Source organism: Granulicella tundricola MP5ACTX9 (assembly GCF_000178975.2).
Classification (GTDB): domain Bacteria; phylum Acidobacteriota; class Terriglobia; order Terriglobales; family Acidobacteriaceae; genus Edaphobacter; species Edaphobacter tundricola.
This window is the reverse complement of record NC_015064.1, coordinates 1,375,799-1,433,469: the sequence shown is the minus strand read 5'-3', so window position 1 is coordinate 1,433,469 and position 57,671 is coordinate 1,375,799. Positions and strand designations below refer to the sequence as shown.

The 57,671-nt window shown below is 60.7% G+C and carries 39 protein-coding genes (2 of these 39 running past the window's edge); 16 read left to right on the top strand and 23 right to left on the bottom strand.

Annotation, left to right across the window (positions count from 1 at the left end):
- Positions 1-940, bottom strand: the 5' portion of a protein-coding gene (locus ACIX9_RS06065) for a glycoside hydrolase family 28 protein (RefSeq protein ID WP_013579597.1). The gene continues 497 nt to the left of window position 1, outside the view; the window shows 940 of its 1,437 coding nt (coding positions 1-940); the start codon lies at positions 938-940; its stop codon lies beyond the left edge, outside the window.
- Positions 937-3,678 carry a glycosyl hydrolase gene (locus ACIX9_RS06060; protein ID WP_013579596.1) on the bottom strand — a complete coding sequence of 914 codons (2,742 nt, stop codon included), beginning with the start codon at positions 3,676-3,678 and terminating at the stop codon, positions 937-939. Before ACIX9_RS06060 ends, ACIX9_RS06065 begins: the two co-directional genes overlap by 4 nt.
- A gap of 244 nt (positions 3,679-3,922) precedes the next feature.
- Between ACIX9_RS06060 and ACIX9_RS06055 the strand changes: the two genes are divergently transcribed.
- Positions 3,923-7,738: a carboxypeptidase-like regulatory domain-containing protein gene (locus ACIX9_RS06055; RefSeq protein WP_013579595.1), complete on the top strand. Its 3,816-nt coding sequence runs from the start codon at positions 3,923-3,925 to the stop codon at positions 7,736-7,738.
- A gap of 135 nt (positions 7,739-7,873) precedes the next feature.
- Here ACIX9_RS06055 and ACIX9_RS06050 read toward each other — a convergent pair whose 3' ends face one another.
- Positions 7,874-9,307, bottom strand: a complete 1,434-nt coding sequence (locus tag ACIX9_RS06050) for an arylsulfatase (RefSeq protein ID WP_013579594.1) — start codon at positions 9,305-9,307, stop codon at positions 7,874-7,876.
- 128 nt (positions 9,308-9,435) lie between these two features.
- On the opposite strand from ACIX9_RS06050, the gene ACIX9_RS06045 reads away from it, so the two are divergent.
- From ACIX9_RS06045 to ACIX9_RS06015, 7 genes are all read left to right on the top strand, one after another.
- Positions 9,436-10,476 (top strand): LacI family DNA-binding transcriptional regulator, encoded by a 1,041-nt coding sequence (locus tag ACIX9_RS06045; protein ID WP_013579593.1) that lies wholly within the window; start codon positions 9,436-9,438, stop codon positions 10,474-10,476.
- A gap of 145 nt (positions 10,477-10,621) precedes the next feature.
- Entirely contained in the window at positions 10,622-12,049 is a 1,428-nt protein-coding gene (locus tag ACIX9_RS23580; RefSeq protein WP_013579592.1) for a BON domain-containing protein, read from the top strand.
- A gap of 235 nt (positions 12,050-12,284) precedes the next feature.
- Positions 12,285-14,273 carry a peptidylprolyl isomerase gene (locus ACIX9_RS06035; RefSeq protein ID WP_013579591.1) on the top strand — a complete coding sequence of 663 codons (1,989 nt, stop codon included), beginning with the start codon at positions 12,285-12,287 and terminating at the stop codon, positions 14,271-14,273.
- 260 nt (positions 14,274-14,533) lie between these two features.
- Positions 14,534-16,117: a 4-alpha-glucanotransferase gene (malQ, locus tag ACIX9_RS06030; RefSeq protein WP_013579590.1), complete on the top strand. Its 1,584-nt coding sequence runs from the start codon at positions 14,534-14,536 to the stop codon at positions 16,115-16,117.
- 214 nt (positions 16,118-16,331) lie between these two features.
- On the top strand, positions 16,332-16,511 hold the full coding sequence (locus tag ACIX9_RS06025) for a hypothetical protein (protein ID WP_013579589.1): 180 nt from the start codon (positions 16,332-16,334) through the stop codon (positions 16,509-16,511).
- 4 nt (positions 16,512-16,515) lie between these two features.
- Positions 16,516-17,076, top strand: coding sequence for a 3-hydroxyacyl-CoA dehydrogenase NAD-binding domain-containing protein (locus ACIX9_RS06020; protein WP_013579588.1), 561 nt, complete (start codon positions 16,516-16,518; stop codon positions 17,074-17,076).
- Positions 17,077-17,222: 146 nt separating this feature from the next.
- The gene (locus tag ACIX9_RS06015; RefSeq protein WP_041596965.1) at positions 17,223-18,761 is read left to right on the top strand and encodes a tetratricopeptide repeat protein; all 1,539 of its coding nucleotides are present in this window, start codon (positions 17,223-17,225) and stop codon (positions 18,759-18,761) included.
- A gap of 20 nt (positions 18,762-18,781) precedes the next feature.
- On the opposite strand, the gene dgt is transcribed toward ACIX9_RS06015, so the two are convergent.
- From dgt to ACIX9_RS05985, 6 genes are all read right to left on the bottom strand, one after another.
- A complete protein-coding gene (gene dgt, locus ACIX9_RS06010; protein ID WP_013579586.1) occupies positions 18,782-19,933 on the bottom strand; it encodes a dGTP triphosphohydrolase in 1,152 nt (383 codons plus the stop codon).
- A gap of 23 nt (positions 19,934-19,956) precedes the next feature.
- Positions 19,957-22,029, bottom strand: a complete 2,073-nt coding sequence (locus ACIX9_RS06005; protein ID WP_013579585.1) for a tetratricopeptide repeat protein — start codon at positions 22,027-22,029, stop codon at positions 19,957-19,959.
- Between the two features lie 168 nt (positions 22,030-22,197).
- Entirely contained in the window at positions 22,198-23,829 is a 1,632-nt protein-coding gene (purH, locus tag ACIX9_RS06000) for a bifunctional phosphoribosylaminoimidazolecarboxamide formyltransferase/IMP cyclohydrolase (protein WP_013579584.1), read from the bottom strand.
- A 9-nt stretch (positions 23,830-23,838) separates the two neighbouring features.
- Positions 23,839-26,136 carry a Tex family protein gene (locus ACIX9_RS05995; RefSeq protein WP_013579583.1) on the bottom strand — a complete coding sequence of 766 codons (2,298 nt, stop codon included), beginning with the start codon at positions 26,134-26,136 and terminating at the stop codon, positions 23,839-23,841.
- 111 nt (positions 26,137-26,247) lie between these two features.
- On the bottom strand, positions 26,248-26,448 hold the full coding sequence (locus ACIX9_RS05990) for a hypothetical protein (protein ID WP_013579582.1): 201 nt from the start codon (positions 26,446-26,448) through the stop codon (positions 26,248-26,250).
- A gap of 81 nt (positions 26,449-26,529) precedes the next feature.
- Positions 26,530-27,483: a dihydroorotate dehydrogenase gene (locus tag ACIX9_RS05985; protein ID WP_013579581.1), complete on the bottom strand. Its 954-nt coding sequence runs from the start codon at positions 27,481-27,483 to the stop codon at positions 26,530-26,532.
- A gap of 168 nt (positions 27,484-27,651) precedes the next feature.
- Here ACIX9_RS05985 and serS point away from each other — a divergent pair, with 168 nt between their 5' ends.
- Genes serS through ACIX9_RS05970 form a run of 3 tightly spaced genes read left to right on the top strand, consistent with a single transcriptional unit; the run spans position 27,652 to position 30,066 of the window.
- Positions 27,652-28,998 (top strand): serine--tRNA ligase, encoded by a 1,347-nt coding sequence (serS, locus tag ACIX9_RS05980; RefSeq protein WP_041597475.1) that lies wholly within the window; start codon positions 27,652-27,654, stop codon positions 28,996-28,998.
- Entirely contained in the window at positions 28,998-29,381 is a 384-nt protein-coding gene (locus tag ACIX9_RS05975) for a hypothetical protein (protein WP_013579579.1), read from the top strand. The genes serS and ACIX9_RS05975 overlap by 1 nt, the downstream gene beginning before the upstream one ends.
- A gap of 31 nt (positions 29,382-29,412) precedes the next feature.
- Positions 29,413-30,066 carry a LolA family protein gene (locus tag ACIX9_RS05970; protein WP_013579578.1) on the top strand — a complete coding sequence of 218 codons (654 nt, stop codon included), beginning with the start codon at positions 29,413-29,415 and terminating at the stop codon, positions 30,064-30,066.
- Between the two features lie 70 nt (positions 30,067-30,136).
- Here ACIX9_RS05970 and ACIX9_RS05965 read toward each other — a convergent pair whose 3' ends face one another.
- The 5 genes from ACIX9_RS05965 to ACIX9_RS27315 all read right to left on the bottom strand — a co-directional run bounded on the left by ACIX9_RS05965 (position 30,137) and on the right by ACIX9_RS27315 (position 39,528).
- Positions 30,137-30,718, bottom strand: a complete 582-nt coding sequence (locus ACIX9_RS05965) for an outer membrane beta-barrel protein (RefSeq protein WP_013579577.1) — start codon at positions 30,716-30,718, stop codon at positions 30,137-30,139.
- Positions 30,718-35,604: an Ig-like domain repeat protein gene (locus ACIX9_RS05960; protein ID WP_198152164.1), complete on the bottom strand. Its 4,887-nt coding sequence runs from the start codon at positions 35,602-35,604 to the stop codon at positions 30,718-30,720. Before ACIX9_RS05960 ends, ACIX9_RS05965 begins: the two co-directional genes overlap by 1 nt.
- Positions 35,605-35,982: 378 nt before the next feature.
- Complete coding sequence (locus tag ACIX9_RS05955) at positions 35,983-36,411, bottom strand: VOC family protein (protein WP_013579575.1); 429 nt, start codon at positions 36,409-36,411, stop codon at positions 35,983-35,985.
- 16 nt (positions 36,412-36,427) lie between these two features.
- Positions 36,428-37,855 carry a sensor histidine kinase gene (locus tag ACIX9_RS05950; protein ID WP_232298803.1) on the bottom strand — a complete coding sequence of 476 codons (1,428 nt, stop codon included), beginning with the start codon at positions 37,853-37,855 and terminating at the stop codon, positions 36,428-36,430.
- A gap of 20 nt (positions 37,856-37,875) precedes the next feature.
- Positions 37,876-39,528 (bottom strand): FAD-dependent oxidoreductase, encoded by a 1,653-nt coding sequence (locus ACIX9_RS27315; protein WP_013579573.1) that lies wholly within the window; start codon positions 39,526-39,528, stop codon positions 37,876-37,878.
- 232 nt (positions 39,529-39,760) lie between these two features.
- Here ACIX9_RS27315 and ACIX9_RS05940 point away from each other — a divergent pair, with 232 nt between their 5' ends.
- Positions 39,761-40,417: a response regulator transcription factor gene (locus ACIX9_RS05940; RefSeq protein ID WP_013579572.1), complete on the top strand. Its 657-nt coding sequence runs from the start codon at positions 39,761-39,763 to the stop codon at positions 40,415-40,417.
- A gap of 104 nt (positions 40,418-40,521) precedes the next feature.
- On the opposite strand, the gene pruA is transcribed toward ACIX9_RS05940, so the two are convergent.
- Both pruA and ACIX9_RS05930 read right to left on the bottom strand, forming a co-directional pair.
- Entirely contained in the window at positions 40,522-42,150 is a 1,629-nt protein-coding gene (gene pruA, locus ACIX9_RS05935) for an L-glutamate gamma-semialdehyde dehydrogenase (RefSeq protein WP_013579571.1), read from the bottom strand.
- A gap of 27 nt (positions 42,151-42,177) precedes the next feature.
- Positions 42,178-45,714, bottom strand: coding sequence for a polysaccharide deacetylase family protein (locus tag ACIX9_RS05930; RefSeq protein ID WP_013579570.1), 3,537 nt, complete (start codon positions 45,712-45,714; stop codon positions 42,178-42,180).
- Positions 45,715-45,855: 141 nt separating this feature from the next.
- Here ACIX9_RS05930 and ACIX9_RS26325 point away from each other — a divergent pair, with 141 nt between their 5' ends.
- Positions 45,856-47,484 (top strand): glycosyltransferase family protein, encoded by a 1,629-nt coding sequence (locus ACIX9_RS26325; protein ID WP_013579569.1) that lies wholly within the window; start codon positions 45,856-45,858, stop codon positions 47,482-47,484.
- 73 nt (positions 47,485-47,557) lie between these two features.
- Here ACIX9_RS26325 and ACIX9_RS23575 read toward each other — a convergent pair whose 3' ends face one another.
- Together ACIX9_RS23575 and ACIX9_RS05915 are read right to left on the bottom strand one after the other, a co-directional pair.
- Positions 47,558-48,223 (bottom strand): TetR/AcrR family transcriptional regulator, encoded by a 666-nt coding sequence (locus ACIX9_RS23575; RefSeq protein ID WP_013579568.1) that lies wholly within the window; start codon positions 48,221-48,223, stop codon positions 47,558-47,560.
- 48 nt (positions 48,224-48,271) lie between these two features.
- Positions 48,272-49,873 carry a hypothetical protein gene (locus tag ACIX9_RS05915; RefSeq protein WP_198152163.1) on the bottom strand — a complete coding sequence of 534 codons (1,602 nt, stop codon included), beginning with the start codon at positions 49,871-49,873 and terminating at the stop codon, positions 48,272-48,274.
- A 672-nt stretch (positions 49,874-50,545) separates the two neighbouring features.
- On the opposite strand from ACIX9_RS05915, the gene ACIX9_RS05910 reads away from it, so the two are divergent.
- The 3 genes from ACIX9_RS05910 (at position 50,546) to ACIX9_RS05900 (ending at position 53,536) form a co-directional block, all read left to right on the top strand.
- Positions 50,546-51,454, top strand: coding sequence for a VOC family protein (locus ACIX9_RS05910; protein WP_013579566.1), 909 nt, complete (start codon positions 50,546-50,548; stop codon positions 51,452-51,454).
- A gap of 114 nt (positions 51,455-51,568) precedes the next feature.
- Positions 51,569-52,699: an alkene reductase gene (locus ACIX9_RS05905; RefSeq protein WP_013579565.1), complete on the top strand. Its 1,131-nt coding sequence runs from the start codon at positions 51,569-51,571 to the stop codon at positions 52,697-52,699.
- A gap of 66 nt (positions 52,700-52,765) precedes the next feature.
- A complete protein-coding gene (locus ACIX9_RS05900) occupies positions 52,766-53,536 on the top strand; it encodes an SDR family NAD(P)-dependent oxidoreductase (RefSeq protein ID WP_013579564.1) in 771 nt (256 codons plus the stop codon).
- Positions 53,537-53,588: 52 nt separating this feature from the next.
- Here ACIX9_RS05900 and ACIX9_RS05895 read toward each other — a convergent pair whose 3' ends face one another.
- The 5 genes from ACIX9_RS05895 to ACIX9_RS05875 form a co-directional block, all read right to left on the bottom strand.
- Complete coding sequence (locus tag ACIX9_RS05895; RefSeq protein WP_013579563.1) at positions 53,589-54,632, bottom strand: Asd/ArgC dimerization domain-containing protein; 1,044 nt, start codon at positions 54,630-54,632, stop codon at positions 53,589-53,591.
- Between the two features lie 14 nt (positions 54,633-54,646).
- Positions 54,647-55,507, bottom strand: coding sequence for a CDP-diacylglycerol--serine O-phosphatidyltransferase (gene pssA / locus ACIX9_RS05890; RefSeq protein ID WP_013579562.1), 861 nt, complete (start codon positions 55,505-55,507; stop codon positions 54,647-54,649).
- Complete coding sequence (locus ACIX9_RS05885) at positions 55,507-56,163, bottom strand: phosphatidylserine decarboxylase (RefSeq protein WP_041596963.1); 657 nt, start codon at positions 56,161-56,163, stop codon at positions 55,507-55,509. Before ACIX9_RS05885 ends, pssA begins: the two co-directional genes overlap by 1 nt.
- Before the next feature lie 134 nt (positions 56,164-56,297).
- Positions 56,298-57,068, bottom strand: a complete 771-nt coding sequence (locus ACIX9_RS05880; RefSeq protein ID WP_232298802.1) for a TIGR03435 family protein — start codon at positions 57,066-57,068, stop codon at positions 56,298-56,300.
- A 139-nt stretch (positions 57,069-57,207) separates the two neighbouring features.
- A protein-coding gene (locus ACIX9_RS05875; RefSeq protein ID WP_013579559.1) for a GNAT family N-acetyltransferase crosses the window boundary here: on the bottom strand, positions 57,208-57,671 show its 3' portion. The gene runs 31 nt beyond the window's last position; only the last 464 of its 495 coding nucleotides appear in the window; the start codon falls outside the window, past its right edge — the gene reads right to left on this strand; the stop codon is at positions 57,208-57,210.

Sequence of the window (57,671 nt, the reverse complement as noted above, 5' to 3'; positions counted from 1 at the left end):
GCGTATGCGCTGACTTGAACAGTATCCCCACCGGCACATGCCCAAACACCTTCAGGTTATAAGCCTCGATATTCCTGAAGCCACCCGAAGTCTCACTCCCAAACGTCACCCCCGCCGCGCCATCGCGAATCGTTGAATCCCGCAGCACCACATCCTCCGTCGGACGATTCACCCGCAACCCATCGGAGTCACGCCCAGCCTTCAAACAAAGCGCATCGTCATTCACAGCAATATCCGCATGAGCCACCACGATATGCTTCGACGAATCGATATCGATTCCATCGGTCGAAGGTCCACGCCCACCCTCGTTATTCCGAATCGTCAACCCATCCGCTGTCACATCGGTCGAGTAGCAGATATGCAGCGTCCAGAACCCCGACCGCCGCAGCAACAGCCCGCCGCCAATCTTGATATGCGAAGAGTTGAATACCTGCACCAGCCGCGGCCGCCGAGCGTCATAGTCGGAAGCCCACCGCAACCCGCGCGGCTCATAGCCCTTCCGCAACGTCCAGTAGCTATCCCAGTAGATCTTCCCATCCCCGTCGATCGTGCCTTCGCCGGTAATCACAGCATCCTTCTGCTCATAAACATTCACCAGCGCCGCCGGCCAGCTCATCTCGATGCCCGCAACCCGCGTCGGCATCACCGGATAGTCTTCAATGCGCTGCGACCCAAGGATCGTCACACCCTTATCCAGTTGCAGCGTCACCCCGGACTTCACAAAAATCGAACCCGAAAGATAAGTCCCCGGAGCGAACACCACGGTCCCATGACTCTTCGCCGCAGCGTCGATAGCCTTCTGGATCGCAGCCGTATCCATCGTGCTACCGTCGCCCTTCGCGCCGAAGTCGTTGACCTTCACAGTCCCCGCAAACGCCGCGCTTGAAGCCAGCATCAGCACACTCAAACCAAACCCCGGACGAACTAAACGAATCTTCATTGAGCCCCTTGCGTAACGAGATGAATAGAACCAAGCAGCCCCGAAGGGAGCGCCTGCACCCGGTTCAGATCCTGCATCTGGAACCGGTCGCCATACTTCTCAACCAGAGGCTTGTAATCATGCGGAGGCAGCGCGGACCAGGCATTCAGCGCGGTGTTATAGACCTTGATCTCAATATGGTTCACGCCCGGCTTCAGCAGCTTTGAAACATCCAGCCGATAAGGCGGATGCCACAGCGCCCCCGCAGCGTTGCCGTTGATCGTCACCAGCGCAGCTTCACGAATCGGCGGCTCAAAGTAGGCATGCATCCCCGGCCCAGTCCCCGTCACCTTCGGATCAGGCAGACCATCCGCACCCAGCGCACGATGCTCCGGCGGTGAAGACGGAGAACCCGGCAGCGCCTTCCCTCCTTCGATCTCCAGATAAACCGGCCCCTTAGGCGCAGCAGCCAACGTAAACTCACGCGAGTAAACAGCCTCACCCGAGTAATGCAACGTAGCCGGATCGGCCATCCAGTCCGTCAGCGCAGCCTCGTTCACAGTCTTCGCAGCCGAAGTAAAAGTAACCTTCCAGTCCCGGCTCAAATCATTCACAGCCGTGAACTCACCCGCCCCAACCGCATTGCCCGCAGGCCGACCGCTGAACACATAAACCGCAGACTCATAAGGCGCCAGCTCGATCGCAGTATCCGCAGCCGAAACCATCCCAACCTCAGCCCCCGTCTCCGGATTCCACTGAGCCCCAACCTTATAGCTGGTCCCAAACCGAGCAGTAGCCTTCACCGCCTCATTTGAAGTATTCACAACAAAATAAACATCCCCATCCGTCAGCTTCCTGCGGATGAACCCGACAGCCTCGCTACCACCCGGCGTCATCAAAAGATCCGGCGCAGCCAGCTTTCGCAGAGCCTCCCCAAGCCCCCCCACATCAGCCACAAAATGCTCCCCGCCAAACAACTCACCAGCCAGCCTCGTCACCTCAGCTGAAGCCGCACCTTCCTCATCCATCGAAGGCACCCTCCCCACCGCCACAACCTTCCCGCCACCCTTCACATAAGCAGCAATCTTCCGCAGCGTCTCCACCGGGATCCGGTCCGTAGGCGGCAGCACCAGCACCGGATGCCCCACACCCACCCGATTCACCGCATCCGCATCCGTGTAGTCCAGGTTGTACCCCGCCATCAGCACAGCCGACATCAGCCCCGGCGAAATCAGCTTCGCCATCGCCCCACTCACCGTCACCTTCCCCGGCGAGAAGCCCGCCCACGCATCATCCGTAGGCAACAGCACCGCCACCTGGTTCGCCGCCTTCCCTTGCCGCATCAGGTAGCTCATCCGCCCAATGTACGAACTCACCGCCGGCATCACCGGATGCCAAGGATTATGGTCATTGAACACCGCAGCAGCATACAGCGACCACCCCGGCTCCCCAACCTGCGGAGCCGAGTAAGGCCACCCGTGATAGATCAACTGATTCTCCCCCATGATGAAGTCGATATCAGCCTCCGCCTTCATATCCAGCGGAGTAGCCCGGAACACAGGCGAGTGCAGCCAAGTAAACGTCTCACCAGAAGTCACAGTCTTCCCAAAGTCATGATTCGCAGAAGTAGCCCACCGCAAGGTAGAGAAAGCCCGCCACTGCGGCCCCTCGCCCTCCGCCAGATCCACCAGCCGCTGGCTTGAAAGCGAAACCGCCGGCTCCCCATACGTCTGCGACCGGAACTTCGTCCCATGCGCCTTCGCCCAGTCATTGATCTGCACCAGGTAGTTATCGTCCACCAACTCCGTCAGCGTCCGTCCATAGTCATGCCGAACCTTATCCGCCGCCGCCGTCCCCCCCGCCCAAAGCTCCGGCAGATGCACCATAAGGTCATACCCACGCCGCTTCTTAAACTCCTCCGGCAGCTTAGGCGTCCAGTCCGCCCCATAAGCCTCCAGCGAGTCAGAAAAAATCGCATACGGCGGTGTCCCTCCAAACGCCTTCACCAGCGGCTCCCCCACCGCCTTCAAATGCGTCGCCACCGCCTCCTTACTAAATGGGTCGAGCACATACCCCTCAGCCCCCACCGCCGCCCGCTTCACCATCTGCTTCGTATGCCCCGCAACAAAAAACAGTGCCACCCTATCTGAGGAAGAAGAAGAACCCGCAGGCACCGCCCCATCCGTCACCGGCTTAGCAGTCGCAGCATCCCACTTCTTAGCATCTCCCTGCGCCACAAACCGACCCACCACCTGATCCCCGTCCCCCAGCTTAACCATCGGCAACGCCCCATTCGCAAGCGGCAGAGCCACCATCCGCAGCCGCCCCGCAGCTTCCTCCAGAGTCGTAGCCGGGCCCCCATAAGGCCACCCACTACATAACGTCAGGTCGATCCTCAACCCCAGCCGCCGTCCCTCCGCCTGCGCATACGTCACCGCACCAAGCATCCCAGGCGAAAGAAACGCCTCATTCTTCAGCCCCTTAGCCGCGTCGTCGAGCACCTCCGGATAAACAAACGCCAGCTCCGCTCCCCCAAGCCCATCCGCCTTCATCTGCTCCAGCTCCCGCCGAATCTCCGGCTTCTCCACCGCCGGCCCAAACCACCACCACCGCACCATCGGCTTCGCCTCATTTGGCGGCGACACAAAACCCCGCTCCACCGCAGCCACCTGCGCCACCGCACCCACTCCACTCAAAGACAACCCCACCACCCCAGCCAGCGCAGCAGACCGAAACAAACCGCTATAAACCTTCTTCATCGGAACTCCACAACGCATCATTTCATCCACCAGCCAACAGACTCGCGAAACTCGAAATCTACGCAACCATCTTAATCAATGTCAATTGAAAAACTGTTTCTCAAATCAATGTCAGAACACTCATCCAACCACACGCATTGAAAACTATTTCCGTATTGACAATGGTAGAACCACTTCGATACTGTCTCGGCTGCAGCTTCTCATTTAGTAGAGCTGCACAGCTTCACCTTTTTCGGAGGTTTCAGTGTTCTCACTCTTCAAGGCCCCGAGTCTCGTTCGACGCATCGGTCAGCCCGGCCCGCTCCACCTTTCCAGCAAAGCCGCACTCCTCACCCTCCTCCTCACGCCCGCCATCAGCCTAGTCGCCCAGACCGGCGGTGAAGCCGGCATCCAGGGGACCGTCCTCGATCAGACCGGAGCCGTCATCCCCGGAGCCGTCGTCACCGCCACCAACACGGCCTCCGGTGTCACCACCACCCGCACCGCCTCGTCAGACGGCCTCTACACCATCTCCCCCATCCTTCCCGGCGTCTACACCGTCACCGTTGCTGCAAAGGGCTTTCAGCAGGCCAAGCAGAACAACCTCAACGTAGACGCCCTCAAGCTCACCGGCCTCAACGTCACCCTCCAGATTGGCGACCAGAACACCGAAGTCACCGTAGAATCCGCGCCCCCCGCGCTCGAGACCACCAACGCCACCCTCGGCGCCGTCATGGAGAACCAGACCTACTCCAACCTGCCCCTCCAGCAGAGCGGCCAGCAGCGTGACCCCACCGCCTTCGCCGTCCTCACTCCTGGAGTCGTCGGTGGAGCCCGCGCCCCCATCATCGGCGGTACCGGCAACTACCTCGCCGCCGTTTACATCGACGGTATCCCCGTCACCACCATCAACCAGAACGGTGATAACCGCGTCGTCTCCAACGCCCTCCCCGTCGAATCCATCGATCAGTTCCAGGTCATCACCAGCTCCCCAGACGCCGAGTACCAGGGCGCAGGCCTCATCAACTTTTCTCTCAAATCTGGCACAGACAAGTATCACGGCTCCCTCGCAACGTACGTCCGTGCCCGAGCCTTCGACGCCTGGAGCTACGCCTCCAAGGACGCCACCTGTCCCACCACATCAGGCGCAATCGTCCAGTGCGGTAAACCTGACGAGCACCAGTCGGAGTACGTCGCCTCAGGCGGCGGCCACATCCCCCTCACCAAAAAGCGCGGCTTCTTCTATCTCACCTACGACAAGTACCACGGCCGCGCTGGCATCAACCCCAACTTCCTCACCATCCCCACCGCACGCATGCGCACCGGCGACTTCGGTGAGCTCACCACTCCCATCTACAATCCCCTCACGGATGCAACCTGCGTCGGCACCACCTGTCGCACGCAGTTTACTGGCAACGTCATTCCCACTCAGTATCTTTCGCCCACTGCATTGAAGATGCAGGCCGCGCTTCCCACCAACTACGCCAATACCAGCACGGTCAACAACTACTTCGGCGGAGTTCCCAGCGGCTTTGACAACTGGGAGATCGCAGGCCGTGCGGATTTTGACCTCACTTCCAAGCAGCGCCTCTCCTATGTCATCGCGTATGGCGTCCGCAAGAACGTTCCCTTCACCGTCGGCACCAATGCTACCGCCGCAGGCGTCGTTCTGCCTCTGCCATATACGGCCGGCGGCATCGCCACCATCACCCCTGTCATCACGGACATTGAACATGCGTGGCAGATCTCGGACCACATCACCAACCAGTTGAAGTTTGCCTTCAACCGTTTCGGTCAGCCCATCACCAGCCTTACCGATGGAGTTGTGGGCGACCGTGCAGCAGCAGACTTCGGCATCACTGGTCTGCCAGCAGGACAAGCCCAGACCGAGTTCCCCGGAGTAGCCTTCACCGCAAACACCGGCAACCCCACCGCGCTCGCCTCCTGGACCTCCAACGGCGCATCCGGAGCAACTCAGACTACCGTCCCCAACACCTACACCCTGCTGGATAACTTCCTCGTCACCAAGGGCAAGCATAGCTTCACCATCGGCTTCACGACCCAGTGGCTGCAGGACAATGTAGCTGCACAGCTCGGACCTTCGAGCATCTATCAACTTGCCTTCTCCGCCAACTCCACCGCGCCCATCGTCAACGGGACCATCTCCACCACCTCCGCCGGATTCTCTTACGCCAGCTTCCTCCTCGGAGCAGCCAGCCAGAACACCACCCTCACGGAACAGGCAGTCTCGGAGACCGGTGGTCGATACCATGACATCTCCCCGTACGCGGAAGATGTCTGGAAGGTCACACCAAAACTCACCGTCAACATAGGCCTGCGCTGGGACTACTTCCCACCCTTCCATGAGGTCCAGGACCGCTGGAGCTTCCTCAATCCCAATCTTCAGAACGCCATCACCGGCAACATGGGCGAACTTCAGTTCGCTGGAAACCACGGCGGGGCTGGCGTAAGTTGCGGCTGCCGCACACCGGTCAACACATGGTGGAAGAACTACGGTCCGCGTGTCGGCCTTGCGTACTCCGTTACACCAACCACCGTTGTTCGCGCCGGCTATGCCCTGGTCTACTCCATTGGCGGAGGCGTAGGCGGACGTGGCGGCGCAGGCACAGGAACCGGCCAGACCGGCTTCAATATCGCTGCCCCCAGCCCCACGGAGATCACACAAACCAGCGCCGGCGCTCCCGGACCCTCGTATTACCTCAACAACGGGGCCTTCTTCACTGGTGCGGGTATCGCGAACACCCAGTACGGTGGCCCCGGCTACGCACTGCCCACCCTCCCCGCGCAGAATGCAACCTCGCAGACCCTGCTCACCAGCTACTTCGGAAGCACTGGCTCTACTGGTGCAGGCCCCGGCTACGCGGACCCATACCTCTCGGGCCGCGCACCGGAGTTCAACATGTTCAACGGCGGCATCCAGCAGGCCCTCACCAAGGACCTCACCCTCACCGTTAACTACGCCGGAACCCAGAGTCACTTTCTTCTCGGCGGCGGCTCCAATCCGCGCGGCTACTTCGCAGACCAACTCAACCCCAAGTACTACGTAGCCCTCGCAGGCGTAGCGGACTCCACAGGCAAGAACTCCCTCCTGGGAGCACTCGCAACCCCGGCCAACGTCCAACTCGCCAAGAATGCGTTGCCTGGATACGGATTGCCGTACAACGCCATCTCCTCACCCACCACCAAGGCGACCATCGCCCAGACACTGGTTGCGTTCCCCCAGTACAACGGTGTCTCGGATACATGGGGTCAGAACGTAGCCAACATCAGCTACAACTCTCTCCAGGTATCGCTGGCCCAGCGCGCCTCGCACGGCCTGTCCTACACCTTCAACTACACCTGGTCGCGCAACATCGGTGACGACGGCACCTACCGCTCCGGCTTCGATCTACCCTCGGGCTCCGTCTCCGGAACCAACGCCGCCTATCACCAGAACCGCATCGACCGTGGCCTCACCACCACGGACATGACCCATAACATCTCCGCGTACGGCGTCTGGGAGATCCCGGGAGCAAAGTCGGGTAACCGCCTCGTTCGCGGCGTCACCAGCGGCTTCCAGATCTCCACCATCTACCAGTTCACCAGCGGAACTCCCTTCATCCCAACCTATAGCGGCTGCCAGTCACCCAACGCCGGCACCTGCGAACTGGACATCAACCCCAACTACACCGGTACTGGAAAGCTCGCCAAGGGTTACCGCTCCTTCGGAACCCAGTACATCGACCCCAACGCCTTTAGCGCACCCACGACCTACTCCACAGGCTTCGCCACCAACTACAACAAGGTCGGCAACGCACCCCGCACCGCACCCTTCGGTCTCCGCAACCCCTATTTCTGGAAGGACGACATCAGCCTCCGCCGCTCGTTCAACCTGGGGACGAGTCGCCTGAAGTTCGTTGCAGAGGTCGACGCCCTCAACGTAGCCAACCACGCAACCCTCTCCAACCCCACCACCACTTGGGGAGCACCGGGCACAGCCGCTGGGTCTGCCTTCGGCAAAATCACCGGAGCCCAGGCCAACCCGCGCGACTTCCAATTCGCCGGCCACCTCAACTTCTAACCCGCTCCCCTCAAGCAAAAGCCCCGGCCGCCCAAAAGGTAGCCGGGGCTTTTTCATTCCCAGATACTGGGTGCCCCATGTCTCGCTTCTGAGACATGGGTTCCACGGCTCTCACCCTTCCCCCAATAATGCCTACTAAGGAATATTCGGCGCAGCAACCGCACCCTTCCCCGGATCGGGATACTCAGCAGAAGCACGATGCTCCCGAGCCATCCCCGCCTCCATCTTCGCCACAATCTCCGGATGGTCTACAGCCACATCCTTACTCTCCCAAGCATCGACCGAAAGATCATAAAGCTCGAGCTTCCCGCCCCGCTTCAGCCGCACCGCCTTCCACCTCCCCAGCCGAGCGGCCTGCCGAAACACAGGCTCATAGAACTCCCAGTACAGAAACCGTTCCTCCCCGGTCAGCTTAGGATTCATCAGGTAAGGACGAAGACTGATCCCGTCCCCCTTCTCCACCGGCGCACCCGCCAGGTCGAGAGCTGTCGGCAGGAAGTCCGGAAAGTAAGCCGACATCTGGTTCACCGCGCCAGCCGGAATATGCCCCGGCCACCGTGCGATCAGCGGATCACGTATCCCCCCCTCATACATATCCCGCTTATACCCGGTCAGGTTCCCGTTTGAATCGAAAAAATCGATCACCCTCGTCTGCTGGACCGTAGGCTCAGACCGCGGGCCATTGTCCGAAGCAAAGAACACCACGGTATCCTCGTCCAGCTTCAGCCTCTTCAACGTATCCAGGATCTTCCCGATCCCCAGGTCCATGTACCAGATCATCGCCGCATACGTCTTCTCATCGTCCGCCCAGGTCGGATGGTCCTTGTAAGGACCAAAGTCCGGAGCCGTATAAGGGCTATGCGGACTGTCATAAGCCACGTACAGGAAGAACGGATCAGCCTTATGCCGCTCAATGTAGTCCACCGAGTCCTCCGTAATCATGGTCGTGTCATACCGCCCCTGCTTCCCCCCGGCATTCTCCGGGATATCGATCAGCGTCTCCCCATGCATCCGCTTCTCCGGCCAATACCCCTGCGTCTCGTCGATCTGCGTCAGCCACCCCTTGAACTCCTCGAACCCATGCTTGGTCGGCACCGCATCCGGGTCGTACCCATCCAGGTGCCACTTCCCCATCAAGCCCGTCCGGTACCCCGCCCCCCTCAAGTAATCCGCCACAGTCCGATCCTCGGTCGTCAAACTCGCCCGCCGGATCTCCTCCTTCTTCTTATGCCCCACATGCCCCGCCGCCAGCGCAAAGTTATCCCTCACCCTCGCATGTCCCCCATGCATCCCGGTCATCAACGTACACCGCGAAGGCGCACACACCGGTGCCCCCGCATACCCCTGCGTAAACCGCATCCCCCCGGCGGCCATCCGGTCGATGTTCGGCGTCCGAATCTTCGTCTGCCCATAGACAGCCGGATCCCCATACCCCATATCGTCCGCCAGGATGAAGACAATGTTTGGCCGGCGTCCGCTGGGTTTATCCGCACCCAGCGCGTAGGCAGACCCCGCCGCAAGCGCACTAACCAGAAAGCCCCTGCGGCTCAATTGTGTTGAAGACGGCATGGCACCCCTCATCTGTTTCGACGAGAAGTATACAACCCCACAAGGAACTATTTCCCAGGTGAAACCAGTGACAACCCGCGCCACCCCGCAAGAATCGCTCCTGTCATAATGGCCATCAGAGGCACGCATTGAAGTCATCGTCGAAGCGCAGCTCCGCACAAAAGACCGATATCCACGACGTCGCGGCTCACGCTGGGGTTTCCATCGCAACCGTCTCGCGCACCCTCAACCACGTCCCCACCGTAGACGCTGCCCTCGCCGCCCGTGTCTGGAAGGCCGTCGCCGAACTCGACTATCTCCCCAACACCCAAGCCCGCGCCCTCGTCTCCGGCAAAAGCAGACTCCTCGGCCTCATCGTCTCCGAGATCACAAACCCGTTCTTCCCTGAGCTCATCCAGGAGTTTGAACGCATCGCCGTCGACCAGGGCTACGAGATCCTCATCGGCTCGACCAGCCACGACCCAAAAAAAATGGACACCTGCGTTCGCCGCATGTTGGAGCGCAAGGTCGACGGCGTAGCCATCATGACCTTCGGCTTTGAGGAGATCGTCCTCGATCGCCTCATCGCGGACGAGATCCCGCTCGTCTTCATCGACGTAGCTTCGAAACACCCGCGCAGCGGCGTTCTCTCCGTCAACTATCGCGAGGGGATTCAGGAAGGCGTCCAGCACCTGGCCGCTCTGGGTCACCGCAAGATCGGTTTCATCTCCGGCCCGCTACATCTCCGCTCGGCCCAGGCACGCAAGTCTGCCTTCCTGGAGTCAATGCAGTCCGCAGCGGTCCCGATCAACCCCAAATGGATCGTCGAAGGGGATCACACCCTGGAGGGCGGCCGAGACGCCATGCAGACGATCTTGTCTCAAAAAGCCTTGCCAACGGCCGTCATGTGCTCCAACGATATGACCGCGATCGGGGTCCAGCACGCCGTCTTTGAAGCCCGCCTCCGCATCCCGGAAGACCTCTCCCTCATCGGCTTCGACAACATCCACATGGCGGAGTACACCATCCCTCCCCTCACCACGGTCCAGATGTCCTGCAAGGACCTGGCCCAGAAGGCCGTACGAATCCTCCTCTCCCATCTCTCCCCCGAAGGCGGAAAGGGAGAGATCGAGATCACCATCGGCACCAGGCTCATCGTCCGGCAGACGACGGGGCAGCCCCGGAACTGAGCCTAGCCCCCCGTCCAAAGCGCGCGCCGACCACGAAAAAAGCTTCCGCCGCCAGCCAGCAAAACTTTTTATTCAAAATAGCGTCTCCATACATAGGCCGAGGCACGCGCATCTCAATGTGCGAGGCAGTAGGCGGAGGTTACAGATGTCACAAGGGGATACTTTGTCCAGGAGCAATATTTCACCCGCACGCAGCTCCTCCAGGTGGACTGCGGAGCTGATCCGCACCACACGCAACACCGCGCTCATCGCAGGCATGATCGCATCGACCGGCGCTTTGCTCGCCCAGGCCCCGAACGTCTCCGACGCTCAGGTCGAGTCGAACGTCCTCAAAGCCCTCGCCGGAGCGCCCGAGCTGGCCTCCGAAGCGATCACTACCAGAACGGTTTACGGCACCGTCACCCTCAGCGGAACGGTCGCCACCGAGCCACTCCGCAAGCGTGCCGAAAACCTTGCCGCCAACGCCCCAGGGGTAAAAAAGGTCGTCGACCAACTCACCCTCGGCGGCGCATCCGTCTCCGCAAATCAGTCCGCCGGCCCCGGCCCCAACATGGTCCTGCAGTCCGACGGTTCCTACGCCCCCGCCGATTCCACCCAGCCTGACACGGCTCAGAACGCACCACCGCCAACCTCACCCAACGGCCAGTATCAGCGCAACAACCCAGACGCGGACCAGGCTCTGGACCAGCAGGCCGCCAACCAGCAGCCTCAGCAAACCCCAGCCCAGACGAACGATCCAGCCAATCGCCGCCCCCTTTCAGCCTCAAACTATCCGCCCTCTCCTCAGGGCGGCAACTATCCTCCGCAGGCAGGCCAGCCTTACCCCCAGCAACAGCCCCAGGGCTACCCGCCGCAATACCAGCAGTATCCCCCTGTTCAACCCGGTTACAGTGCCCACGGATACGCCGCGCCCATGGACGGCGGCCAGGTCGCAGGCCAGCCTGTCACAGTGCCCGCCGGCACTCTGATCCGCATCCGCGTCAACCAGACGCTCTCCAGCCAACACTCTCAGCCCGGCAGCAACTTTGACGGCATCATCATCAATGACGTCGTCGCAGGCGGCCTCATCGCCATCCCCCGCGGAGCCACCGTCCGCGGCACCGTAGTCGACGCCAAGCCCTCCGGCGCCCTCAACGGCCGCGGCGAGATGACCCTCCAGCTCAACCAGATCATCCTCGCCGGCAAAACCTACCCCATCGTCTCGGACGACTGGATCCACAACGGCGGTGATAAGACCATCGAATCCGTCAACAAAACCCTCGGCTTCGGCGCAGTAGGAGCCCTCATCGGCGCAGTCGCAGGCGGAGGAGTCGGAGCAGCTGTCGGCGGCGGCGTAGGCGCGGCAGCCGGTCTAGGCTCGTCGGCAGCCTCAGGACGCGGACAGGTCTTCGTCCCCTCGGAGGCGGTCGTCACCTTCCACCTCGCACAGCCCGCCCCCATCCTCACCGTCTCAGAGCAGGAGATGCAGCGTCTGGCCTACGGCGTAGCCCCCGGAGCAGACCCCCGCTACGCCCGCCGAGCCTACCCCCGCCCCTACGCGCCATACCCGGCTCCCTACCCCCCACCGTACTAAGCTTCACCCCGTACAAAGCATGGCAAAGGCCCGGGGAGCGATCCCCGGGCCTTCGCATTTCCTCCGCACCCGCTCAAACCGTCGCAACCCTGATTTATACTTGAGGCTTGTCCCGGAGCCAGGCACCCGTGCGTCGCACTCTTACACGCATCCGGAACGCGGAATAGCCCGGACACGCTCCTGCCTCTCGGCAGCGCAGCGAAAATACGCACGAAGTGAAGGTCGTCAGCCAGGCATGATTCGTATCTTTCAGCAGGACAATAAGTTCGTCAAACTCGCCATCGCCAGCTTTATCACTGTCGCCCTCGGAGCCATGGTGATCACCCTCGTCCCAGGCATCTTTGACAACGTGGACAGCGGCGGAAGCGGCGTGAACTATGCCACCGTACACGCCCCCGGCCTCTTCGGCCGTTTCGGTGGAGACAGCGAGCCCGTCCTCCAGACCGAAGTCACCCGCGCCGCCACCCAGCAGCTCGAGCAGCAGAAGCTCCCCCCCATGCTCATGCCCTACATTGAGAGCCGCGTCGCCCAGCAGCTCGTCCAGGAGGCCATCCTCAAGCTCGAAGCAGACCGCCTCGGCCTCCAGGTCGCAGACAGTGATCTCCTCCGCGAGCTCCACCAGGGCCAGATCGGCCAGATCCTCTTCCCCAACGGGCAGTACATCGGCGACGACGCCTACATGAACTTCGTCCAGAACCAGCTCAACATGACCCGCGGCGACTTTGAGATTCTCGTCAAGAAAGAGATGGAAGTAGCCCGTCTCCAGGCGCTCATCACCGGCGGCGTCACCGTCTCGGACAACGCAGTCCGCGACTCCTACCGCGTCTCCGGCACCAAGGTGAAGTTTGACTACGCCGTAATCACCTCGGACACCCTCCGCGCCACCGTCAACCCGTCCGACTCGGACCTTCAGACCTTCTTCAAAACCAATCAGGCCCGTTACGCCACCGCCGTACCGGAGTCCCGCAAGCTGAACTACTTCGCCTTCGGAGCAGACCAGATCCCCGGCGGCAAGCCCCAGGTCACCGACGCCGATCTCCAGACCTACTACAACGCCCACCTCGCCCAGTATCAGGTCAAGGATCAGGCCAAGGTCCGCCACATCCTCATCGCCGTCCCTGCCGGAGCTGATGCCAGGACCGACGCAGCCGCCAAGGCCAAGGCAGACGATCTCCTCAAGCAGATCAAGGCCGGCGGTAACTTCGCCGACCTCGCCAGCAAGAACTCAGACGATCCCGGCTCCAAGGCCAACGGCGGCGAACTCGGCTTCCTCAGCCCCGGTCAGACCGTTCCCGAGTTCGACAAGGCCTCCTTCTCGCTCAAGCCCGGCCAGACCTCGGACGTCATCAAGACCAAGTTTGGCTATCACATCCTGCAGGTTGAGGAGCGTCAGAACGCCCACACCAAGCCCCTCAATGAGGTCAAGGCAGAGATCACGCCCATCGTCGAGCAGCAGAAGTTCGGCAACGCGGAAGCAGCCTATGCCAAGTCCCTGTCGGACGAAGCCAGGAAGAATGGCATCGACAAGACCGCTGCCGCACACGGCCTCCACGCCACCACCACCGACTTCGTCGGCAAGGATGGCGTAGTCCCCGGCGTCTCTGACTCCACCGCCCTCCTCGCCCAGGCCTTCACCACCACCAAGAAAGGCGATCCCATCTCCGTCTCCACCGGCGACGGCTTCGCCATCTTCCAGGTCGTCGATATCCAGGCCCCGCACGCTCCCACCTTCGACGCCTACAAGTCGCACATCCTGGACGACTACCGCGCCGAGAAGGTCCCCCAGCTCCTCAATGAGAAGCTCAACAAGCTCGACGCCCGCGCCAAGGAGCTCAACGATCTCCACAAGGCAGCCGCCGAGCTCAACATTCCCGTCAAGTCTAGCGACCTTGTAGGCAAGGATGGCCAGGTCCCCGATCTCGGTGCCATGTCCGGCCCCGGAGCTCCCGCCTTCGATCTCGCCAAGGGCACCGTCTCCAATCCCATCAATACCGGCTCCAACGGCATCGTGCTCGTCGTAACGGACAAGCAGGAGCCCAGCGCGGATGACATCGCCAAGAACTTCACGGCAACCCGTGAAGGCCTCCTCAACGAGCGCCGCGAAGAGGTCTTCCGCCTCTACCTCGGCACCCTCACGGAGAAGTACCAGAAGTCCGGCGGCATCCGTTACGCAAAGAAGACCAACGCACCCGGCGCTCCAGGCTCCTCCCCGTTGGGCCTCTAAACACAAAGCATCTCACTCAATCGAAGCGGCCAGGGACACAATCCCTGGCCGTTTCCCTTTCCCCACCCTAAAAAACTCTCGTCATTCTGAGCGCAGCGAAGAACCCCCGTATTGGGACTGGCTGTTGCAGTTGCTGATCCCTGTTCCCTGTTCCCTGTTCAAACCCTCCCATTACCCATCCAGATTCGCCAAACTCTCCCCTCACCCGAACCCCACCTCCGCCCGTTAGCATCACAGCAGAGAGCAAGAGGGAGAAGAAGATGCTTCAAGAGCGCGTATCCGGGGTTTTACTGCACGTCACATCACTGCCGTCTTACGGTGGCATAGGCGATTTCGGCCCTGAAGCCTACAACTTCGTCGACTTCCTCGCAGCCTCCAAGCAGCGCATCTGGCAGGTCCTGCCCCTCAGCCCCACCGGCTACGGAAGCTCTCCATACTCCGCACTCTCGGCCTTCGCCGGCAACCCCATCCTCATCTCGCTTGAAATCCTCGCCGACCAGGGCTGGATCGACCGCGACCGCATCGCCAACCTCGCCCCACACTCCGGCCCCTGCGACTTCGGTCGCGCCGCTACGGAAAAGCTCCCGCTCGTGGAAGAAGCCGCCGCAAACTTCCTTGACCGCGCCACCGGCGACCAGCGCCTGCGCTTCCAGAAGTTCTGCACGGATAACCACTCCTGGCTCTCTGACTACGCCATGTTCACCGTCCTCCGCCGCACCTACGAGTACGCAAGCTGGCACGAGTGGCCCGAAGAGTACGCCCGCCGCAAGTCCGACGCCCTCGCCACCCTCATGAATGAGCGCGGCCGTGAGCTCGCCATCGAGCAGGCCGTCCAGTTCCTCTTCTCAGAACAGTGGTGTACCCTCCGCGGCTACTGCGCCGACCGCAAGATCCAGATCCTCGGCGACGTCGCCATCTTCGTCAACTATGACTCCGCCGACGTCTGGACCAACCCAGACATCTTCGAGCTAGACGATCAGCTCCGCCCCATCCGTGTCTCCGGCGTCCCACCCGACTACTTCTCCGCCACCGGCCAGCGCTGGGGCAATCCCCTCTACCGCTGGTCCACCCTCAAGGAACGCGGCTTCGACTGGTGGGTCGCCCGCATCCGCCGCTCCCTTACCCTCTATGACGTCATCCGCCTCGACCACTTCCGCGGTTTTGAGGCCTTCTGGTCCATCGCCGCAGATGAAGAGACGGCCATCAACGGCCAGTGGGTCAAGGCCCCCGGCCACGATCTCTTCCAGCGTCTCCGCGACGTCTTCGGCGACCTCCCTTTCGTCGCAGAGGATCTAGGCGTCATCACCAAGGAGGTCGACGAACTCCGCGAGCATTACGGCATGCCCGGCATGCGCATCCTCCAGTTCGGCTTCACGGACCGAGGCTCCCACCTCTATCTCCCCCACCGCTTCGTCCCCAACACCGTCACCTACACCGGCACCCACGACAACAACACCACCCTCGGCTGGTGGCTTGACGACACCGGCGAGGCCGAACGCGCCAACGCCCAGACCTACCTCGGCAAGATCGATCATCCCGCCGAGATCGTCTGGGCCATGATGCGAGCCGCCGCCCGCTCCGTCGCCAACGTCTGCATCTTTCCCCTCCAGGACATCCTGCACCTCGGCAGCGACGCCCGCATGAACACCCCCGCCGGCATCGGACAAAACTGGGCCTGGCGCTACGATCAGGGCACCCTCCATCCAGACTTCGCCTACCAGCTCGGAGCCCTCATGGAAATGACAGACCGCGACGGCTACTCCGCTCCAGTCGAAGGCACCGAGGCCGCCGGCAAACCCACCGAGGACGCAAGCAAACGAGCAGAGCTCGGCACAACCGTCTAACCCCGGCACAACCGTACAACCCAGACACGGTCGTCTGCCCAAGGCACAATCCTCTACCCCAGAAAACCGTCATTCTGCCCCTGTAAGGGGGAGAATCTCCGTAGTTGCTTTCGCCGTTGCCTGTTCTGGCTTTTGCCGTTGTCTGTCCTCGCTCTGCCGTTGCCTGTAGACTGTTACCAGCGAACCACATCCACACCAAAGATCGGGAGCAACAATGCCACTGTCCGGCGAAGCAATCCGCATGATGAACTACGTTGACGATATCGCAGTAACCCTCCGCCGCATCCAGGCCGTCCTCCCGTCCCTGACGGAAGAAGAGCGCGCCCGCGTCAGCGACTACATCCGCAACTCAGAGCCCAACTACGAATCCGTCCTCATCGCCATCGCCAAGTAGCCTCATGACGGCGCCTGAGATCTCACCTTCCAAAATCAAGGTCGCGATCATAGGCGCCGGCACCTCCGGCCGGCACTTCGCCCTCGCCTGCGCCACCGCCGGCTTCTCCGTCGTCCTTGAAGACGTCATGCCGGCCAAGCTCCGCCACGCCGAGTCCGACTTCTCCTCCCTCGGCCTCACCGTAGGCCTCGCCCTCACCATCGAAGACGCCGTCCGAGAAGCCGATATAGCCGTAGACTTCGTTCCCGACGACCTAGAGTCCAAACTCGAAATCTACAGCATGCTCGACCGCATGGCCCCCCCAAAGACCATCCTCTGCACCCCCAGCCAGGTCCTCAGCATCACCGACCTGGCCTCCTGCACCTACCGCCCGGACCGTTGCATCATGTTCCGCGGCGACCCCATCCCCGCCTCACCCGTCCGTCTCCTCCTCGCCGCCGCAACTTCCCCAGCCACCCAGGCCCTCGCCCACCGGCTCTTCACCACGCTCGGCCACCCAGTCCACCCGGAACCAGACCCAGACCTCCCCCAGCTCCTGAAAAACATGAACACCTCAAAGCTGTAGCGCCCCCTTTCTGGAGCTCCCTTCCTCCGCGCTAAGAAGCTAAGTCCCTTCCAGGCATCAGGAAGCGCGAAATATTTACCCAAAGTGATACGTTCTTTCGTTCTCAGCAGCTGTGCAAATCATTACACTAGCTTCATCGCGAAGAATTGATTTGCACCGAGGCCAAGGTGACTTACGCCCATAACGACATCCTCAACGGCTGGAAGGAGATAGCCCAGTACGTCGCAAGGGATATCCGAACCGTCGAACGCTGGGAAAAACAACGCGGGCTCCCCGTACGCCGGGTCCCCGGTGCAGGTCGCGCCACCGTCTTCGCCCGCATCTCGGAATTGGAACTCTGGCTGCACAGCAGCAACCTCGCAGAGACTGAACCGCTCATAGCGCTCGAGGACCAGACCCACTCCCGTCCCACCGCCCTCGCAATAGCAGAACTCCCCACCCTCTCCGAAGCCGCCACCAGCCCCACAATCGATTCACCAGCCCCCCCGGTCCTCTACCAACCCGTTCGCCCCGACCCCGCAGCCAGCCTCATCCACCACAAGTACTTCATCCCCGCCATGGCCCTGATCCTGGGCAGCGTCTTTGCCATCTTCATCACCCAGCCTCTCGCCCGCCGCGCCGCCGCTCACACCCCACCCCCCGCGCACGGCATCAGCGCCGTCTCCGCGTCCCCCGCCGGCCCCGTCCGCCAGTCCCAGGTCCCAGGCGTCGACGCCCTCTACCTCCGCGGAACCTTCTTCTTTGAGCAGCGCACCCCCGACACCCTCAACCGCGCCCTCCAGCACTTTACCGCCGCCATCGAAAAGGACCCCACCTACGCCCCCGCCTACGTAGGCCTCGCCAACACCTACAACCTCCTCCGCGAGTACTCCGTAGTCCCCGATGAAATCGCCTTCCCCAAAGCCTTGGAGGCCGACGAAAAAGCCATCGCCCTCGATCCCTCCCTCCCCCAGGCCCACGCCTCCCTCGGCTTCGTCAAATACTTCTGGTCCGTAGACGCCCCCGCAGCAGAACGCGAGTTCCAGACCGCATTAGCCCTCGATCCATCCCTAGTCCTGGCCCATCACTGGTACGGCTCCGTCCTCACCCATGAAGGCCGTTACACAGAGGCACTTCGCGAGCTCGACACAGCCCAGCGCCTCCAGCCCAGCTCCTCCGCCATCTTCACCAGCCGAGCCCTCGCCTTCGGCCTCTCCGGCCATCGCGATGAAGCCCGCGCCATGCTCGAAGAGCATCTCTCCCAGGACCACAATCGCGAAGACCACAACTCCTCGACCACTCACATCGTCCTCGGAATCCTGGACATGATGGAGCCTCATGACGTCCCCGGCTTCCTGCATGAATGGAGACGAGGCGCGGAGCGCCGTCAGGACAGTGAATCCCTGGACCTCGTCAACAAGGCGGAAGCCGCATACCACCACGGTGGCGAGCCACTCATGTGGCAGATCATGCTGGCAGCAGAGCAGAAGCAGCACTCCTATTCCACCGCCCGCACGGTTCGCATGGCAGACTCTGAAGTTCTTCTAGGCCGGCCGGATCAGGCCCTCGCCGATCTTGATGACCTCATGCACCGCCATGATCGCGCCATCATCAGCATCTTCGTCGACCCCATGCTCTTCCCCCTGCAGAAGGACCCGCGCTTCGTCAATCTTCGCGCAGAACTTCGCCTCCCACCCGGAAACTAGCGCCCCAAATCATCGCGCCGTTACCGCCGGACAAGCCTCGGATTCCGCTTGATGTGCGCATACTGCAGCAGAATATAAGCGTCCGTCATCCCCGCAATATAGTCCGCCACCACCCGCGCCAGCCCTTCGGCCTTTACCTCTTCCCCATACCCTTCAGGAAGCTCCTCCGGGTTCTCCATCCAGAACTCGAACAGCGCCGTCACCACCTCTTCGGCCTTCGCATGTTCGATCTCCAGCGCCTCGCACGTATACAGCGTGTCGTACAGATATCGCTTCTCCTGCAACCGCTCTGACTCCACCAGCGCAGAGAAGGTCGCAACCCGCGCCTTATGCGCCCGCACCGCACTCAACGAGGTCAACTTAGCCGCAGACAGGTTCGCCCTTGTATTCGCAATCAAATCGTTCGTCAAAGTGTTCTGCATGAGTTGCAGCGCCTCATGAAACAGAAACTTCTCCGCCAACCCAATGTGATCCCGCTCCACGATCTGAAAACACCGCGCCAATATCTCAACATTGGTCCTCACATGAGAGATCTCCAGCAGCCCCGACTCCACCCCATCATCCAGGTCCGCAGTCAGGTAAGCAATCTCGTCCGCCAGATCGATGATCTGCGCCTCCAGCGGCGGCGCCTGATCCAGAAAGTAGCAAGCCAGCTCCGGATACTGTTCCGCAGAATAATCCTTGGAGTGCTTGACGATCCCTTCCCTCACCCCCAGCGTAAGGTTCAGCCCGCGATGCGCCGCATACCTCTGCTCAAAGTGTTCCGTAATCCGAAGCGCATGAAGGTTATGGTCGAAGCGTCTGCCATGCTTCTGCAAGCACCGGTCCAGCGCACGCTCACCCGCATGTCCAAACGGCGGATGCCCAATGTCATGCACCAGCGCCAGCGTCTCCGCCAGGTCCTCATTCAGCCCCAGCGCGCAAGCCACCGCCCGCGCGATCTGTGCCACCTCGATCGTATGCGTCAGCCGCGAACGAAAATGGTCTGAAGCCCTCGACGTAAACACCTGCGTCTTACCCGCGAGCCGCCGAAACGCACGCGCCTGCACAATGCGTTCCCGGTCCCGCTGAAAGGGAGTCCGATAAGGGTGAGAGGGCGCAGGATAGGCGCGGGTGAGCAACACATCACCCGCAACGTCGTTGACGGCACAAGCACTGGAAAGATTGGTCATCTACGCCAATTTTATCTGAGCCGTTAGGACTTCTTGTTCGCCGCTCCACCAACCCGAGCCAGCTTAGTCCGAGCCTGCTCCAGATTATGCTTCACCTTCGCCACATCCGCAGGATCGGCGTCCGCCGGCAGTGACCGCGCATACTCCGTCATAGACCGTTCCCACTGCGCCACAGCCTGCTGCAGGTGCCCGGTCTTCTCATACAACTGCCCCAGGTGATCGTGAATGGAAGGATCGGAAGCCGTCCGGTCGATCGCCTTCTTCAGGTTCGTCTCCGCCGGCCCATACTGCCCCATCTTGAACTGAACCCAGCCCAGCGAATCCAGAAACGCCCCATTCTGCGGGTCCAGCGTCACAGCCTTCTGAATCATCGCCAGCGCATCCGGCAACGCAATTCCGCGCTCCGCCTGCATATACCCAAGATCGTTCAGCACCGTCGCATTGTTCGGGTCGATCGCCAGGACCTTCTTGTACTCCGCCTCAGCCTCGTCATAATGCTTGTCGTGGTCCAGCACAGTCGCCCGCAGCAGATAAACGTAAGCCTTGTCATCCGGCTTCGCAGACAAAGCCTCGGCCTTGTCTAACTGCTTCATCGCATCGTCGGACCGCTTCAGCCGCAGGTCGATATTCGCAATCGCCACCAGCGTATCCCGGTCGTCAGCCCCGCCCTTCAGTTGAGCATTCGCCAGCGCGAGTCCCTTTTCCACCTGGCCCGTATCCGCAAGCTGAAACGCATACGTCAACTGGATGCTCTTATCGTTCGGCAGAGCCGCGGAAGCCTCCGCGCCCACAGCCACCGCGTCCTTCCACTGGTGTGCATCGCGGTAGGTATCGATCTCGCGCTGATAGCCGCGAATCGCATAGTCCCCACCCATCGAGACCATCTCCTTATAAGCCGTAATCGCCTCCGGAGTCTTGCTCTCCTCGCCGTACACAATCCCCAGCCGATCCAGGAAGATCGCCCGGTTCGACTTCTCCGGCTCGGAGTACTTCCCATCAGTCTTCTTCGTAGAAGCGAGAACACCCTGCAGCGTCTGAATCGCCTGGTCGTACTTACCCAGCGAGTCGTACAGCACCGCCTCGTTGAACACCAGCTCCAAATTGTCGGAGTTCGTATTCAGCGACTTCGCCTTATCCAGCGTGACCAGAGCCTCGTCGTAATGCCCCTGCCGACGTTGAATCTCGGAGATATGAATCGTGCTCTGCACATCCGTCGGATCGGCCGCCACAATCTGCTTCAGCACCGTCAGCGCAGGGTCAAGCTGGTTGTCCAGCAGCAGCGCCGCAGCCAGCGCACGCTCGGTATCCACATTGTCCGGCTCTTGATCGAGCGATTCCTGATAAGCCTTCGCAGCATCCTTCGGCTTGTGCAACTGATCGTAAGCCGCACCCAGCGCCGCGCTCGTCCGCGATCCGCGATCATCCGCCGGAATCCCACCCAGTACATCCACCGCACGCTGCGGCTGACCCTCCTCCATGTAGAGCCGCGCAATCGAAAGCACAGCCTCCTCGGAGTTTGAATCGATCTCCCGCGCCGTCTTGAACTCAGCCTCGGCCTTCACCGAGTCGTGGTTCAACCCATAAAGCTGCCCCAGGATCAGGTGCGTCTCCAGATCCTTCGGTTGCAACTGTGCAATCTTCTCGTACTCACCGATCGCCAACTGCAACATCTCCGTCGCCTGCGGCCCCTGCATGTCGTTCAACGACCGCAGATAAACCTTACCCAGCAGCAGGTGAGCAGACAGGTCGGTGGAATCCTTCTTCACCTGCTCCTGCGCCGTCGTCACCGCCTCGCGGATACGCCCGATCTTGAAGTACAGATCCGCCAGCCCATCCTGCAGATACTTGCTGTTGGGGTCTGCATTCAGCGCCAGCTTGTACTCTTCGATCGCCTGCGTCGCATAGTCCGGACGGCCGTTGTTGATCGCCATCTCTTCGTACAGATGCGCCAGCCCATCATGGTAGTAGGCGCTGGAACGATCGGTGATTGCAGGAGGAACAACCGGGGCCGGCTTCACCTGCGCCATCACAGCATGGGCAGCAAGCAACAGTGCAGCAACAGGAACGATATGCTTCGCGGAAGAGCGCAGTGTCATGAGGATCGTCTTTCCTTGCCTAAACAGCGAGTAGGAGCCGCGAATGATGCCCGTGACTAGTCTTCTGGGTTAGACGATGCTTTCAACAGATTGGATGCGGCACAGCACATACGATTGCTAGGCAGTGTACAACGAAACGCCCTGAATCCAATGATTTGTCCCCCAGAATCACCCGTGCCGGAAGTGCCGGACCCCCGTAAACACCATCGCCAGACCCAGCCGGTCCGCCGCCTCGATCACCTCGTTGTCCCGCATCGATCCGCCCGGCTGAATCACCGCCGTCGCACCCGCCTGCGCCACAACCTCCAGCCCATCCGGGAACGGGAAGAACGCGTCCGAAGCCGCAACCGTCCCGCTCAGCGGCAGCACAGCCTTCATCGCGCCAAACCGAGCCGCATCCACACGCGACATCTGTCCCGCGCCGATCCCGACCGTCTGCCCATGCCCCTCATGAAACCGGCCATACACAATCGCATTCGACTTCACATGCTTGCAGATCGACCACGAAAACAGCAGAGCCCGCAGCTCTTCCGGCGTAGGCGGACGCTTCGTCACCGTCTTCAAATCCTCCGCCGTAATGTGCTTCCGGTCGGCAGTCTGCACCAGCAACCCACCGGAGATCTGCTTGATCACCCGCGGAGTCTCCGCCGGAGCAATCTGAATCAGCCGCAAATTCTTCTTCGCCCCAAACCGAGCCAACGCATCGGCAGTAAAGCTCGGCGCGACGATCGCCTCCACAAACAGCTTCGCAATCTCCTCCGCCGCAGCTCCATCCACCTCACGATTGATCCCCAGCACCCCGCCAAACGCAGACACCGGATCGGCCGCCAGCGCACGCGTATAAGCATCCAGCACCGAGTCTCCCGTAGAAGCCCCGCACGGATTCGTATGCTTGATGATCACCACAGCGGTCTCATCGAACTCACTCACCAGCTCCCAGCACGCGTCCAGGTCCACCAGGTTGTTGTAAGAAAGCTCCTTACCCTGCAACTGCTTCGCCCCAGCAACGCCCTTCCCGGACCCATCGCTGTAAAGCGCCGCCAACTGATGCGGATTCTCCCCATACCGCAGCACAACACTCTGCGGCTCGATCACCCGCACCGTCTTGGGGAGAGCCTCCTTATCAAACACCGCCGCATCATGCGGATTATCCGTCACCACCAGCGCCTCGAGAGCCGTAGCAATCCCCGCATCGTAAGCCGCCGTCGTGCTGAAAGCAGCCTTGGCCAGCCGCCAGCGGGTAGCCCGCCCCAGCTGCCCCTCGTTCGCCGCCATCTCCTCCGCCAGCCCCGCATAGTCCGCCACCGCCGTCACCACCGCGACATCCTCAAAGTTCTTCGCCGCCGACCGCACCATCGAAGGCCCGCCGATATCGATATTCTCGATAATCTCCGCAGCCGAAACCCCCACCTTCGCCGCCGTCTTCTCAAACGCATACAGATTCACCACGACCATATCGATCGCCTGGATCTCATGCTCGGTCACCGAAGCCACATGTCCTTCGTTCCCGCGAATATGCAGAATCCCGCCATGCACCTTCGGGTGCAGCGTCTTCACGCGCCCATCCAGCATCTCCGGAAAGCCGGTCAGGTCGGAAATATCCCGCACCGTCAGCCCCTCCTCACGCAGCGCCTTGGACGTCCCGCCGGTCGAAACCAGCTCCACCCCATGCCCCGCCAGCGCCCGCGCAAACTCCACCAGCCCCGTCTTATCGGTTACAGAGAGCAGTGCCCGGCGAACAGGCTTCAGGTCAATCGCAGGATCATGGACGGCGTCGGTAATGCATTCAATGTTGTTCACCCTTACAGCTTACCGAACCTTCCACCGCGTAGAAAGCGCCGCCAGTTTATCGTCCATCGTCTGTGGCTTCGGAGCCGCAACCTTCGGCTGCATCTGCGGCCGCCCACGCTCCTGCCCCCGTACCTGCGGAGCCCGCGCAGCCGGAACCACACCGCTCATCAAAGCCTTCATAGACAAGGCAATCCGCTTCGACGCCATATCCGCCGAGATCACCTTCACCTTAACAATCTGCCCAACCTTCACAGCCTCGTTCGGGTCCTTCAAAAACCGGTTCGACAGCTCCGAAATATGCACCAGCCCATCCTGATGCACCCCGATATCCACAAACGCCCCAAACTTCGTCACGTTCGTCACCACCCCCTCGAGCACCATATCCGGCTGCACATCCGCCAGCTCCCGCACCCCCTCATGGAAGCTCGGAGCCACAAACTTGTCGCGCGGATCGCGTCCCGGCTTCCGCAGCTCCTCCAGAATGTCGTTCAGCGTAAAGCTCCCGCCCGCCAGCTTCGATTTATCCACCCCATCCAGCAGCCCCGGAGTAGCAATAATCCGATCCACCGGCGCGCCCACCTCCTTCGCAATCTGCTCCACCAGCGCATAGCTCTCCGGATGGACGGACGTAGAATCCAGCGGCTGCACCCCGCCCCGAATCCTCAAAAATCCCGCCGCCTGCTCGAACGTCTTCGCCCCCACCCCCGGCACCTTCTTCAACTGCGCCCGAGAATTGAACCGCCCATTCTCATCCCGGAACTGCACGATATTCAACGCCGTCCGTTCCGTAATCCCCGCCACATACCGCAGCAGCGTCCACGAGCTCGTATTCAAATCCACCCCCACCTTGTTCACGCAGCTCTCAATCGTCGCCTCCAGCGATTGCTGCAACTGCCGCTGATCCACATCGTGCTGATACTGCCCCACCCCAATCGCCTTCGGGTCCACCTTCACCAGCTCAGAAAGCGGGTCTTGCAGCCGCCGCGCAATCGAAATAGCCCCCCGCACCGTCAGGTCCAGCTCCGGAAACTCCTGCCGAGCCACATCGCTCGCCGAATACACACTAGCCCCCGACTCCGACACCATCACCTTAAAGATCTCCGTCAACCCCTGCTCCGCCAGAAAGTCCCTGACAAACGCATCCGTCTCCCGCGAAGCCGTCCCATTCCCAATCGCAATCGCCCTCACGTTGTGCGCCTTCACCAGACCCGCCATCACCTGGTTCGACTTCGCAGTCTGCCCCGTATGCGGATAGATCACGTCATGCGCCAGGAACTTGCCCGTCTCATCCACCACCGCAACCTTGCACCCCGTCCTCAGCCCCGGATCGAGCCCCAGCACCGCAATCGGCCCAGCCGGCGCACCCATCAACAAATTCCCCAGGTTCTCCCGGAACACTTGGATCGCATCCACATCGGACCGCTTCTTCAGCTCCAGCCTCAGCTCGCCTTGAATCGAAGAGCTCAGCAGCCTGCTCCAGGAATCCTCAATCGCCAGCTCCAGTTGCGCCGTCCAATCCCCATCCGGCCCCAGCACCTGCTTCCGCATGATCCCCGTCGCCCGCGCCGCATCCATCTCGATCAGGAAATAAAGCACATTCTCCGCCTCACCCCTTCGGATCGCGAGCATCCGGTGCGAAGGAATCGTCTTCACCGGCTCCCGATACTCGTAGTACATCTTGAACTTCTCCTGCGCATCGACGGCATCCATCGCCTTCCGGCTCACGATCACGCCTTCATCATGCAGCAGCGTTCTGAGCGCCTTGCGCAGCTCCGCCGTCTCCGCAATCCGCTCCGCCACAATATGCCGAGCCCCCTCAAGCGCCTCCACAATCGAAGCCACCCCCTTGGCCTCGTCTATAAACGAACCCGCCAAGTCCATCAGGGAAAGAGCCCCCGCCGCCTGCCCCCAGACATAATCCGCCAGCGGCTCCAGCCCTTTTTCCTTCGCGATCGTAGCCTTCGTCCGCCGCTTCGGCCTGTACGGCAGATAAAGGTCTTCGAGCTCACCCTTATCCAGCGTCCCCTCGATCTTCGCCTTCAGCTCATCGGTCAGCTTGCCCTGCTCCGCAATCGAGCTCAGCACCGTCTCCCGCCGGCTCAAAAGATCCCTGAAATACGCCAGCTTCTCCTCAATCTCCCGGATCTTCACCTCATCCAGCGCACCGGTCGCTTCCTTGCGGTATCGCGCAATAAACGGCACAGTCCCACCCTCATCGAGCAGCGAAATCACAGCCACGACGGAGCTCAGCGGGGAAGAAAGGTTTTGGGCAATATGAAAAAGGATCTCGTGCGGAAGGGTCTTAGTCTCACTCATAATCTCCCCCAATCCTACCCGCCCCACCCGAGGAAATCCCGTCCCAACCTATCCCCACTCCACACACACCCAAACCAACCAACGAGGTCATTCTGAGCGCAGCGAAGAATCTCAGTAGCTGCGGTTGCGGTTGCGGTTGCGGTTGCGGTTGCCGTTGCCGTTGCCGCTGCGGTTGCCGTTGCCGCTGCGGTTGCGGTTGCAGTTGCGGTTGCAGTTGCCGATGCGGTTGCCGCTGCGGTTGCAGTTGCGGTTGCGGTTGCGGTTGCGGTTCGGATTAGAGGGGGGCTTCAGCCCCCCGTCAACAAGCCACAAACATGCGGGGCTTCAGCCCCGGGCCGTTGCTCGTTTTACCCCGCCACTTTGCCCCGCAAGGGCAAGACATTGCCCTTGCCCTTACAGCACCACCCCACCCGTAAGCGAACTCACCTTCCCCACCGAATGCTTCTCACACCACCGCCGCAACCCATTCGCAATATTCTCCACCGCCCTCGGATCGGCATAACTAGCCGTCCCCACCTGCACCGCCGTCGCCCCCGCCAACATAAACTCCACCGCATCGCTCGCATTCAAAATCCCCCCCATGCCTAATATGGGTATCCGAACCGCCTGCGCCGCCTCATAAACCATCCTCACCGCAATCGGCTTGATCCCCGGCCCTGAAAGACCCGCTGTCACATTCGCAATCCTCGGCCGCCGAGTCTCCGGATCGATCGCCATCGACAAGAAAGTATTCACCAGCGAAAGCCCCTGCGCCCCCGCCCCAGCCGCAGTCCTCGCCATCAGCGCAATCGAAGTCACATTCGGCGAAAGCTTCACCACCACCGGCCTCGCAGCCAGCTTCGCGCACTTCCCCACCAGATTCCCCAGCAGCGTCGGATCGGTCCCAAACACCATGCCCCCATGCGCCGTATTCGGGCACGAAGCATTCAGTTCATACAGCGAGATCCCCGGCGCATCGTTCAGCACCCGGATCACCTCCAGGCAATCCTCCACCGTGAATCCAAACACATTCGCAATCACCACCGCCCCCGCAATCTCCCGCAGCCGAGGCATCTTCCCCTCCACAAACGCCTTCACCCCCATATTCTGGAGCCCAATCGCGTTCATCATCCCGGAGGCGGTCTCAATAATCCGAGGCGTAGGATTCCCCGCCATAGCCTCCCTGGACAAGCCTTTGGTGACAAAGGCCCCAATCCTCTCAAACGAAAGAATCTCCTCAAACTCCACCCCATACCCAAACGTCCCACTAGCCGCAATCACCGGCGAAGCCAGCTCCACCCCACACACGGTCACCCGCATATCCGGCCCCTTGGCCACCTTCCCTACCTTCGCCGCATCCTCACCCATTCCCAGATTGTATTAGTTCCAAGTCCAATCTCTGCTCGTCATCCAAACGCTCCCCGCACCACTCGCCCCACCCCGACAAAAATCTGCCTCGAGCGCTTTTATCAATACTTATCCCCTTAATCTATCGCCAAGGACCAGCACCCCCTCAACCCCGGTAAAATGGTCTCGATGCTAGACCTAGCCTTTGTCCGTACCAATCTCGCCCAGGTGGAAGAAAAACTTCGCACCCGCGGTCTCGACCCCGCCGTAGCCCTAGCCAACTTCGCCGCCATCGACACCGCACGCCGCGAGGCCATCACCCGTTCCGAGACCACCAAAGCCGAGCGCAATCGCCTTTCGAACGAGATCCAGGCCCTGAAGAAGTCCGGCCAGGACGCCACGTCGCAGATGGACGCCGTGAAAGCCCTCAAGGCTGAAGGCGAAGGCCTGGAAGTCGCAGCCGCGGAAGCAGACACCCGCCTCCGCGACATGATGCAGACCGTCCCCAACCTCCCCGCGGACTCAGTCCCGCTAGGAGCAGACGAGCACGCGAACCAGCAGGTCAAGACCTGGGGCACAATCCCCACGCTCGACTTCACCCCCAAGCCCCACTGGGAGCTCGGCGAAGCCCTCGGCGTCCTCGACTTCGAGCGCGCCGCCAAGATCACCGGCGCACGTTTCGTCGTACAGTTCGGCCAGGGCGCACGCCTGGAGCGAGCCCTCGCCAACTTCATGCTGGACCTCCACACCCGCCAGCACGGCTACACAGAGGTCCTCCCCCCGGCGATGGTGAACTCCAAGTCCCTCTTCGGCACAGGCCAGCTTCCAAAGTTCGCAGAAGACCTCTTCCACTGCGACGACAAGGGCCCTTACGAACCCGGCAACTATCAGGACTCCGACCACTGGCTCATCCCCACCGCCGAGGTCCCCCTCACCAACATCTTCCGCGACGAGACCCTCGACGAGGCAGACCTCACCATCAGCTTCTGCGCCTACACCTCCTGCTACCGGAGCGAGGCCGGCAGCCACGGCAAGGACACACGAGGCCTCATCCGCCAGCACCAGTTCCAGAAGGTGGAGCTCGTCAAGTTCACTCGCCCCCAGGACTCAGAGGCCGAGCACGAGAACCTGACCCGCAACGCCGAGACCATCCTCGAGCAGCTCGGCCTGCCCTACCGCCGCATGCTCCTCTGCACCGGCGACATGGGCTTCTCCTCTGCCAAAACCTACGACCTGGAGGTATGGCTCCCCGGTCAAAGCACCTACCGCGAGATCTCAAGCTGCTCCAACTTCGAGTCCTTCCAGGCCCGCCGCGCCAACATCCGCTACCGTCCGCTGGTCGACGGCAAACCAGCCAAGAAACCCGACTTCCTCCACACCCTCAACGGCTCCGGCCTGGCCGTGGGCCGCACCTACGTCGCCATCCTGGAAAACTACCAGCAGGCCGACGGCACCATCCGCATCCCGGAAGTCCTCATCCCGTACATGGACGGCGAAACCGTCATAGGCCGCCAGCAAGGACCTTGGAAAAAATAATGGGCAAACTCCTCAAAAGCTACGTCTTCTGGACCTATGACCGCGGCTCCCTGCACTACGACGTCATGGTCACCGCCATCCTCATCTTCATGTTCGGCGCACCCCGCCTCATGAACTTCAAGGACAAACCCGTAGAAACCGTCGCCCTCCACTCCAGCGAGGTCCTCGTCAAAGAGGCCGGCACCACCAGCGCCGGCAGCAGCCGCTTCGTCTACCAGGTCCGCGCCGAAGACCTGGGCAACGCCAAATCCGACACCGAGCTCCGCGTCGCTATCCTGCGCGTCGTAGAGCCCGTCTCCGGAGAGGTCACAGTAGAGAAGTACGAGCCCGTCCGCAACGCCACCGGTGACATCATTGCGTATAACGCGTGGGTGCTCCGTTAGCGTCTAACCAGAAGCACTAACGAGGAACGCAATGAACAAAGCTCTTCTCAGCCTCGCTCTGTTACTGACTGCTGCCGGCGCAGCCCAGGCCCAGGGTAATCTCACCGAAACTCTCGCGAAGCTCGACGCCGCCAGCGCCAAGTTCTCGAACGCCCAGGCCGACGTTCACAACGTCTCCTACAACAACGTCATCAAGGACATCGACGACGACCAGCACGGCATCGTCTATTTCCAGCGTGCCAAGAGCGGCTCCCAGATGGGCATCAAGACCGACGGCAAGGGCGCTCGCACCGTCGAGTACAAGAACGGGACCCTGCGCGACTATATCCCAGGCTCAAAGTGCTACAACACCGTTCATAACTCCAGCATCGAGACCTACCTGACCCTCGGATTCGGGGGCAGCGGCAAAGACCTTGCCAGCGCCTGGAACATCGTTGACCTGGGCCAGGAGACGGTTGACGGCATCAAGGTTGAGAAGCTGGAGCTAACTCCAAAAGACGCCGGCGTCAAAGCCAACGTCACAAAATTTACTCTCTGGCTTGACCTGGCTCGGGACGTCTCCCTGAAGCAGGTTTTGCTGGCGCCTACGAAAGACACACACACCGCCACCTACACCAACATCAGGCTGAACCAGAAGATCGATACCAAGCCCTTTGAGATAAAAGGGAACTCCTGCAACAAGTAAATCAGAGCAGAGTAACTGGCTGTTGCCAGTCGCTCTACTCTGATCGTCTTATCCTTGCAAGCCTGATGCGCTACCGCAGCCGCGAACTACCCGAGTAAACCTGGAAGCTCAAGCCCGCACTCACGCCATAAGGATGGATCGCTCCAAACGTGAACTGCGGCCAGACCTGGTACTCGAAGTCGATCATCCGCAGGCTCAACCGGCTATGCTTCACCCGGTAGTCGATCCCGCCGCCCGGTGCCATCACAAAGTACTGCCCCTTGGCATAGTTGAACGGAAAGTTGAAGTCTCCGCGCCCGACTAGCAGCTTTCCATACGGCCTATAACCGTGCCGCAGGAAAGAGATCTTGGGTCCAACCAGGTAAGTCGATTCCTTTACATCCTCGGTCGTATTCAGCGTCAGCTTGCGAGCCTCAGCCTCAATCCCGAACCGCCGGTAAAGGTTGGCATCCACATACAACGTTCCGCCGCCAACCTTCTGCTTGCCATAGTCCGTATTGAAGCCGGAGAAAGTAGCACCCACTGATACATAAGTGCCAGGCCCGGTCGCCGTGTAAGCCGCCTGTGCTCCGCAGAGGGAGGCGGAGAGCGCCAGCATCAGCGCTCCCACTCCCCCTGCGATCCGCTTAGATTGGATCGCAGTCATCTTCATTACTGGGTCACCGTCAGCTTCACAGTCCCTGCCTGTGTCGCCCCTGTTGCGTTACCCGATCCAACGATCTGGAAGGTGTAGCTTCCAGCCGGCGTATCCGTCATCGAGAAGCTGTTTGCGCATCCCGAAAGACCAGCCACACTGCCCAGCAGAAGCATCATCACCAGCAGTCCCAGCGGACGGCGGATCCTCTTGCGTCCAAAGAACATCGCCAGCAGCCCGGCAGGCAGCATGCAAGCCAGCACGCCATTTCCACCGAACCCGCCATGCTCGTTCTTCGCAGTCACATTCGCTCCAGCGCCCAGCGGGTTGCCGGTATCGACAATCACCGTCACCGTCGTCGCCAACCCATTGCTCACCTTGATCTCGTTCTGGGAGAAGGTGCAGGTAGCGGCGGTCGGAAGACCCGCGCAACCCAGCGCCAGCGTATCCGTGAAGGTGCTTGCCGTCGTGATGGCGATCTGCAACGTACCGTGATCGCCGCTCTTGATCGTCATGCTGGAAGGCGTCATGTTGATCGTGAACTCGATCGTCGGACCAACCACAACCGTGATCGCCGCAGAGTCCGAGGGCGCGTAGAGCGAGTCGCCGCTATACGTGCTCACGATCTTGTATGTCGCCTGGATCGGAGTGACCGAAAGCGTAGCAACACCAGTCGCATTGATCGGAGCCGTACCCAGCACGATCCCGCCCGCTGCGAAGGTCACAGATCCCGTCGGAGCCTTGGGCCCTACGCCCTGCACCACGGAGATCAGCGTGACAGACTGTCCAGCAGACAGAGCCGTCGTTGAGGTTGAGAAGGTGTTCGTCGAAGGCCGCAGCACTACAGTCTGGACCAGAGGAGCAGTAGTAGCAGGCGAGTTCGAGTTGTCACCCGCGTAGCTTGCGACCAGCGTGTGCGCGCCCAGTGCCGGAGCCTGCAGCGTGAACGTTGCCACACCGCTGCCATTCAGGGCGAGAGAGCCGACAGCCGTACCGCCGTCTGTCAGCGTAACCGTCCCGGTCGGAACCGAGCCAGTCACACCGTTCGACACCGTCACCGTGAAGCTCACGTCGTCGGTCAGCAAGGAAGGATTCGCACTGGAAGCGATCGTGATGCTCGTCTTCTGGGCAATCTGCTCGTTGATCGTTGAGGACACGCTGGAGTGATCCAGCGTATCGCCGGTATAGCTCGCCGAGAGTTTATGAATACCGGCCGCCAGCGTCGACAGCGTCATCGAAGCCGTCGTCGCACCGTTAGCAGTCACCACCGGCACCGTCTGCAGCACCGTCGTTCCATCCAGGAACTGTACGCTGCCTGTCGGAGTGCCACCGTTGCCCGTCACCACTGCGGTGAAGACGATCGGCGTGCCCGTGAACACCGGGTTTGCATTGGTTGTGAAGGTGGTTGTCGTCGTGGCCGTGTTGATCGTGGTCACAGCAGGCGTGGATGCGCTCACCTGATCGTTCGCATCGCCGCTATACTTCGCGACCATGGAGTGCTGTCCAGGCGTCAGGCTTGAAGAACTGTAGCTCGCCGCGCCCGTAGCATCCAGAGGCAGCGTCGTCACCAGTGTGCCATTGTCGGAGATCGTCACCGAACCCGTCAGCGCCTTCGCGTTCGCGCCCACTACGTTGATCGTCCACTGCACCGGCAGACCAGCGATCTGGCTCTGTGTGCTCGCACTCAGCGCCGTCGTCGTCACCTGCATCACGCTCTCCGTGATCCCGGTTGAGGTCACCGAAGCATGGTTCGTGTCGCCGCCATAAACTGCAACCAGCGGATGCGATCCGATCGCAAGCGTCGAAGTCGTGATGGTAGCCGCACCGTTCGCATCCAGCGTAGCCGTACCGATGGAGAGTCCTCCGTCAGTAAAGATCACCGTGCCCACAGGCTGGCTGCCCGAACCCGCAACCTTGGCATTCAACACCAGGGCCGTCCCGAAGGTGACCGGGTTCCCGCTCGTAGCGAACGCAATGTTGATGGTCGCGGACTGCACCACCTCAGTCATACTGACCGAGCTGGAGCCGCTATCATACGCATCGCCGCCATAAACCACTGTGATCGGGTGCGAGCCCAACGCCAGAGTCGAGGTCGTGAACGTCGTCGCTCCGGCCGCATTCAGCGTGCCTGAGCCCAACAGAGCCGTGCCGTCCATGAACTGCACTGTACCCGTTGCCTGACCACCGCCGTTGCTCGTCACGGTTGCCGTAAAGGTCACGGAACCGCCCAGGCCAACCGGGTTGAGAGAAGACGTCACCACGCTCGATGTAGAGGCAACGTTGACGATCTGAGAGACCCCCGGCGAGATGCTGCCCGTGTCGAACGAGTCGCCCCCGTAGTTCGCTGTGAGTGGATGCGTCCCTACGGTCCAGGCGGAACCCGGCACAACCAGCGTTGCCACTCCCTGCTTGTTCAGCGTTGCGGAGCCCAGGACGGTCGTTCCGTCGAGGAAGCTCACCGGTCCAGTCGCCGTACCGCCAGTCGTAAGAATGGTAGCGGTCAGGGTGAGTGCAGCTCCTGCCGTAGAAGGATTGGAAGCCGTGCTCAGCGCCGTCTTGCTCGTCGCCGTCTGCACGATCTCCACCACAGCAACTGACTTGCTCGTAGAGTAGCTCGTGCTCCCGCTATAAGTGGCGATCACATTATGCGTCCCCACTGAAAGCGTCGAGACATTCAGCGTGGCCATTCCGTTCACGATGTTTGAAGAACCAAGCTGGTTCACACCATCGGAGAACACCACACTCCCCGTGATCTCGCCCGTGCCCGACCCCGCCGTCACCACTGTTACAGTGGCGGTGAACTGAACCGTCGCACCCGCATTCAAAGGATTGATATTCGATCCCAGACTCGTCGCGGTCGGCGCAACCACCGGCTTCACAATCTGGGACACCACTGCCGATGTGCCATTGGAGTTGCTCGAATCTCCGCTGTACACCGCCGTCATCGCGTGCGTTCCCACTGCGAGCGTGCTGACGTTGAAGGAGATCGTTCCGCCCGGCTGCAACGTTCCCGTCGCAACCTGCGTGGTGCCGTCCATGAGGTCCATCTCGCCCGTAGGCGTTGTGCCAACGCTGGTCGCCGTCGCCACAAACGTGATGACCTGCCCCGCCAGGCTTGGGTTCGTATTGGACGTCAAAGTGACCGTGGAAGGATCCACATCGAGCACTTGGCCCTGCAGGGATATCTCTGCCGGAGAGTTCGAAGCATCGGACGAAGCATCCAGCGTACCTGCGATCACCGTTCCCACCTGCGTCGGCGCGAACTCCGCACCGATCACACACTGGCTCAAAGCCGCCAGAGGAGTGCCCATCACACAAGTCGTCGATCCCGCATCCACCTTGGCCTGCTGCACGCCCAGAACGGTAGAGATGTTCAGATCCGCATTTCCATCGTTCTCCAGAATCTGCGGCAGAGGAGCGGATACGCGCCCGACTCTCTGGGTCGGAAACTTCAGCACAGCAAGGTTGCTGCTGATCTTGCGGATGCGGTTCTCAAACACGTCAGAAATGTACAGGCTTCCCTGTGCGTCTAAAGCCAATGTGTATGGTCCATAGACGCTGCCCTGGGTAGCCGGCCCATTGTCATTCGTATTCTGCGTCGTGGACTGCGCCGTTCCGCCGCCGATCGTTGAGATCACGCCCGTGTTTGTGTTCACCTTACGGATCAGGTTGTTTCCGGAGTCCGAAATATAGAGGTTTCCCGCCACATCCACGACAACGCCCGCCGGAGAGTTCAACTGAGTGTGAATTGCAGGGGGGTTGCTCCCGGTATCAGCCGCGTCATGCGTACCCGCAACCGTGCTGATCGTTCCGTTCACCACCTTGCGGATCAGGCTGTTGCCCTGGTCTGCAATATAGATCTCCCCTTTGCTGGAGACCGCGATACCCCAGGGAGCATTCAGCATCGCCGCAGCTGCAGGACCACCATCGCCATAGCCACCCGTCGTCACACCATTCCCGGCAAACGTCGTGATCACTCCAGTTCCGGCGTCTATCCGGCGAACGACGTTGTTATTCGTATCGCAAAAGTACAAGTTCCCCTGTGCGTCGAAGACCAGACCATTCGGTCCGTTCAGCTTTGCGGAGCTTGCCGGACCACCATCGCCCACATATCCATTCTTGCCCATCTGGCCCGCAATCGTGGAGATCGTGCCGTCAAACACGTTCACCTTCCGGATCACGTTGTTCCCGGTGTCGGAGATGAAGACGTTCCCCGCACCGTCCAGCGCAACCGATGACGGGCTGCTCAGCGTCGCGCTCGTCGCCGGTCCGCCATCGCCCGTCCCGCCGATCGTGCCATTGCCGGCAATCGTGGAGGTCATTCCCGTCACCGCATCCACCTTGCGGATACGTGTGTTGCTCGTATCCGTGATGTACAGATTCCCGGCAGCATCCAGTGTTACGCCAAACGGAAGAAAGAACGGTGACTGCGTCGCCACACCCTCGCCGTTGTAGATCCACACCGACGACCCAGCCACCGTCGTAATTTCACCCGGGATAAACACGCCGACCGCGCCGCTCGCAAAACCATCCATCAGCGCCGTGCCCAGCACGCCGCCATTCGAGTTCACCAGCACGACCGCACCGCGGCGTTCGCCAGGAGCCTTCGGCGTAAATCCAACCAGCACCGTGCAGGTCTGCCCAGCCGAGTAGCTCATGCTCGTCGAGCAAGTCCCACCACCGGCATTCGTATAGTCATAGCCGTCGACGCCCTGCGTCCGAACCTTGATCGAGCTGATCGAGCCCGCCGCGGAGAAATTCACCGTCACAGCCTGCGATCCGGCAGTCGTTCCCACCGGAGTCAAACCGGGAAACTGCAGTACCTGCTGCGCCTGCGCGGGAGAGACAACAAGGCCGGCGCACAGAACAAGCGCCAGCAAAAAGTAGTGCGAAGCTTTTTTCATGAAGCTCATAGCATCTCCATCGGCAGGGTTCGACGAGGCCCCAGCCCCATCACAGCGGTGCTCAATCTGAATACCGGGACACTTCCCGGAACGGCTCTTCTTTCCTTCAGCGTGCGAGCGAGACATATCAGCAAAGGTTGATCCAAACGACATAAAGGGCGGCCCCGGGTACAAAGTAGTAACAGTAGTTACGAAATCGAAGGTAACGGCCACAAACGGGGCTTGAAATGGCACTATTCAGCCACCACTGACCCAAAAGTTGTGTTCCCTGTCCACGCCCGTTGTAGAGCCCACCAATCTCCCCCCGTACAACGCAAAAAGGGAACCCAGCCTCGCGGCCGAATCCCCTCTCTTTCAAACTTCTCTCTTACTTAAGTTCTACTTCGCGAAGACCTGCCTCATATCCGCAAAAGCCTTGAATTCCAGCGCATTCCCCGCCGGATCATAAAAAAACATCGTAGCCTGCTCCCCAACTTCGCCCTTGAACCGGATATACGGTTCAATCTCGAACTTGACAGAAGCAGCCTTCAGCCTCTCGGCCAGCGACTCCCACTTTCCCATCGTCAGCACCACACCAAAGTGCGGCACCGGCACCGCGTGCCCGTCCACCGCATTGTGATGCTCCTCAGCGCGCTCACTCTTCGGCTTATAGTGAGCCACAATCTGATGCCCAAATAAATTGAAGTCGATCCACTCGTCGCTGCTGCGCCCCTCGGGACAGCCCAGGGTCTCACCATAGAAAGTCCGCGCAGCGTCAAGATCATCGACAGGAAAGGCGATATGAAAAGGAGTAATCGTCTCAGACATACCCCAATCATAAAGCCTAAGCCTTGTTCGGCAGCCTCACCAGAAACACCGTCTCGCCCGGCGTAGAACTGAACCAGATCTTCCCGCCAAACTGCTCCACGATCTTGTACACGATCCCCAGCCCCAGCCCGGTCCCCACACCTGCCGCTTTCGTCGTATAGAACGGGTCGAACACCTTCGGCTGACTCTCCAGCGGAATCCCGCTCCCGTTATCCTCAATCCGGATGCAAAGCTCGGTCTGCCCATCCGCACCCGGCTCCGCCCACGTCTTCACCTTCACCGTGCCATGCTCAAACGACGCATCGATCGCATTGTCGATCAAATTCGTCCAGATCTGGTTCAGCCCCTGGCAGTCCGTCTGAAGAATCGGAAGATCAGGAGCCATGTTCTTCTCGATCACAAGTTGCTTCTCCCGCAGCTTGTGTCCCAGCATGACCAGCGTCGCATGGATACTCTTGTTGATATCGATCGTCTGCGTCTGCCCCCGGCCCTCATACGCATAAGACTTAACCGCCATCACCAGGTCGGACACGCGCCCAATGCTCTCCTCGATCGAGCCCACCAGCCGCATACTGGAAACCATCGCCTCCAGCCAGTTCAGCGCGTCAGGGAACGTTTCCCCGGCAAACGAACGCCTGGCGCACTCCAGGTCCTCGGAATGCATTCCCATCGCGACCAGGCTCGGAGCCATCTTCCACGCATCCTCAACCGAATTCTCTTCCATCCACTCCGCCAGCTTCTCCTCAGCGTCGCTTTGCTCCAGAGAGTTCAAAGCCACCTTCTCTTTCGCAGACAGAGCATACTCTTGGAGCTCGAACATGCACTGCTTCTGTTCCTGCGTAAGTTCGGTACGCGACCACTTCTGCGTCAACCGGTGCATCCGCGTCAGGTTCTCGCGCAGTTGCGACGAAGCCCGCCGCGCCGCCGCACCCGGATTGTTCAACTCATGCATCAACCCTGCGGCCATCGTCCCCAGCGCGGCCATCTTCTCCTGCTGGAAGATCATGCCCTGCATCTTCTGCAGCCGCAGCGCCATATTCCCCAGAATTGCCCGCCGAACCAGTGGGCAGCTCATCATCAGAGCCCAGAACTGCTCCTCGTCCAACTCCAGCAACTCGCACTCATCCACAGCCCTCAGACTGTACGTTGACGCGATATTAGCCAGCAAAAAAACTTCGCCAAACGCCGCACCGGCCTCGTGCGTATGCACCGTAAGCTCATGACCCTTCGGGCCCGCCTGCGAGACGCGCAGCGATCCTTCAAGCAAAATCCAGAAAACACGCTTAAGTTCGCCTTGCCGGATCAACACATCGTCCGGCTTCAACAGCAACGTATGCGCCCCATCCAGGCAATGCATCGTCTCATCCGTTAGCGACTCAAGAATCGGCGCACGATGCAGCTTCGCAATCGTCTCCGCGCTCAGCGTACCTACCGTAGTTTCCATCTGCTTGTTCATATCGCTCACTAAAGTGTCGCCAGGTACTGGTGCACAAACTGAATTGCAATCGAACCTTCACCGACCGCGGAAGCACAGCGCTTCACCGATCCATGCCTTACATCGCCGGCCACAAACACGCCCGGCAAACTCGTCTCCAGCAGGTAAGGATCGCGTTCCAGCTTCCACACGGAATCTTCCTTGCTCTTCGTCTTCAGATCCGGACCAGCCAGAATAAATCCCTTGTTGTCCAGCGCGACCGCCTTCGGCAGCCAATCCGTCTTGGGTGCCGCGCCAATGAAGATGAACAGCGAAACACAATCCCGCGTCACCTCACCCTCGGGAGTCATTAGCTTCACTCGCTCCAGGTTCCCATCGCCTTCGACGCCAATCACTTCCGTCCCCGTCTCCACAACGATGTTCGGCGTCGCTGCAATCTGGTCGATCAGGTACTTCGACATGCTCTGCGTCAGCGAGGGCCCGCGCACCAGCATCCTGACCTTCGTCGCATGTTTCGAGAAATGCATCGCAGCCTGGCCTGCAGAGTTCGCGCCGCCCACAATATGCACCTCTTCGTTCGCGCACGTATTTGTCTCGGTCAGCGCCGCCCCGTAGAACACGCCCTTGCCCCGCAACCGCTCTTCACCCGGCACACACAGCCAGCAATAATCAACGCCCGTTGCGATCAGGCATACCCGGCAAGTCACCTCGCGGCCATCCGTCATACGCAGGATGTGGTAGCCATTATCCGAGCAGATATTCGTCACGCCCTGCGTCAAAAACTCCGCACCCAACCTCTGCGCCTGGATATAAGCCCGCTTGGCCAGTTCGTCGCCGCTTACGCCCTCAGGGAACCCAAGGTAGTTCTCAATCTTGGAACTCGACCCCGCCTGTCCGCCCGGCGCCATTGGCTCCACCAGTAGCGTCTTCAGCCCTTCGCTCGCGCCATACACGCCCGCAGCCAGACCGGCAGGACCCGCGCCAACGACAACGACGTCGTAGTACTCCTGTTGCGCCTGCGTCCTCAGTCCAACCTTCTGGGCTATCTCAGTTGTAGTCGGCTGCACCAGCGATGAGCCATCCCCAAAAAGCACCACGGGCAGCTTGCCTTCATCAAGCCCACGGTCCCGAAGCGTGCTCATAGCTTCCGGATTCAGATCAGGATTCAACCACTTGAACTGAATGCGGTTGCGCGAAAGAAAGTTCCGCACCTCGTGATCGCCCACGCCCCAGCGTGCCGAGACTAGTTGAATCCCGTCGTAAGCGGGCTTATGTCCTTGATTCCAAGCCTGGAGCAGGTCGTCCAGTACCGGATAAAGCTTCTCCTCCGGCGGGTCCCAGGGCTTATTCAGGTAGTAGTGGATTCGCGCGGAGTTGATCGCCCGGATCGCCGCTTCGGTATCCGCATACGCAGTCAGCAGAACCCGCTTCGCGTCCGGATAGAGCTCGATCACCGCCTGCAGCAGATCCACCCCGGTCATACCCGGCATCCGCTGATCGGACAGGAACAGCGCCACCACATCCCCGCGCTCCTTCAACTGTTTACTGATATCCAGTGCCGCGCCGCCAGAGGCCGCACGCACAATGCGGTACGTCTGCCCGTACTTGCGGCGCAGGTCCTGGACTACTGCCTCAAGCACACTTACATCATCGTCAATCGCAAGAAGAACTGGCTTTGCCATAGAACAGCATTATCTCGCACCCGCGCATACATTCCGAGCGGCTAAAATTGGATGTTCCTCTATGGCAGTCGGCTTCAAAATACCTGAAAGGGTGATCCCAGCCCCACGGAAGTTGCTGTCTGAATTCCGTACACCTCCCTGCACTCAGCCCGCGCCGCCGATGAACGCTTTGCAGCAGGAATCGCATTGGCATCGATTCGCCGGCCGTTCCCTGCAAGGAGACACCTCAACCATGAATCGACTCATCCTCGCCGACGACCAGGTCATCTTCCGTGCCGGAGCCGCACGCGTCCTCTCCCAGGAGGAGGACATGCGCATCGTCGCCCAGTGTGAAGACGCCGCACGCCTCACCTCGGTCATCGCCAGCTTCCGCGCCTCCATCGTCATCTTCTCGTCAGGCCTCGCCCTCGACCTCCCCATCCTCCTCGCCTCCATCCAGGAGGCCGGAAGCCGCGCCATCCTGATCGCGGACAAAGACCACCACCTCCCGGAGGCTGTCTACGCCCAGTTAGGCGGCATCATCTCCCGCAGCGTCACCGGACCGCAGCTCATCGAAGCCGTCCGCCGTGTCGCCAAGGGCCAGCGCTCCATCGAGCGCTCAGCCGTCTCCACCATGCCCAGCCACGACGCCGTGGGAGCCCGCGTCCGCGACCGCCTCACCCCAAAAGAACTCCAGATCGTCGCCCTCATCGTCCAGGGCTGCAAGAACAAGGACATAGCCACCCAGCTCAACACCAAAGAGCAGGTCATCAAGAACTATCTCCGCAGCATCTACGACAAGACCGGCGTCTCAGACCGCCTGGAGCTGGCCCTCTTCACCCTCCACCATCGCCTGCTGGCCGAAGCCGCGGCCAAAGCCGGAACCCTCATCCAGATGAAATCCGCCTAGGCTAGCGTGGCCCCGCAAAATGCCGTCATTCTGAGCGAAGCTCAGAACCTCCGTATTGGCCTTGGCTTTTGAAGTTGCTTGTTTTACCCAAGCTATCCCCGCCCCTAAAGCCCCATCCCCTCTTCCTGCAAATCCGCCGCTGGGCTCACATGCCCAACCTTCTCCGCAACCGACTTACCCTGCGTAAACAGCAACAGATAATCCGGCCCACCCGCCTTCGAGTCCGTGCCGCTCATATTAAAGCCGCCAAACGGATGCGCTCCAACCATCGCCCCCGTGCACTTCCGGTTCAGATACAGGTTCCCCACGTGGAACTCCTCGCGAGCCCGTTCCAGCTTCTCCCGTGACCCCGAATAGATCGCCCCGGTCAATCCATACTCTGTATTGTTCGCGATCTCCAGCGCCTCATCGAAGCTCTCGTACTTGATCACCGCCAGCACCGGCCCAAAGATCTCCTCCAGCGCAATCCGAGCTGTAGGCAGCACATCCGCAAACACCGTAGGCGCAACATAATACCCGCCTTCGTTCGCGACGGCCTCGCCCCCAGTCAGCAGACGCCCCTCACCTTTGCCAATCTCGATGTAGTCCAGCACCCGCTTATAAGCCAACGGGCTGATCACCGGCCCCGCATAGAAGTTCTCTGCCGGATCGCCCTGCTTGATCTTCTCCACCTTCTCCACCAGCCGGTCGCAGAACACGTCATAGATCTCCGCATCCACAATCGCCCGTGAGCAAGCCGAGCACTTCTGCCCGCTAAACCCAAACGCACTCGCCAAAACCCCATCCACGGCCATATCGATATCGCAATCCCCATCCACGATGATCGCGTCCTTGCCGCCCATCTCCAGGATCGTCCGCTTGATGAACCGCTGCCCCGGCTGCGTCTTCGCCGCGCTCTCGTGAATCTCCAGCCCAACCTTCTTCGACCCCGTAAACGCAACAAACCGCGTCTGCGGGTGCGCCACCACGGTCGACCCAAATCCCGGCCCAGCCCCCGGACAAAAATTCACCACACCCGCCGGCAGCCCGGCCTCTTCCAGAATCCCAAAGAACACCGCCGCAATCGTCGTAGCATCCACGGAAGGCTTCAGCACCACCGTATTCCCCGTCACGATCGCCGCCGCCGTCATCCCCGCCATGATCGCAAACGGAAAGTTCCAGGGCGGAATCACCGCACCCACCCCCAGCGGCACATACTTCAGCACATTCTTCTCACCCGGAAACTGGATCGGCGTCGTCGATCCATCCAGCCGCAGCGCCTCACGCGCATAGAACTCCATGAAGTCGATGCACTCCGCCACATCCGCATCCGCCTCAGCCCAGTTCTTCCCCACCTCGAACGTCAACCACGCGCAAAGCTGATACTTCCGCTCAGAGATTATCTTCGATACCTTTAGCAGCAGCTCCACCCGCTCCGCCACCGGCAGCCGGCTCCAAGTCTCGAAAGCCTTCAGCGCAGCCTTCACCGCCGGTTCCGCATGTTCCGCCTCCGCCATCTGGTGTACGCCCACAACCTGCGCCGGCCGAGCCGGATTGATCGACGTAATCTTCTCCGCCGTCCGCAGCCTCTGTCCGCCGATCACCAGATCGTACTCACGCCCCAGCTCGCCCTTCACCTCGGCAAGCGCAGCCTCCATCGACCGCTTCACATCAGCGTCCGCAAAGTCCAGAAACGGTTCATTCACAAAAGTCGAAAGAGAGGCGAGCGAAGGAGCGGAAGCAGCAGTATTCATCCCACCATTTTACCGCCCGCTCCCGCTCTACTGCACGATCTTGTCTGTAGCCTTCGACATCGTTGCCGTCCGCTCCAGCTTGTCCCAACTGAACGACTTCCCATCGATCGCCCGCTTGATCGTCTTCAGCAGCACCAGCGAGAACACCTGCCTGTAAGAGAACCGCTGAATCCAGATATGGAACAGCAGCCACCCATCGCCCTTGCTTGCCGGATGCTTCCTCTCCAGCAGGAACGCCAGCGCGGAAGCCGCAAAGTCGATCACCAGGAACGCCAGGAAGAACGTCAGCAGCTTATAAATATTCCCCGTCGACGTCGTATCCGGATGAAAGTGTTTGTCGATGAAGTAGTGAATCACCCCAGCCACAAACATGAAGTCGATCAGCGGCGAAACCAGCGGCAGCATGATCTGGAAGATCACGATATTCGGCAGCGCAAACAGCCCCATCGCCCGATGCTTCGCAATCGCCCCACGATGCTTGAACACCGCCTGCAGTATCCCAAACGACCACCGGAACCTCTGCCGCATCAGCCCGTTCGCGTTCACCGGAGCCTCCGTAAACGCCAGCGTCCGATCCTCATAGATCACACTGTACCCCTGCTCCAGCAGGTTCATCGTCAGGTCGGCATCCTCGGCCACCGTGTTCGAGTGGTATCCGCCACCCTTCTTCACAGCAGCCGTCCGCCACGCCCCAATCGCCCCCGGCACCACCATCACCACGTCGAAAAGATCCAGCGCCCGACGCTCGAAGTTCTGGCTCGTGATGTACTCCAGCGCCTGCCACCGGGTCCAAAGATTCACCCGGTTCCCAACCTTCGCATTCCCCGCCACCGCGCCAATCTTCGGATTCGCAAAATGCGGCACCAGGTTCGTGATCGCATCATGCGCAATCACGCCATCCGCATCGATCCCCACATAGATCTCTTCATCGATATTCTCCAGCGCAAAGTTCAGCGCATCCGCCTTGCCTCCGTTCGGCTTGGTGATGACCTCCAACCGTCCTGAAGCAATATCCGCCGGATAAGCATCGATCGCCGTCTGATACGTCTTGTCGCTCGATCCATCATCGATCACCACGATCCGCAGATTCTTGTAGTTCGACATCATCACAGACCGGATCGTCCGCGCGATCACCTTCTCCTCGTTATAAGCCGGAATCAGCACCGCAACCTTCGGGCAGTAGTCCGCAGTCGCATAGTTCTTCCGCTTCCGGAAACGGTCGATCGTCGCAAACACCCCAATGATGATCAGCCGCGCACTCATCAGAATGTCGCCGAGATAGAAGACATAAATGACAAGGTGATTGAAGAAGCTGAAGAAGAAGAACGTCACGGAGTCCGCACGCGCCTGCCATCTCTGCTTCGATGTCAACGCGGGCATCACCTCCACCCGCGTCCGTCCCATCAACTCGGACACCGGCACAATCTGATACCCATGAGCACGTAACGCTTGGATCAGCATCGGCAGCGCAGCCACCGTGGCAGACCGGTCGCCGCCGCCATCATGCATCAAAATGATCGACCCACGCCGATCCGGATGAGCCTCCATATCCGCCAGTTGCTGCAGCACGGAGTCCGTAATCTCCTGCGGCGACTTCCGCGGATGCTCATCCCAGTCGTTCGTATCGATCTTGTTGCCGATCGTCACATACCCCAGCCCCTGGATACGATCCACCGGCGCAGCCTGGTCGTTCGTATCCGGCTCCTGATCGATCGAGTAAGGCGGCCGGAAATAAAGCGGCTGCACCCCCAGCTTCGATCCGAACAACCTCTCCGTCAGCTTCAACTGCAGATCGACAGACGTGTTCGAGATTTCGCTGATATCCGGGTGCGTAAACGTGTGGTTCCCAATCTCATGACCTTCGCGGTAAACCCGCTGCATCACCCCCACGTTGTCCTGCGCCACCTCGCCGATCATGAAGAACGTGCCCTTTACCCCGTACTTCTTCAGCACGTCCAGGATCTTCGGCGTCCACTCCGCATCCGGTCCATCGTCGAACGTGATCGCAACCTTCTTCGCCTGGTACCCATACTGCTGCAGCGTATACGGCAGCGGATAGCTGACCATCTGCTCCTTGGTCACCATCTTCAGAGGCACCGGCACCTGGTCGTCGTCGTCCAGCGTCAACGCCCGCGTCCCGGACTGCGGCTTCCTGATCACCCGCAGAATATCCCCATCGCCCTCCGTGTCCACGGAGTATCCCGGATCGACCGTCGTCAACACCTTCAACGGATCAACCCGCGTCGGCGTATCCCATATCTTCCACAGCGAGTTGTCCTCGCTCCCAAGCCGCCACAGCGCAAACGTCTGCAGCCCAAACGACCGCACCGCCCGCATCTCATTCAGCACCGTCACCGCATCCAGAAACCAGACCTGGTGCTGAAGATGAGCATCGTCGTCGTCATACGCAAAGTGCGGATTCAGCGAGTCCCCATCCAACTCCACCTCGGCACCAGCGTCAGAGGCTCCCTGCCAAGCATCCTGCGTCTTGATCGTTGACGCGGAAACCACCTTCAGCGGCGCTGCGGCAGTTGCCCTCCTGCCCTTCTTCGCGGCTGCTCCCTCCGCAGGCATCGTCGTCGTCCAGTCATACCCATAACTGCCCACCGCGACGATGATCTTGTCCTTCGGCACCGTCTTCATCACGCGCGCCAGGTTATCCGTAAACCAGTCCTGGCTCGCCACCGGTCCCGGCTCCGTCGTCGACTGGTGCTCGTCATAGTCCATCAGCAGCAGACCGTCGGAGTGCGCCGCCATATATGCCAGGTCGAAGTCCGGATTCTCGATCGGCGTATTCAAATAAAGCTTCAGCTTCTTTGCTTGAAAATCCGCATACAAAGCCGCAATCAGCGCCTTGAACCCCGGCTGACCCAACGGAGTCACATCCTCAAAGTCCAGCGTCAGTCCGCGATAGCCAGAGTTCGCCGCCAGAAACACATCTACCTGGTGGACGAAGTTGTTCCGCGCATCCGCATCCTGTAGAAAGTCCTCGAGCCCCGGAAAGTAAGCCTGCTTCACGGAGTCGTAGTTATCCACCAGCGGAAACACTTCCATATCTGCGTGGTTCAACTGAATCGCGCGTGCGACCTTGTTCTCCTGGTCCACCCCATGCGCGCCATTCTTGTCCACCACCGCAAACGGTCGATTATCCCCAGCCGTATAAGCCGTCAGCCCACCATCCGGTGAGATCACATGCAGCCACTGTGGAAACAGCAGATCGATCTGCCGGATGTGTTCCTTCAAAGACGAGTAGCTCGCCGCATCATCGTCCACATAATAAGCCGCACGCAGCCCTTCACCCGAGTTCAGCGGAATCTCGGACGGCTTCAACGTCGTCTTGCGATGGGCAGACTTCGGCTTCAACGTCGCCTTGGGCGGCGTCACCAGCGCATGATAGTTCCGCGTCTGCGGCGTCAGCCGAAGCTCCGGCAAAGGCTTCATCCGCCATAAACCGAAGACAAAGATGATCCCTAAAAACAGCCCAAACGCTGCCAGCACATCGAAGATGCGACGCAGGCGCTTCCACCGCTTCCGTTGCGGATCATAAAATACCGGTTTATCCATGAATACAAGTACGTGCCGCTGTTCTCACTGGCTTGATCGTATGCACCCCTCGCCCATCAGTCAACGCAACCTCCTGCCATTGCAACCACAGCTTGAAATAGGACGCTTTGAAGGGGCGGGACTTTAGTCTCGCCGTAATGCATGGCAACGAAACCGGCCTTAGCCGCTGAGGGAAGGTTCTCCGTCCAAACCACCTGCCGCACCACGTATGATGCATGGACGATGACCACCTCGGACGCAACCGACGGCACAAAACGCCGCTATCTCCTCCTAACCATCGCCGCCCTCCTCGCCGGCCTGCTCCTCCGTCTCTGGTTCATCCATCGCTTCGCCCAGGTCGCCAACGACACCCTCCTCTACGGCGACTTCGCCCGCAACACCCTCCAGCACGGCATCTACGGCTTCTCCCAGACCCTCAACGGTCACCCCGCCCCACCTCGCCCCACTCTCATCCGCCTCCCCGGCTACCCCGCCTTCCTCGCCCTCTGCTTCCTCGTCTTCGGTTACGACCACTATCTCCCCGTCCTCATCCTCCAGACCCTTATCGACCTCGCGACCTGCTGCCTCATCGCCGCCCTGGCACACCGCCTCGTGAGCCGTCGCGCCGGCCTCATCGCCCTGTGGCTAGGCTGCCTCTGCCCCTTCACCGCCAACTTCGTAGCCATCCCCCTCACCGAAACCCTCACCCTCTTCACCATCGCCCTCGCCTTCTACGCCCTCCACCGCTGGCAAAGCTACATCTTTGGTCAATTCAGTCCAATAAAAAAAGGTGTCGTCATTCTGAGCGAAGCTCAGAACCTCAGTATTTTGTCGGGAGCGCCCCACGCGGTAACGGAGACCCAAAGCCCTTACCGCCCCTTTAACCCCTGGCTCTACCTCCTGGCCGCCACCCTCGCCTACTCCATCCTCCTCCGCCCGGAGCAAGGCATCCTCGCCGCCGCCATCATCCCCGCCATCCTCTACATCACCTGGCGCACTCAACCCACGAGCAAGTTCACCCTCCGCACCCTGCGCCCGGCAGTCATAGCCTCCCTCCTCACCATCCTCCCCCTCATCCCCTGGACCATCCGCAACGAGCGCACCTTCCACGTCTTCGAGCCACTCGCCCCCCGCTTCGCCACTGACCCCGGCGAACTCATCACCCTCGGCTTCCAGCGCTGGTACCGCACTTGGGCCATCGACTTCGCCTCCACCGAAACCACCTACTGGAACCTCGGCAGCGACACCCTCCAGATCGCCGACCTCCCCAACCGCGCCTTCGACAACAACACCCAGTACGCCACCACCGAAGCCCTCTACGCCGAGTACAACCTCACCACCACCCCCACCAAATCCCTCGACGATCGCTTCGCCACCCTCGCCGCAACCCGCGTCCGGTCCAACCCCATCCGCTTCTACCTCGCCCTCCCCATCGCCCGCCTTATCAATATGGCCTTCCGCCCCCGCATCGACTTCCTCCCCCTGCCGCTCGAATGGTGGAAGTTCCGCCTGCACCCCAGGAGCACCCTCTTCTCCTACGCCTACGGAGCCCTGAACCTCGCCTACTTCGCCCTCGCCGCCGCAGCCTTCACCCGCCGCCGCACCCTGTTCCCCAACTGGCCCATCCCCGCCCCCATCCTCTGGTCCATGGCCGGCATGATCCTCCTCCGCGCCGCCCTGCTCCTCACCATCGACAACTCAGAGCCCCGTTACACGCTCGAATTCTTCCCCATCCTGATCCTCCTCGCAGCCTCATTTACGAGTGCGGCCCATGATCGGCCCAGAGCCTGAAGTCCAGACTTAAGTAAAATGAAATCAATACTTTGAATCAAAACAGGGGGGAGGGGTCCAGCCCTCGATCCCCCTAATCACCCATCTTCCGGTAAGCCCGCAGAAACGCGCTCACCCCCATCTCAACCCAATCCCCAATCGCCTTCTCCCCCTCCAGCGGGGTCGGCAGCATCAGCATGGAATGCATCACAATCACGTCCGCCAGCGAGCCAATGAACTGGTTCGCTGCATACCGGGTATTCCCAACCTCCAACACACCCCCCGCCACCTGAGCATCCAGGTACACCTTCAGCGTCTCCCTCCCCCACCCCGGCCCATTCGCCCAAAACGCCCCCACCAGCTCAGGAAATGACTTCGCCTCGGAGATGATGATCCGGTGCAGTCTCTGCGAGACCTCCGTCAGCAGCAGACGGACCACCTGGAAGGCAAACCGCCGAAGAACCTCCTCCACCGGAGCATCGTCGCGCAGAACCTGGGACGCAAGCGGATCGATCAGCCTGGCCGACCGCCGCTGCATCAGCGCCGCAAACAGCTCCGCCTTGCTCGGATACAGCGAGTAGATCGTCTGCTTGGACGCACCCGCCCGCCGCGCAATCTCCGCGGTACTCGCCTTCGAGTAGCCATGCTCCAGAAACGTCGCCGTAGCCGCGTCCAGGATCGCTTCCTTATGCGCCTCAAGCTCCCGGGCCGGGGGCCGCCCCGACCCGCGCCGCTTCACTCCTGAAATCGTTTCACTCACCCGTAGAGTCTACAGTCAGCCAGACAGGGGAAATGTCATGTTTTCATCTCATTGATTTCCAGTGGCTGCCGTTGCAATCTCAGTCTCAGCCTGCTGCCCGCTGGTCTGGTTCTGCGCCAGCATGGAATTCACATCCTGCGCCGGAGCCTGCCCGGAAGCCACCATGATCTGCCCCGAGTCGGGAGCTGACGGGATCGAATCCTTCCCAGCCTTAGCCGCCAGGACCTGCATCCCGCCCTGCAACTGCTGCTGGAACTGGTTGTTCATATCCTGCAGGGTAGCCAGGCTGACCTTCGCCGTAACGTTCACGTCGCAACTCCCCGGCTTCCGTCCCACAACAGTAACCTCCACCCCGCCCGTAATGTCTGCGGTGGAGTCCGGCTTGCGGTACAGGACATCCCCCGGCGAAAGCACGCAGGACTGGTTATCCCCGTAATACAACTGCGTATCGCTCGACACCTCAAAGGCCGTATGATCCGGCTTCAGCACCTCCGGCATCGCGCTATCCGGGGGCATCGGAGCCTCCCCGGCCCCGACAGATGCCTGCGCTGAAGCCGTCTGCATCTCCGCGATATCGATCTTCACCTGCTGCGCGATCAGCGCCTTGACAGTCGGATCCAACTGAGTCTGCTGAGCCGCCACAGGAACTCCCTCAGGAGCCGGTCCCGGCTGCCCCACCGGCGCATTCCCTACATCATCGAAGGGCTGTTGCTGCGGCGCCGCACCCGCACTCTGATCCTGATAATTCTGATCAGGTGGCCCATCGAATCCCTGCTGCGGTCCGTCCCCCACATCCTGCCGAGCCGCATACGCCTGCTGCAGGTTGTAGTTCAGCACATAGTCCGTCAGCCACAGATCAGGAGTCGGATAGCTCGGGTACGGAGTAAAGTAGGCTCCGTAGTACCCGCCATAGGGCCGCGGCCCCCAGTTATAGACAACCGGTCGCCGCCAGGGCGAGTTCACCCATCCATAAAACGCCGGACGATAGTAAACCGCAGGCACATACCGGTAATACGCATGGTTCTGATACGAGTAGGACCGATACACCGACACCCGCGTAATCCCCCCCATCGACGTCGTCCGAGCCACAAACCCCGGCCGCCCTACAATTGCCCTCTCCGCAAACCCGCTGTGCGCGCCATAGCTCACCACGCGAGTCCCATCGGCATACCGCGTCTGGATCGTCCTCTGCCCGCCGAAGCCATGCGTCACCGTCGTCGTCATCCCGTTATGCGTCGCCTGGATGAACCGCGCCTGTCCGCGCCCGTCGTACTGCGCAATGTGGTTCTGATCCCGGAACTCCGTCACTTGACCGTGTGGATTAGTCACCACGGTCCGGCCCCGCTGGTCGGTGTACTGCGCTCCCCCTCCACGCAGCGCTTGCGGCCTCACACCCGCGGGAATCCCCGGGGTATGCATCGCGACCGGCACATTCCCACCGACCCGCGACCCACCAAGCGGCTGCCCGTGCTCACCCATCGCAGGCAAACCATGTCCATTGCCAGCCGGCACGACATAAGACGCTCCTCCGCCCGGCGTCCGGACCGCCCCACCAGCCGTCACAGGCTCACGTTGTCCCGCCGCAGGCAGAGTGTATGCACCCTGCCCTGGTGTCCGCACCATCTGCCCTTGCCCGGTCGTAACCGGCATATGTTGTTGGCCCACTCCGGCAGCACCCGCAGGCTGCCCAACTGCCTGAACCGGAAGATTCCGTTGCGGCTGAAGAGGTTGATTCAGGCCACCCGGCTTTATCGCAGGAGCAACCTGCCCAACCGGCTGTCGCACCGCCGGTTGAACGACAGGCACATTCTGATGCGTCTGCTGAGGTGCCGGGTGGGACGTTTGAGCCGGTGCTGGCCTCGGAGCCGGGGCAGGAGCGGGTGCAGGGGTGGCAGCGGGTGCCTTATGCGCCGGCTGCTGCGCAAACCCCGAGGATGCAAGAAACAGCACAGGCCAGCAGGCAAGGTTCAACCGGCGGCTGACTTCTAAAAGATGACGTCTCGTTGTCATAAATGTTCTCCAGGCCTGAACCCAGGCTGCTCATCCTCGAAATCGATGTCTTGCACAGCAGTCCGACCGAGCGGCCCACTGGAGAGACCCAACCGCATACGCAGAGGCTCTCAAACTCGTCTTTCGAGTGGCCCCAGCCTACCATGTCACCGCCCGCCTTTCTTCATCAAATTTCCCTCAAATGCACCTCAACGTCGTCTCAAGTCCTGTTGTTTCAACTGCCTTCCAAACTAAGGCCCGTATGGGTTCGGCGAATCCAACTCAATGTTCAAACACTCTAATCTACAGTTGCTACGCCAGAAGAGGATCCCGATGACACCAACCCCCTCCCCCAGAACCGACGCCGGCATCCATCCCACCCATCGCCTGCCCCCCTCAACCCACGTAGGCAAGGTCAGGCTCGCCGTCTCCAACCTCGAGCGTTCCGTAGCCTTCTATCGCGACGTCATCGGCCTCACACTCCTGCCTTCGCTCGAATCGGCCTCGAAGATAGCCCGCCTCGGCGTGCCCGGCAGTCCCGCCGCACTCCTCGAACTGGAGCACATCCCCGGGGTCCAGCCCATCGGCCGCAGAACCCGCCTCGGCTTGTACCACACCGCCTTCCTGCTCCCCACCCGGGCGGCACTCGGCAGCTTCGTCCAGCACCTGATCGCCTCGAACACCCCCTACGGTGCCGGAGACCATCTCTACAGTGAGGCCATCTACCTCGCCGACCCCGACGGCCTTTCCGTGGAGGTCTACGCAGACCGCGCTCACTCCGCGTGGATCTATGAAGGCTCAGAACTCGTCAGCGCAACCAACTCCGTAGATTTTCGCAGTCTGCTCGCAGCCACAGACGCTCCCTGGAAAGGCGCGCCCTCCGGCACAACCATCGGCCACGTCCACCTATACATTGCTGATCTTGATCAGGCCTCCAGCTTTTACCACGCAGCCCTCGGCATGGACATCATGACCTGGCGATACCCCGGCGCACTCTTCGTCTCAGCAGGCGGTTATCACCATCACGTCGGCCTCAACGTCTGGGCCGCGGGCTCACCCGTCGCCAGCGCTTACGACGCCCGTCTTCTCTTCTGGGAACTCATCCTGCCCTCCGAACAGGAACTCGAGCTCGCCGCCAAACGGCTCACTGAGGCAGGTTTCCCTTCGGAGACGAGTGAAGAGGAAACGCCGTCGCATATCGATTCGTGTGGTATCCGTCTTCGCCTCAAAGCCTCCGCGTAAGAAGCAAAAGCCCCTAAAGAGCTACGCGTCATCAGGCTATAAGGACTACCAGACAAGAAGCGTTCATCGCTCCGGTTCATCCAAACTTCGGATCACAAGAAACCGGAGAACGTCATGTCGAACGAAGCTAAACAGAAGCTCTTCACCCCGATTGAACTTGCATCGTTCCAACTGAAGCATCGCGTTGTCATGGCGCCTCTCACCCGCTCAAGGTCGGACGAACCCGGAGACATCCCCGGCGCGCTCATGGCGGAGTACTACGCCCAGCGAGCCTCGGACGGTGGCTTCATCATCTCCGAAGCCACCAACATCTCTATCGCAGGCCGCGGCTGGTACGGTGCCCCCGGCCTCTACAACGATCAGCAGGTAGAAGGCTGGAAGAAGGTCGTCGACGCCGTCCACGCCAAGGGTGGCCACATCTTCGCGCAGCTTTGGCACACCGGCCGCTCCTCCAACTCCCTCGTAACGGAAGGTGCCATCCCCGTCTCTGCCTCAGTCGATCCGGAGTACTGGCTTGATCCCGCACCCACCGTCTCGACCGCCAACGGATGGGTCACGCACTCCCCGCATCGCGCCTTGGAAGTCCCTGAGATCAAGGCCATCGTAGAGGACTATCGCAAAGCCGCCGAGCGTGCAAAAGCCGCAGGCTTCGATGGCGTGGAACTGCACGGTGCCAACGGCTATCTCCCGGACCAGTTCCTCCAGGACGTCAGCAACAAGCGCACGGATGAATACGGCGGATCGTTCGAAAACCGCAGCCGGCTCCTCTTGGAGATCGTTGAAGCCATGATCTCCGTCTGGGGACCCAACCGCGCCGCCGTTCGCATCGGCCCCGGTGGAACCTGGAATCACATGTCGGACAGCAATCCCACCGCGCTCTTCGCCTATCTCGCAGAGCAACTCAACCGCTTCGACCTCGCCTACCTCCACATCATCGAGCCGCGAGTCAAAGGCAACATCGTCGTCGACGAAGGTCAGGAGCCCATCGCCTCTCAGCAATTGAGAAAGATCTTCAAAGGAAAGATCATTGCGGCAGGGGGCTTCGAACCCGAGACTGCCGAAGCCATCGTCGAGAGCGGCGATGCCGACCTCGTCGCGTTCGGACGCCACTTCGTCTCAAACCCTGATCTGCCAAAACGCATCGCCAACCATCTGCCGCTAAACGACTACGACCGCAGCACCTTCTACACCTTTGAAGCCAAGGGCTACACCGACTACCCTTTCTACGAAAAGGCAGCAAAGTAGCCTCACTCGCTGAAATCCAGACCCAGCCGCATAAGTATCAGAAAAAGTTACAAATAAAGGAGCATCATGCCCGAACTCACCGGAAAAGTCGCTCTCATCACAGGAGCATCACGCGGAATCGGCAAAGCCACCGCAATCGCACTCGCAGCAGCAGGCGCACACGTCCTCATCCACTACGGTCGCAGTGCATCTGAAGCGGAAGCTCTCGTCGCAGAGATCCGCCAGTCAGGTGCCAAGGCCGACGCCCTGCAAGCCGACCTCTCCGCACCGGACGGACCAGCATCCCTCGCCGAGCAGGTCCGCGCCAAACTCACCACCCCCCTCGACATCCTCGTCCTGAACGCCGGCATCTCCAAGGCCGCCAAGATCGAAGATCACACCATCGCTGACTTCGACAACCTCTTCGCCACCAACGTTCGCGGCCCATTCTTCGTCCTCCAGCAACTCCTGCCTCAACTCACCGCTGGCTCGAGCGTCATCGCCATCACGTCCATCGTCGCCCACGCCATCCCGGGCAACTCAGGCCAGCCCGGCGCACCCGCCCTTCCCGTCTATGCCTCCACGAAGGGAGCCCTGGAGACACTCGTCAAACACTGGGCTTCCATCCTCGGTCCAAGCGGTATCCGCGTCAACAGCGTCGCGCCCGGCGTCATTGAAACCGACATGTCGAACTTCACCAAAACGGAAGGAGGCCGCAACCTCGCCCTCGGCATGCAAGCCCTCAAGCGGATCGGCCAACCCTCCGACGTGGCAGATGTCGTCACCTTCATCGCATCGGACGGTGCACGCTGGATCACTGGGGCTACCATCCCCGTGGATGGCGGATCGAAGCTATAAAAATTAAAGCGAAAAATGGGCTGATCATCTCTGATCAGCCCATCCGAATCTTCTACTGAACCTTCCCTGAAGGCCTCAGCCGTCTCAACTCGTTCGCACAACTGATCGCATTCAGCGCAGTCAGCTTCAGGTTGTCGACAGCCATCCAAAGCCAGAATCGCCTGGACCGCACCCCGACACCAGCAGCCCCACGCACCCGAACCATGATGTCTTCCTGCCCGGCCGCGCTCAGGTTGCTCGGCGGGTCGGACTCATCCGTCACCACGTCGATCGATTCCCCCATCAGCGCCGTCTCCACCTCCGCAGCCGTAGCCTCAGCCTTCAACTCCACCAAAACCGAAGCCACATACCCATGGAACACCGGGGCCTGGATCAACTGCACCTCGAGCGTCGGCAGCCCGCCAATCGCCCCATAGTGCCGCCGAATCCTGTTCTCCGACTCCGCCAGCTTCACCTTCGCATCTTCACCCAGGCTCGGCAGCAGGTTGAACGCGACCTGCGCGTCATACTGCTCCTTCGGCAGATCCTTGAATGAGAGCAGATTCACCGTCTGCTGATGCAGTTCATCCATCGCCTCACGCCCATACTGTGAAGCCGGCTCCATCACCACAGCCGCAAAGCTCTCCACCGCCAACCCAGCCTGCAGCCTTGCAGCAACCGCAGCCAGCATCACCGCAGCCGGATGCGCAGAGACCACCGATGCCGTCTCCAGCGTAGGCTGACCTTCAGCCCGCTTCTTCATCGCATCCGCAACAAACGGAGCCCGCACCGGCACGCCCGTCTCCTGCTCCAACGCGTAGGTCAGGTCGATGCTGCTCACTCCGGCCTTCTTCGCCGCCGGCCAATGCTTCAGCGTGGAAGCCGCATTCCCGGCAAAGAACACAAAGTCCATCCGGTCGAAGCTCCCCGAATCGATTCGCTGCACAAACGCAGCCTCATCGCCCACCGAAGCCACCACGCCCGTAGCCTCTTCCTCATCATCGAGCAGCACAAAGTCCGAAGCCGCCAGCAACGACTCCTGCAACTCATCGCTCAGTTCCTTACCAACCAGCGATGTCGCCCCAACAATTCCGATCCTGTACAGTCCGTCAGCCATTCCGTCCCAATCCTCTAAGCAATCCCCGCGTTACGTCTTGAACGTCCCCACGAATAAGCCAGCCGAGCCACCACTCCGGAAACCAGGTAACCCAGCGCAATAATCATCAGCGTAATCTCGGAAAACATCCAGATCGCCGCAATCACCAGCGCCAGCAAAACCACAGTCTGAAATGGTTTCCGGCTTCCGGCGTCAATCTCCTTACCGCTCCAGAACCGCCAACTGCTCACCATCAGGTAGCCAGTCCCGCAGATCAAAAGCAGCCACACGATAGAGATGCGTGGATCGTAGATCGGACTCCCATCAAAGCAGTGAATCACCGCTGCAATCACACCCGCACCCGCCGGAATCGGCATCCCTACGAAGTACTTACTCCCCGGACGGCCAGGATTCTTCGGCTGTGGATTAATGCTGATATTGAACCGCGCCAGCCTACAGGCCCCGCAGATCAGAAATAGAAAACAGACGACGACACCCAGCGCCAGCACCGTCTCCCGTAGCTTCGGCATCGCGTTGACCGGCAGCATCCGGCAGCCCCAGACGTAAGCCAGCACCGCCGGCGCCACGCCAAACGTCACCACGTCCGCCAGCGAGTCCAGTTCCTTGCCGAAGTCGCTCGTCGTCTGCGTCATGCGAGCCACGCGCCCGTCCACACCGTCAAACAGCACCGCAAACCCGATCGACAACGCCGCATGATCGAAGCCGGCATTGTTGCCCATCGTCCCCTGGATGCTCTGCGTCAGCGAGTAGAACCCCAGCGCGATATTGCCCGCCGTAAATACAGACGGCAGCACATACATCCCTCGGCTCGGACGCCGTCTCACCGGCGCCGAACCCGTCTCCTGCTGTATCACTTCAGCGCCGGCATTCGCCATTAGGACCCCGCAAGCAGATCGACAGCGGCTGTCGAATCAATCGCAGGCATCGCGCCCAGGATGGTTGAGCCGCCCTTCACGCGAGATCCCGTCTTCACCTTCAACGTCGCCTCCGCAGGCATCAGCACATCGCAGCGCGAGCCGAACTTGATCAGCCCCATCCGCTGCCCGCGCTCGATCCTCTGCCCCGGCTGAAGATTGCAAACAATCCGCCGAGCCAGCAGCCCTGCAATCTGCTTGAACGAAACCTGGTAGCCATCGCCCTCAATTTGAATCAACGTCTGCTCATTCGACAGCACGGACTCCGGAGCCATCGCGTTCATATAGCCGCCCGCGCGATGCTCCACCACCGTCACCGTCCCGCTGATCGGCGAGCGGTTGACATGCACATCGAAGACATTCAGGAAGATGCTCACACGCAGCTTGCCGCCTGCCGTCGTCTCCACCCACTCAGCCTCGGTGACCACTCCATCCGCAGGCGAAACGATCAAGCCTTCACCAGCCGGAATCGTCCGATTCGGGTCCCGGAAAAACCACAGGAAGAAACACGCCAGAATCACCGCTGGAACGATCAAAAACCACGAGTGCGTCGTAGCCCAAAGAGCCGCCGCAACAATTGCAAGTCCCAGTCCATAAAAAAAGCCGTCACGCACCATAGTTTGCCAATTATACGTGGCCCCAGCCACACTTAGCGTCATTCCGCCCACTGCATGTGCCCGCTCAAAACCCATGAAACCACTACGGTTCAGTCCCACCAATTTACCGGCAACCTGAGCTTGCCAACATGCAATCAGTTTTCAGTGGGCTTGGAGATGTGGTCGACCACAAGATTGGGCACAGACTCGTGAACAGCCTCCAGCTTCAGCCCCATTTGTTCCTGAACCGCGGTAAAGATCGAGGGCCAGCTCTCCGGATCCTTCACGGACCAGTCGCGCCCGAACTGAAGCACGTAGTTGAACGTCCCGGCCAGGCCGGTCTTGTCGACAACGGGAGCCTCCACCATTGAACTCAGTGCGCCGCAGATGGCCGCCATGGGAGCATTCGAGCCCACAAACTCAAGTCCATGCTGCGATCCATGCGCCTGAACGTTAGCCGGTGCCATCGGAGGCGCTGCCTCACCCTCGGCGCGAGCCGCAGGCGCAGGCACGGCCTCCATCTTGACCCCACTCTTCGCCGTAACCAGGTTATAAATCGAACTCGGACGGGTCTCAAGATGCGTCTTGAAGTCCAGCCGTTCCGCCAGCAACTCGCGAATGGCATGCCGTTTCTCCAGCCGGACCTCGTTATCCGTAAGTTTCGCGAGCCGTGCGTCCGCCGCCTCATCTGACCGAGCCTGTATAACGTAAAACGTGTTCGCAACCCACTCCGGTGCCCCGGTAACCGGCGCTCCAAAGCCATAAGCAATCTGGATAAGGGCCTTCATCGGAAGGTTCGTAGCCTCGAAACGGCTCGAATGCGGTGGGCTGGTGACGGATACATGAAAGTTCGCGTCCGGAGGCGGCGCAAGGCGAACCGTCGCAACATCAAACGTCAGCGTAGGCGTATATCCAGGTTCTTCCACGATAGGCGTCTGCGCGTAAACGCACGATCCAGCCAAAGAAACAAAAAGGGCTGCCAGCAAACACACGCGAAACCTGGTGATAAGGAACATAAGTCGGACACTCCTTGGAGCGATAGTACGGGCGAACGCGCATCCCGGTTCAAACTATTCGCTCAAAATCAGCCCCACCACCTCGATCCAAACCCTCCGGCGTCCTATCGAATGTGACCCGCATCAAAACAGCATCCTCAACCGGCCCACTGTAATACCCCCGCCGCCGTCCAATCTCCACAAACCCGGCAGCCCGGTAAAGTCTCCCCGCCCCCTCACTCCCAGCCCTCACCTCCAGATCGACCACCCCAGCCCCAGCCTCTCGACACCACTCCAACACCTCCGTCAGCAGCCTACCCCCCACCCCACATCCCCGCGAAGTCTCTCTCACCGCAATGCTCTCGACCTCTCCCTCATCCACCACCACCTTCCCCACCGCAAACCCCACAACGCCCCCCGCATCCGCCACATACAAACACCGCCTCACCCCATCCCCGCGGACGATCCCCTCATACTCCCCAATCCCCCAATGCGGAGCCGTCGTAATCTCCCTCTCCAAACGGACGATCGCCT

Coding starts and splice junctions, on each gene's coding strand:
- malQ (WP_013579590.1), top strand. CDS start 14,534: ATGCTTCAAGAGCGCGTATCCGGGGTTTTACTGCACGTCACATCACTG.
- ACIX9_RS05970 (WP_013579578.1), top strand. CDS start 29,413: ATGAACAAAGCTCTTCTCAGCCTCGCTCTGTTACTGACTGCTGCCGGC.
- pruA (WP_013579571.1), bottom strand. CDS start 42,150: ATGAATACTGCTGCTTCCGCTCCTTCGCTCGCCTCTCTTTCGACTTTT.
- ACIX9_RS05905 (WP_013579565.1), top strand. CDS start 51,569: ATGTCGAACGAAGCTAAACAGAAGCTCTTCACCCCGATTGAACTTGCA.
- ACIX9_RS06025 (WP_013579589.1), top strand. CDS start 16,332: ATGCCACTGTCCGGCGAAGCAATCCGCATGATGAACTACGTTGACGAT.
- ACIX9_RS05940 (WP_013579572.1), top strand. CDS start 39,761: ATGAATCGACTCATCCTCGCCGACGACCAGGTCATCTTCCGTGCCGGA.
- ACIX9_RS26325 (WP_013579569.1), top strand. CDS start 45,856: ATGGCAACGAAACCGGCCTTAGCCGCTGAGGGAAGGTTCTCCGTCCAA.
- ACIX9_RS05960 (WP_198152164.1), bottom strand. CDS start 35,604: ATGAAAAAAGCTTCGCACTACTTTTTGCTGGCGCTTGTTCTGTGCGCC.
- ACIX9_RS05965 (WP_013579577.1), bottom strand. CDS start 30,718: ATGAAGATGACTGCGATCCAATCTAAGCGGATCGCAGGGGGAGTGGGA.
- ACIX9_RS05910 (WP_013579566.1), top strand. CDS start 50,546: ATGACACCAACCCCCTCCCCCAGAACCGACGCCGGCATCCATCCCACC.
- pssA (WP_013579562.1), bottom strand. CDS start 55,507: ATGGCGAATGCCGGCGCTGAAGTGATACAGCAGGAGACGGGTTCGGCG.
- ACIX9_RS05975 (WP_013579579.1), top strand. CDS start 28,998: ATGGGCAAACTCCTCAAAAGCTACGTCTTCTGGACCTATGACCGCGGC.
- ACIX9_RS06050 (WP_013579594.1), bottom strand. CDS start 9,307: ATGCCGTCTTCAACACAATTGAGCCGCAGGGGCTTTCTGGTTAGTGCG.
- ACIX9_RS05950 (WP_232298803.1), bottom strand. CDS start 37,855: ATGGAAACTACGGTAGGTACGCTGAGCGCGGAGACGATTGCGAAGCTG.
- ACIX9_RS05915 (WP_198152163.1), bottom strand. CDS start 49,873: ATGCCGGTTACGACCGGGCAAGGGCAGATGGTGCGGACACCAGGGCAG.
- ACIX9_RS05985 (WP_013579581.1), bottom strand. CDS start 27,483: ATGGGTGAGGATGCGGCGAAGGTAGGGAAGGTGGCCAAGGGGCCGGAT.
- ACIX9_RS05930 (WP_013579570.1), bottom strand. CDS start 45,714: ATGGATAAACCGGTATTTTATGATCCGCAACGGAAGCGGTGGAAGCGC.
- ACIX9_RS05955 (WP_013579575.1), bottom strand. CDS start 36,411: ATGTCTGAGACGATTACTCCTTTTCATATCGCCTTTCCTGTCGATGAT.
- ACIX9_RS06020 (WP_013579588.1), top strand. CDS start 16,516: ATGACGGCGCCTGAGATCTCACCTTCCAAAATCAAGGTCGCGATCATA.
- dgt (WP_013579586.1), bottom strand. CDS start 19,933: ATGACCAATCTTTCCAGTGCTTGTGCCGTCAACGACGTTGCGGGTGAT.
- ACIX9_RS23580 (WP_013579592.1), top strand. CDS start 10,622: ATGTCACAAGGGGATACTTTGTCCAGGAGCAATATTTCACCCGCACGC.
- serS (WP_041597475.1), top strand. CDS start 27,652: ATGCTAGACCTAGCCTTTGTCCGTACCAATCTCGCCCAGGTGGAAGAA.
- ACIX9_RS06060 (WP_013579596.1), bottom strand. CDS start 3,678: ATGAAGAAGGTTTATAGCGGTTTGTTTCGGTCTGCTGCGCTGGCTGGG.
- ACIX9_RS05895 (WP_013579563.1), bottom strand. CDS start 54,632: ATGGCTGACGGACTGTACAGGATCGGAATTGTTGGGGCGACATCGCTG.
- ACIX9_RS05900 (WP_013579564.1), top strand. CDS start 52,766: ATGCCCGAACTCACCGGAAAAGTCGCTCTCATCACAGGAGCATCACGC.
- ACIX9_RS06035 (WP_013579591.1), top strand. CDS start 12,285: ATGATTCGTATCTTTCAGCAGGACAATAAGTTCGTCAAACTCGCCATC.
- ACIX9_RS27315 (WP_013579573.1), bottom strand. CDS start 39,528: ATGGCAAAGCCAGTTCTTCTTGCGATTGACGATGATGTAAGTGTGCTT.
- ACIX9_RS05885 (WP_041596963.1), bottom strand. CDS start 56,163: ATGGTGCGTGACGGCTTTTTTTATGGACTGGGACTTGCAATTGTTGCG.
- ACIX9_RS06005 (WP_013579585.1), bottom strand. CDS start 22,029: ATGACACTGCGCTCTTCCGCGAAGCATATCGTTCCTGTTGCTGCACTG.
- ACIX9_RS05995 (WP_013579583.1), bottom strand. CDS start 26,136: ATGAGTGAGACTAAGACCCTTCCGCACGAGATCCTTTTTCATATTGCC.